This is a genomic window from Rhodococcus sp. NPDC127593 (genome assembly GCF_042671975.1).
In the GTDB taxonomy this organism is placed as follows: Bacteria; Actinomycetota; Actinomycetes; order Mycobacteriales; family Mycobacteriaceae; genus Rhodococcus_F.
Genome location: NZ_JBHXWI010000069.1, coordinates 1 through 44,713, shown reverse-complemented (window position 1 = coordinate 44,713; position 44,713 = coordinate 1). Strand labels below are relative to the sequence as shown.

The 44,713-nt window shown below is 66.1% G+C and carries 27 protein-coding genes and 6 pseudogenes; 20 read left to right on the top strand and 13 right to left on the bottom strand.

The genetic code is table 11. From position 1 onward, the window contains the following. The coding region (locus ACFVJ3_RS41465) for an amino acid adenylation domain-containing protein (RefSeq protein WP_378457594.1) at window positions 1-7,756 on the top strand (7,756 nt) is incomplete at its 5' end. Between the two features lie 570 nt (window positions 7,757-8,326). Here ACFVJ3_RS41465 and ACFVJ3_RS41460 read toward each other — a convergent pair. Further along, window positions 8,327-8,611, bottom strand: coding sequence for an alpha/beta fold hydrolase (locus tag ACFVJ3_RS41460; protein WP_378457593.1), 285 nt, complete (start codon window positions 8,609-8,611; stop codon window positions 8,327-8,329). A 177-nt stretch (window positions 8,612-8,788) separates the two neighbouring features. Between ACFVJ3_RS41460 and ACFVJ3_RS41455 the strand changes: the two genes are divergently transcribed. The 3 genes from ACFVJ3_RS41455 (at window position 8,789) to ACFVJ3_RS41445 (ending at window position 11,862) form a co-directional block, all read left to right on the top strand. Next, window positions 8,789-9,199 (top strand): PAS domain-containing protein, encoded by a 411-nt coding sequence (locus ACFVJ3_RS41455; RefSeq protein ID WP_378457592.1) that lies wholly within the window; start codon window positions 8,789-8,791, stop codon window positions 9,197-9,199. 336 nt (window positions 9,200-9,535) lie between these two features. Next, window positions 9,536-11,044 carry a wax ester/triacylglycerol synthase family O-acyltransferase gene (locus ACFVJ3_RS41450; RefSeq protein WP_378457591.1) on the top strand — a complete coding sequence of 503 codons (1,509 nt, stop codon included), beginning with the start codon at window positions 9,536-9,538 and terminating at the stop codon, window positions 11,042-11,044. A 530-nt stretch (window positions 11,045-11,574) separates the two neighbouring features. Then, window positions 11,575-11,862, top strand: coding sequence for a hypothetical protein (locus ACFVJ3_RS41445; protein ID WP_378457590.1), 288 nt, complete (start codon window positions 11,575-11,577; stop codon window positions 11,860-11,862). A 405-nt stretch (window positions 11,863-12,267) separates the two neighbouring features. On the opposite strand, the pseudogene ACFVJ3_RS41440 reads toward ACFVJ3_RS41445, so the two are convergent. Further along, window positions 12,268-12,443 (bottom strand): annotated as a pseudogene (locus ACFVJ3_RS41440) (transposase); the annotation flags it as partial. A 48-nt stretch (window positions 12,444-12,491) separates the two neighbouring features. After that, window positions 12,492-13,472 carry a class 1b ribonucleoside-diphosphate reductase subunit beta gene (gene nrdF, locus ACFVJ3_RS41435; protein ID WP_378457589.1) on the bottom strand — a complete coding sequence of 327 codons (981 nt, stop codon included), beginning with the start codon at window positions 13,470-13,472 and terminating at the stop codon, window positions 12,492-12,494. Window positions 13,473-13,546: 74 nt separating this feature from the next. Here nrdF and ACFVJ3_RS41430 point away from each other — a divergent pair. Next, window positions 13,547-13,854, top strand: a pseudogene (locus ACFVJ3_RS41430) (ParA family protein); the annotation flags it as partial. A gap of 96 nt (window positions 13,855-13,950) precedes the next feature. Then, on the top strand, window positions 13,951-14,079 hold the full coding sequence (locus ACFVJ3_RS41425; RefSeq protein ID WP_378457588.1) for a hypothetical protein: 129 nt from the start codon (window positions 13,951-13,953) through the stop codon (window positions 14,077-14,079). Window positions 14,080-14,240: 161 nt separating this feature from the next. Here ACFVJ3_RS41425 and ACFVJ3_RS41420 read toward each other — a convergent pair whose 3' ends face one another. Further along, entirely contained in the window at window positions 14,241-16,601 is a 2,361-nt protein-coding gene (locus tag ACFVJ3_RS41420) for a helicase-associated domain-containing protein (RefSeq protein ID WP_378457587.1), read from the bottom strand. Between the two features lie 1,529 nt (window positions 16,602-18,130). On the opposite strand from ACFVJ3_RS41420, the gene ACFVJ3_RS41415 reads away from it, so the two are divergent. From ACFVJ3_RS41415 to ACFVJ3_RS41405, 3 genes and pseudogenes are all read left to right on the top strand, one after another. Further along, the gene (locus tag ACFVJ3_RS41415; protein WP_378457586.1) at window positions 18,131-18,478 is read left to right on the top strand and encodes a WhiB family transcriptional regulator; all 348 of its coding nucleotides are present in this window, start codon (window positions 18,131-18,133) and stop codon (window positions 18,476-18,478) included. A gap of 20 nt (window positions 18,479-18,498) precedes the next feature. Next, window positions 18,499-18,687 (top strand): annotated as a pseudogene (locus tag ACFVJ3_RS41410) (DUF4193 family protein); the annotation flags it as partial. Window positions 18,688-19,029: 342 nt separating this feature from the next. Beyond that, window positions 19,030-19,678 (top strand): annotated as a pseudogene (locus ACFVJ3_RS41405) (IS3 family transposase); the annotation flags it as partial. A 492-nt stretch (window positions 19,679-20,170) separates the two neighbouring features. Here the strand turns inward: ACFVJ3_RS41405 and ACFVJ3_RS41400 are convergent. Then, window positions 20,171-23,140 carry a UPF0182 family protein gene (locus tag ACFVJ3_RS41400; protein ID WP_378457585.1) on the bottom strand — a complete coding sequence of 990 codons (2,970 nt, stop codon included), beginning with the start codon at window positions 23,138-23,140 and terminating at the stop codon, window positions 20,171-20,173. A gap of 484 nt (window positions 23,141-23,624) precedes the next feature. Continuing rightward, window positions 23,625-24,509, bottom strand: coding sequence for a class I SAM-dependent methyltransferase (locus tag ACFVJ3_RS41395; RefSeq protein ID WP_378457584.1), 885 nt, complete (start codon window positions 24,507-24,509; stop codon window positions 23,625-23,627). Between the two features lie 340 nt (window positions 24,510-24,849). Between ACFVJ3_RS41395 and ACFVJ3_RS41390 the strand changes: the two genes are divergently transcribed. The 6 genes from ACFVJ3_RS41390 (at window position 24,850) to ACFVJ3_RS41365 (ending at window position 31,727) form a co-directional block, all read left to right on the top strand. Further along, a complete protein-coding gene (locus ACFVJ3_RS41390; RefSeq protein WP_009473232.1) occupies window positions 24,850-24,999 on the top strand; it encodes a hypothetical protein in 150 nt (49 codons plus the stop codon). A 187-nt stretch (window positions 25,000-25,186) separates the two neighbouring features. Further along, window positions 25,187-26,368, top strand: a complete 1,182-nt coding sequence (locus ACFVJ3_RS41385) for a PucR family transcriptional regulator (protein WP_378457583.1) — start codon at window positions 25,187-25,189, stop codon at window positions 26,366-26,368. 302 nt (window positions 26,369-26,670) lie between these two features. Beyond that, window positions 26,671-28,056, top strand: coding sequence for an MFS transporter (locus tag ACFVJ3_RS41380; protein ID WP_378457582.1), 1,386 nt, complete (start codon window positions 26,671-26,673; stop codon window positions 28,054-28,056). Window positions 28,057-28,128: 72 nt separating this feature from the next. Next, window positions 28,129-29,559, top strand: coding sequence for an aromatic amino acid lyase (locus ACFVJ3_RS41375; RefSeq protein ID WP_378457581.1), 1,431 nt, complete (start codon window positions 28,129-28,131; stop codon window positions 29,557-29,559). A 34-nt stretch (window positions 29,560-29,593) separates the two neighbouring features. Continuing rightward, a complete protein-coding gene (locus ACFVJ3_RS41370) occupies window positions 29,594-30,841 on the top strand; it encodes an NAD(P)/FAD-dependent oxidoreductase (protein ID WP_378457580.1) in 1,248 nt (415 codons plus the stop codon). A gap of 181 nt (window positions 30,842-31,022) precedes the next feature. Beyond that, window positions 31,023-31,727, top strand: coding sequence for a hypothetical protein (locus ACFVJ3_RS41365; RefSeq protein WP_378457579.1), 705 nt, complete (start codon window positions 31,023-31,025; stop codon window positions 31,725-31,727). A gap of 111 nt (window positions 31,728-31,838) precedes the next feature. Here the strand turns inward: ACFVJ3_RS41365 and ACFVJ3_RS41360 are convergent. After that, window positions 31,839-32,860: pseudogene (locus ACFVJ3_RS41360) on the bottom strand (aldo/keto reductase). Window positions 32,861-33,068: 208 nt separating this feature from the next. Here ACFVJ3_RS41360 and ACFVJ3_RS41355 point away from each other — a divergent pair. From ACFVJ3_RS41355 to ACFVJ3_RS41345, 3 genes and pseudogenes are all read left to right on the top strand, one after another. After that, a complete protein-coding gene (locus ACFVJ3_RS41355) occupies window positions 33,069-33,911 on the top strand; it encodes a helix-turn-helix transcriptional regulator (protein WP_378457578.1) in 843 nt (280 codons plus the stop codon). 238 nt (window positions 33,912-34,149) lie between these two features. Further along, a complete protein-coding gene (locus ACFVJ3_RS41350; RefSeq protein WP_378457577.1) occupies window positions 34,150-34,557 on the top strand; it encodes a YciI family protein in 408 nt (135 codons plus the stop codon). A 140-nt stretch (window positions 34,558-34,697) separates the two neighbouring features. Continuing rightward, a pseudogene (locus ACFVJ3_RS41345) lies at window positions 34,698-35,081 on the top strand (GyrI-like domain-containing protein); the annotation flags it as partial. Between the two features lie 86 nt (window positions 35,082-35,167). Here ACFVJ3_RS41345 and dapA read toward each other — a convergent pair. Beyond that, entirely contained in the window at window positions 35,168-36,073 is a 906-nt protein-coding gene (gene dapA / locus ACFVJ3_RS41340; RefSeq protein WP_378457576.1) for a 4-hydroxy-tetrahydrodipicolinate synthase, read from the bottom strand. A 302-nt stretch (window positions 36,074-36,375) separates the two neighbouring features. On the opposite strand from dapA, the gene ACFVJ3_RS41335 reads away from it, so the two are divergent. Continuing rightward, window positions 36,376-36,633, top strand: a complete 258-nt coding sequence (locus ACFVJ3_RS41335; protein WP_378457575.1) for a hypothetical protein — start codon at window positions 36,376-36,378, stop codon at window positions 36,631-36,633. Between the two features lie 764 nt (window positions 36,634-37,397). Here ACFVJ3_RS41335 and ACFVJ3_RS41330 read toward each other — a convergent pair. From ACFVJ3_RS41330 to ACFVJ3_RS41310, 5 genes are read right to left on the bottom strand one after another with little or no spacing between them, the layout of a single operon-like run. Then, complete coding sequence (locus ACFVJ3_RS41330; RefSeq protein WP_378457574.1) at window positions 37,398-38,582, bottom strand: acyl-CoA dehydrogenase family protein; 1,185 nt, start codon at window positions 38,580-38,582, stop codon at window positions 37,398-37,400. Then, window positions 38,579-39,412, bottom strand: a complete 834-nt coding sequence (gene phaZ / locus ACFVJ3_RS41325) for a poly(3-hydroxyalkanoate) depolymerase (protein ID WP_378457573.1) — start codon at window positions 39,410-39,412, stop codon at window positions 38,579-38,581. The genes ACFVJ3_RS41330 and phaZ overlap by 4 nt, the downstream gene beginning before the upstream one ends. Beyond that, window positions 39,409-39,861: a MaoC family dehydratase gene (locus ACFVJ3_RS41320; protein ID WP_378457572.1), complete on the bottom strand. Its 453-nt coding sequence runs from the start codon at window positions 39,859-39,861 to the stop codon at window positions 39,409-39,411. The genes phaZ and ACFVJ3_RS41320 overlap by 4 nt, the downstream gene beginning before the upstream one ends. A gap of 19 nt (window positions 39,862-39,880) precedes the next feature. Then, entirely contained in the window at window positions 39,881-41,572 is a 1,692-nt protein-coding gene (locus tag ACFVJ3_RS41315) for a PHA/PHB synthase family protein (RefSeq protein ID WP_378457571.1), read from the bottom strand. Window positions 41,573-41,574: 2 nt separating this feature from the next. Next, window positions 41,575-43,086 carry a long-chain fatty acid--CoA ligase gene (locus ACFVJ3_RS41310; protein ID WP_378457570.1) on the bottom strand — a complete coding sequence of 504 codons (1,512 nt, stop codon included), beginning with the start codon at window positions 43,084-43,086 and terminating at the stop codon, window positions 41,575-41,577. Window positions 43,087-43,231: 145 nt separating this feature from the next. Between ACFVJ3_RS41310 and ACFVJ3_RS41305 the strand changes: the two genes are divergently transcribed. Further along, the gene (locus ACFVJ3_RS41305; protein WP_378457569.1) at window positions 43,232-44,413 is read left to right on the top strand and encodes a PucR family transcriptional regulator; all 1,182 of its coding nucleotides are present in this window, start codon (window positions 43,232-43,234) and stop codon (window positions 44,411-44,413) included. The last annotated feature ends 300 nt before the right edge of the window (window positions 44,414-44,713 follow it).

Here is a 44,713-nt window from a genome sequence, read left to right as displayed (position 1 = left end):
CCGCCGCGACCTCCAAGTCAAAATCCGCGGCCACCGCATCGAACTCGGCGAAATCGAAGCCACCCTCACCACCCACCCCGACATCACCCACGCCGTCGCCGCAATACACCACGATCCCCACACCGGCGACCGACTCGTCGGCTACATCGTCCCCCGCGACCACACCCCCCTCGACCCCACCGCGATCCGCGCCTACGCCGCCGACCACCTCCCCGACTACATGCTGCCCAACCCCATCACCATCCTCGACGCACTACCGCTGACCACCAACGGCAAGATCGACCGACGAGCACTCCCCACCCCGGTGCTGCCGACACCGCAGTACCGGCCGCCGGTCACGGTGGTCGAGGGCCTCGTTGCCGGGGTGTTCGCCGACGTCCTCGGCCACGACCGCATCGGACTCGACGACGACTTCTTCACCCTGGGCGGCAACTCGCTGCTCGCGACGCAGGCGGTGTCGCGGCTGGGTGTCGCGATGGATTCGCGGGTGCCGATGCGAGTGTTGTTCGAGGCGTCGTCGGTGCAGGCACTGTCGAAGTGGCTCGAATCCCGGGCGACGGCCGGCGCACGCACACCCCTGCTCGCGCGGCCCCGACCCGAACGAATCCCGCTATCGTATGCGCAGCAACGAATCTGGTACCTCAACCGGTTCGACCCCCACTCACCGGTCTACAACATCCCGTTCGCCGTGCGCCTGTCGGGGACCATGGACACGGCCGCACTGCTGGCAGCGATCGCAGACGTCGTGGACCGGCACGAGACCCTGCGGACGATCTACCCCGAATCCGACACCGGCCCGCACCAAGTGGTTGTCCCGGCGGCGGAGGTCAGCAGCGGATTCGCCACCGCCGCCGTGACCGAGAACGAGCTCGCCGCGCGACTGACCTCGATGGCCTCGGCCGGGTTCGACGTCACAGCATCGGTGCCGCTGCGCGCCGCCTTGTTCGAGACAGCCGACGATGAGCATGTGCTCGCCGTGGTGCTGCACCACATCGGCGCCGACGGCTCCTCGATCGCCCCGCTGGCCCGAGATCTCGTGGCCGCCTACACGGCTCGCACAGGCGGACACGCGCCATCGTGGCCACCGCTAGCGGTCCAGTACGCCGACTACACGCTATGGCAACGCGAACTACTCGGGTCCGAGGACGACCCCGATTCGTCGCTCGCACAGCAACTGACCTACTGGCGTTCGACATTGGATGGTCTACCCGAACAGCTCGAGCTGCCCGTGAACCGAACTCCGCCCGCCGTCACCCACCGTGGACGAACACACACGTTCACCATCGCCGCACGCACCCACCGCGCGGCAGCCGCACTAGCACGACAGCACACCGCGACCGTGTTCATGGTGGCGCACACCGCGTTCGCGGTGTTCCTGGCCCGGATGTCGGGCACCGGCGATATCGCGATCGGCACCCCCGTCGCCGGCCGCGGCGACCCAGCCCTCGACGATCTGGTCGGCATGTTCGTCAACACACTGGTGCTGCGAACCCCGGTCGACGCCGCCAGCAGCTTCACCAACCTGCTCTCGACGGTGCGAGAAACCGACCTGGCCGCGTTCGAGCACGCCGACGTGCCGTTCGAACGGGTGGTACAGGCCCTCAACCCGGCACGGTCGACCACCCGGCACCCACTGTTCCAGGTGATGCTCGCCTTCCAGAACCAGGAACACGCGGAGCTCGAATTGGAGGGGCTGACCGCCCGTATCGAAGACATCGACCACGCCGCCACCCAGTTCGACCTGACCCTCACCATCAGCGAACGTTTTGGCGACAAGGGCGCCCCCACGGGGCTGAACGCAGCATTGACCTACACAGCCGACCTGTTCGACGAGGACACGGTGCGAGGGTTCGCTGATCGGTTCACCCGGCTCCTCGAGGCCGGGGTGGCCGATCCCGACAGCCCGGTCGGCGACATCGACCTCCTCGACCCCACCGAGAAACAGCTGATCCTCGGGAACTGGAACCACACCGATCATGCGCCAACCACCGACACGCTGGTGTCGATGTTCGGTGCGCAGGCCGCCCGCACACCCGACGCCATCGCGGTCATCGACGGAAACCGAACACTGTCCTATGCCGAGTTCAACGCACGCGTCAACCGTCTCGCCCGACACCTGATCGCACAAGGAGTAGGCCCGGAAACCATCGTGACACTGCGGATGCGCCGCTCCATCGACTTCGTCATCGGCGTCTACGCGACCCTCACCGCCGGCGCAGCATACCTACCCATCGACCCCGACCACCCAGCCGAGCGCGCACACTTCATACTCTCAGTGGCACAACCAACCTGCATGCTGACCACCACCCACGACGACCAAATCGATCTGTCCGACCCGGTACCGGTCCTCCACATCGACACCATCGATCTGTCACGGGTATCCGCGGCGCCGGTGACCGACGCGGACCGTCGTGCACCGCTGCGCCCGCAGAACATGGCGTACGTGATGTTCACCTCGGGATCGACCGGCCGGCCGAAGGGGGTAACCGTGGCCCACAGCGCGATCGCCAACGAGGTGCAGTGGGTTGCGTTAGATTACGGCTTCGGTGACCGTCTTTTGCAGAGCAACGCGGTGACCTTCGACGCGTCGACCCCCGATCTCTTCGCTCCGCTGCAGGTCGGTGCCTGCGTGGTGTTGGCAGGGCCCGACGGCCAACGCGACCCCGACTACCTCGCCGAACTCATTCGCAGCCATGCGATTACCCACATGTCCTCGGTACCGACGGTACTGACCGCCCTGATGGCCAGCCGATCACCCGACGTTCTCCGCGGCGTGCGGGTGATCTACCTCGGCGGTGAAACACTGTCCGGGCGCACGGTGACGCGACTGACCCAGTCCGGTCCTGCAACGGTATGGAACCAGTACGGGCCCACCGAAACCACCGTCAGCGTCATCTGTCACCGTTGCACCCAGCCCGAAGAGTCGGTGGTACCCATCGGCACACCCCAGACCAACTGCCACGCCTACGTGTTGGACCACCGCTTGCATCCGGTACCGGTGGGGGTGGTGGGCGAGTTGTATGTGGCGGGGGTGCAACTGGCACGGGGTTATCACGGCCCGCCCGGACTGACCGCCGAGCGGTTCGTCGCCAACTCCTTCGGCCCACCCGGCGAACGCATGTACCGCACCGGCGACCTCGTGCGCTGGCACCCCGACGGCAACCTCGAATTCCTCGGCCGCCGCGATCTCCAAGTCAAAATCCGCGGCCACCGCATCGAACTCGGCGAAATCGAAGCAACTCTGACGGCGGATCCCGACGTAACCCAGGCTGTCGCCGCGGTGCACAATGATCAGCACACCGGGGACCGGCTCGTCGGCTACGTCGTCTCCCGTGACGGCGCCCACCTCGACCCGGCTCGTGTCCGCGCGATGGTCGCGGACCGCCTCCCCGACTACATGGTGCCCTCGCCGATTACCGTGGTGGATCGGTTGCCGTTGACGGCGAGTGGGAAGGTGGATCGGCGGGCGTTGCCGGTACCGGTGTTGCCGGTGCCGCGGTACCGGGCGCCGATGACGGTGGTGGAGGGGGTCGTTGCCGGGGTGTTCGCCGACGTCCTCGGCCACGACCGGGTCGGGCTCGACGACGACTTCTTCACCCTGGGCGGCAACTCGCTGCTTGCGACGCAAGCGGTGTCGCGGCTGGGTGTCGCGATGGATGCGCGGGTGCCGATGCGGGTGTTGTTCGAGGCGTCGTCGGTGCAGGCACTGTCGAAGTGGCTCGAATCCCAGGCGACGGCCGGCGCACGCACACCCCTGCTGCCGCGGCCCCGACCCGAACGAATCCCGCTATCGTATGCGCAGCAACGAATCTGGTTCCTCAACCGATTCGACCCGCACTCACCGGTCTACAACATCCCGTTCGCCGTGCGCCTGTCGGGGACCATGGACACGGCCGCACTGCTGGCAGCGATCGCAGACGTCGTGGACCGACATGAGACCCTGCGGACGATCTACCCCGAATCGGAGGCCGGCCCGTACCAAGTGGTTGTCCCGGCGGCGGAGGTCAGCGGCGGATTCGCCACCGCCGCCGTGACCGAGAACGAGCTCGCCGCACGGCTGACCTCGATGGCCTCGGCCGGGTTCGATGTCACAGAATCGGTGCCGCTGCGGGCCGCCGTGTTCGAGACGGCCAAAAACGAGCATGTGCTCGCCGTGGTGCTGCACCACATCTGCGCCGACGGCTCCTCGATCGCCCCGCTGGCCCGAGATCTCGTGGCCGCCTACACGGCTCGCACAGGCGGACACGCGCCATCGTGGCCACCGCTAGCGGTCCAGTACGCCGACTACACCCTGTGGCAACGGGAGATACTCGGCTCCGACGACGACCTGGGCTCGTTGCTCACCCAGCAGCTGACGTACTGGCGTTCGATACTCGCCGGGCTACCGGAACAGCTCGAATTGCCGGGTTACCGGACCCGGCCCGTGGTGTCGCACCGTGGACGGACACACGCGTTCACGGTCGGCGTGGAGACCCACCGCGCGGTCATTGAGATCGCACGGCGACACGCCGCTACGGTGTTCATGGTGCTGCACACCGCGTTCGCGGTGTCCTTGGCCCGGATATCGGGCTCCACTGCCGTCATCATCGGCACCCCCGTCGCCGGCCGCGGCGACCCAGCCCTCGACGATCTGGTCGGCATGTTCGTCAACACCGTCGCACTGCGAACCCCGGTCGACGGTGCCAGCAGCTTCACCAACCTGCTCTCGACGGTGCGAGAAATCGACCTGGCCGCGTTCGAGCACGCCGACGTGCCGTTCGAACGGGTGGTACAGGCCCTCAACCCGGCACGGTCGACCACCCGGCACCCACTGTTCCAGGTGATGCTCGTCTTCCAGAACCAGGAGCACCCGAAACTGGAATTGGCGGGGCTGACCGCCCGTATCGAGGACATCGACCACGCCGCCACGCAGTTCGACCTCACGCTGACGGTAAGTGAACGCGTCGATCGGGATGGTGCCGCTCGCGGTCTGACCGCCACGCTGACTTACGCGCAGGACCTGTTCGACGAGGACACCGTCCGCGGCTTCGCCGACAGATTCACCCGGCTCCTCGAGGCAGTGGTGGCCGATCCCGACAGCCCGGTCGGCGACATCGACCTCCTCGACCCCACCGAGAAACAGCTGATCCTCGGGAACTGGAACCACACCGATCATGCGCCAACCACCGACACGCTGGTGTCGATGTTCGGTGCGCAGGTGGCGCGCACACCCGACGCCATCGCGGTCATCGACGGAAACCGAACACTGTCCTATGCCGAGTTCAACGCACGCGTCAACCGTCTCGCCCGACACCTGATCGCACAAGGAGTAGGCCCGGAAACCATCGTGACACTGCGGATGCGCCGCTCCATCGACTTCGTCATCGGCGTCTACGCGACCCTCACCGCCGGCGCAGCATACCTACCCATCGACCCCGACCACCCAGCCGAGCGCGCACACTTCATACTCTCAGTGGCACAACCAACCTGCATGCTGACCACCACCCACGACGACGGAAACGACCCTCCGCACGACATACCAGTCCTCCACATCGACACCATCGATCTGTCACGGGTGTCCGCGATGCCGGTGACCGACGCGGACCGTCGTGCACCACTGCGCCCGCAGAACACGGCCTACGTGATGTTCACCTCGGGATCGACCGGCCGCCCGAAGGGGGTAACCGTGGCCCACAGCGCAATCGTCAATCAGGTGCGGTGGGTGGTCGAGGCGTTCGATCACCGTGCCGGTGACCGTCTCCTGCAGAGCAACGCGGTGACCTTCGACGCGTCGACCCCCGACCTCTTTGCACCGCTACAGATCGGCGGATGCATGGTCTTGGCGAGCCCGGACGGCCAACGCGACCCCGACTACCTGGCGGAGCTCATCCGGGCGCAGAAGGTCACCCACCTGGCGTCGGTGCCGACGGTGCTAACCAGTCTGATGGCGAGCCGGTGGTCGGACGCGCTCGGTGGGCTGAAGGTGGTCTACCTCGGCGGTGAATCACTGTCCGGGCAGACGGTGGCGCGGTTGGCGGAGTTCAGTCCGGCGACGGTGTGGAACCAGTACGGGCCCACCGAAACGACCGTCAGCGTCATCTGTCACCGTTGCACCCAGCCCGAAGAGTCGGTGGTACCCATCGGCACACCCCAGACCAACTGCCACGCCTACGTGTTGGACCACCGCTTGCATCCGGTTCCGGTCGGCGTGACCGGAGAACTGCACCTGGCCGGGATCCAGCTGGCGCGGGGGTATCTGGGCCGGCCGGGGTTGACGGCAGAACGGTTCGTGGCAAATCGGTTCGGCCCACCCGGCGAACGCATGTACCGCACCGGCGACCTCGTGCGCTGGCACCCCGACGGCAACCTCGAATTCCTCGGCCGCCGCGATCTCCAAGTCAAAATCCGCGGCCACCGCATCGAACTCGGCGAAATCGAAGCCACCCTCACCACCCACCCCGACATCACCCACGCCGTCGCCGCAATACACCACGATCCCCACACCGGCGACCGACTCGTCGGCTACATCGTCCCCCGCGACCACACCCCCCTCGACCCCACCGCGATCCGCGCCTACGCCGCCGACCACCTCCCCGACTACATGCTGCCCAACCCCATCACCATCCTCGACGCACTACCGCTGACCACCAACGGCAAGATCGACCGACGAGCACTCCCCACCCCGGTGCTGCCGACACCGCAGTACCGGCCGCCGGTCACGGTGGTCGAGGGCCTCGTTGCCGGGGTGTTCGCCGACGTCCTCGGCCACGACCGCATCGGACTCGACGACGACTTCTTCACCCTGGGCGGCAACTCGCTGCTCGCCACCCAGGTCAGTGCGCGGCTGCAAGAGGCTCTCGGCGTCGAGATCCAAGTTGCGTGGCTCTTCACAGACTCCACGGTGGAAGCGATCGCCCGTAGAGTCGGGGCAGCCTCCGACGGGTCGACACCTATTGCGCCGACCGGACCTTCGGCGTTCGACGTCCTGTTGCCGATCAGATCAGCCGGGGATTCCGACCCGATCTTTTGCATACACCCGGCTAGCGGATTGGCCTGGTGTTACGCAGGTTTGGCTCCATACACCGAACCGGGACGGCGAATCTACGGGCTCCAATCCCCCGAACTCGTCGAAGACGACCCGCATCCCCGTTCGATCGAACAGTTGGCGGAGCAATACGTCCGAGAAATCCAGGCCGTGCAACCACACGGCCCATATCACCTACTCGGCTGGTCATTGGGCGGAGTCATCGCCCACGCCGTAGCCACACGGTTTCGCCTTCTGGGGCAGAAGGTCTCACTGCTAGCGATGCTGGACAGCCGGCTGCGCGAAGCGGAATCGGCTGCAGCCCGGGAATTCACTGTGGGAGACATTCTGGTCGAGCTGGCCGATCTGATTGGATTCGGCGCCGAAGACTTCGATGCCTCCGGGGCACCCTTGTCGGCTGAACAGGCGACCGAACTGATCCACACGCGGACTGGAGCATTCGAGTTTCTCCAGCCATCACACGTGAAGCGGATCGTCGCATCTTTCAATGACGCGCCACGACTGGTCGCCAATTACCAACCCCCCGCGTACGACGGAGACATGGTATTTTTCGCCGCCACTGCAACCGACGACATGACCCGAGAGTTTACCGAACGCTGCTGGCAGCCATACATATCCGGTTCCATCGAGTACTACCCCATCGATGTCACGCACATTCGTATGACCACGCCAGGCGCTTTGGCAGACATTGCACGAGTTCTCAACACCTACCTCGTCGACGCTGCCGGTTAGTTGCGGTTCGACATCGGCGAGCGCCCGCTCTGGCCGGGTTGGATAGCGGACCCATTGAGGCCGAGTAAGCAGCCGGGCCTCCCTGGCCCTCTTCGCCGGACCGAAGGCCCTGGCGTCTCGGGCGCCCTCGCTGAGTTGCTGGACACTTTTTGCGGCTTGGACGGCTTTCTTTGCTTGTGCGGCCCTCTGCATCGAGAGAACCTCTTCTGCCAGTTTCGCGGTTCTGGGGCTCTGCTCTGCGAGGGACTTCGCTGCCCCCTCGAGTGCCCCGTCGAAACTGAAGACGGTGGTGTTCGCTGCTGCGGCCGCGTCAGCCATGGCCATTTGGCCCTGCGCCAAGCCCCGCACAAGCGAAACGACCTTCAATGAGCCCGCCGCAACAAACGTGCACCCGCAAGCGGGAGCACCACCGCCGGCGCCCGATCACGCACAACGATCGTCTGCAACAAGCCCAGAGTGATGCACCGTGCATCACGTGCACCCCGAGTCGTGGGTGCGTCCAGTCCCGATTGCGATTCCTCTGCTGTCTCGCTCGGTCAGCGCCCGTAGCGACCGAATCAGAGATACACCTCAGATGTCCTGTAGGAACGCTCCAAGTCGTTCAAGCACCAACTCGGGTGGTTGATCGACAATCCAGTGACCGACGCCGTCGACCGCCTCGAGCTTAGAATCACGCGCCCGCTGGGCGTACCCGCGCAGAAGCGTGGGAGTGATCGCCGGGTCACCCACTCCGCGCAGAAACCGCAAGAGAATATCGCCAGAGGTACTCGCGAATTCGCTGGCACGGATCAGTTCGCTCGTCAGGAATGTGCGATACCAACGCGAGCCGGCGACCGCATGACCCGGCTCGCGCATGCGACGTACATAGAGAGTGAAATCGATCGTTGAGGTAGAATCCGGCGCCGACCCAACGGCCCGTCATCCTGATAGAGCGCCCATTCGGGTCGCTGAGAAGGCGCGACCCGATCACCGGAAGAGAAATCGAGATCTGAAAACCAGTAACGGGAAAGTTCTGCCCTCGATAGTTCGAGTATGGAGAGACGACGCCCGAACCCGGAGACCGCGCTGGGTTACCTCGAGCAGCTCCCCGTCCTCGTGCTACTGGACAGGCTGCCGGTGCCGGTGCTGGCTGTGGCTCAGGACGGTCTCGTCATCTACATGAATCGGGCTTTCGAACACATGCTGGGGTATCCGCAGGACGCGCTCCGTGAGTGTTCGATCGGAGACCTGGTCCAAACAGTGTCTCCGCTTCGATCGACCGTGACGGAACTGTCCGAGTCGGCCGGGAAGATCGTCGCACTGACACACCGAGACGGCTCCACCGTGCGCGCCGCAATCAGTCGGTCCACGCTCGAGCGACACGACGACCCGGTCATTCTCGTCTGCTTCCAGGATGTGACCGAACAACTGTGGGGCGGCGGCCGCGCCCCACACTTCGAGTGAGGTGATGCCCTGCGCGTCAGCGGGCTAGCTGGAGGCGTTGTAGTGACGCCGGTGGGCCGGACCAACGTCCTTTCCATACACGGCGCGATCGCCGAGTTCTCCGGTATCTGGACACGCCGGGATGTCCGCACGAACCTTCGCTGCTGCTCGCGTGCGGCCGCACCGTCGGCCGCAATGCGAAACTCGTTGTGCGCCAATTCGAATGGCCCGATCAAGGCTCACTGAGGATTCAGGCAACGGCTCGGGACACCACGGGGACGCGCCACGGCGTAGCGTTGTGGTGACGCCTTGTGGGCTCGCCCAGCACGTTGGCTCACCCAATCCAGGTAAAACCTTATGCACCAGCTCAGTTCACTCGATACGCAGTTCCTCGATGCCGAGACATCCACCACCTTCACCCATGTCGGGGTCCTGAGTGTCCTCGGCCCCACCACGCCGGGCGGCGGGCTCACGGTGCAGGACCTCCGGACGCTCGTCGGTGGCCGATTACACCTGGTAGGGCCACTGCGGTGGCGGCTACAGGAGGTACCCCTCGGGCTCGACCGGCCCTACTGGGTGGACTCCGAGTTCCTCGACCTCGGCTATCACATCCGGGAGGTCGCCCTGACCGGACCCGGCACCGACGAACAGCTCGCCGAGCAGATTTCCGGTCTCGCGGCACGTCCACTGAGCCGCGACCGGCCCCTGTGGGAGTGCTATCTGGTGAACGGGCTCACCGGTGGCCGGCAGGCGATCTACACCAAGGTGCACCCCGCGGTGATCGACGGCCTGACCGCGGCGCAGGCCCTCGCGGTGCTGATGGACACCACCCCGCGACCCCGCACGGTGCCGCACCGGCTCAGCGACGAGCAGTACCAGGCGGCCGGCGCCCTGGGGATGCTCGGCAACAGTGCCTGGCATCTCTCACTGTTGCCCGCGCAACTGATGTGGTCCTCGCTCCGGCTGGCGCCGCACCTGCCCGAGCTCGCCCGCGCCCTCCCCGGCGCGGACCTGCTGGGCACACTCGCCCGAAGGCTGACCCCGGGCGTATGGCGGTGGTCGGCTGACGAGCCGACGGCCGGGGCACCGACACCGCCCGACACCCCATTCAACGGCCCCGTCACCGCGCGCCGACGCTTCGCGTTCACCTCGTTGCCGCTCGAGGAGGTCGAGGCGGTCAGGACCGCGTTGGGGTTCACCGTCGACGACGTGGTGACGGCGCTGTGCACCACCGTGCTGCGTCGCTGGCTCATCGACCACGATGCCCTGCCCGACACGGCGCTGGCCGCGGCCATGCCGATCGCGCGGCGCACCGACGCACAGTTCGCGGCCGCCGACCATCGACTCTCCCTCCTGCCCATCGCCCTTCCGATCAACGAAGCCGACCCGGCCCGCCGCCTGCAAAAGGTGCACACCTCGCTCACGGCGGCACCCCAACGTTTCCGCGCCGCACCTGCCACCCTCGTCCGCGACTTCGGCGCCGCGCTGCCGCGGGCGCTGCGCGGTCTGATCTCACGCACACCGCTGCGGGCGCTGACCATGCCCACGCCACCGGTCAACCTGATCATCTCCCACGCCGCCGGCCCTGCTCGGCCGCTGTACACCGCGGGCATCGAGGTGACGGGGAACTTTCCCGTCTCCGCCGTCAGCGACGTGGCCGGCGGCATCACCATCGCCGCCATGTCCTACGGACGGCACCTCGACGTCGGCATCATCGCCTGCCGAAACCTCGTCCCCGATGTGTGGGACGTCACCGGCCAGGTACACGAGGCCCTCTCCGAACTCACCGCGTGCACCCGCAACGTCCGATGCCTGCGTGGAGGCCGTCCCGTAGAGCGGATCCTCGACCTGGACACGCCGCCATAAGTTACGCGGATTTCTCGGCGGCCGGGGAATCCGGCTGCCCGCAAACCCCGAAAGTCCTCGTCATGACAGAAGAAGTCCTCGCGATAGTCATTCCGCCGCGAGGATCGGCGTGCATCTCAGCCATCCAGACACCAACCCCATGCGGGTAGAACTCAGCGACCAGCCGTTTCCCGCTTCGGTCACGGCGACATCCGGCATCCGGCATCCGGCATCCGGCATCCGGGCCCAGCATGGATTCTGTGCCTCCCCTCACGCTGTGGAGCACCTCCATCTGGTGTGCACACGCCCCGGTGGCCTGATCACCCCACGATGGCATTCCCCCGGCCGGAGACGCTCCGTGCGGCGTGCGCGGTACCCAGGTCGGGCCTTGATTGAACCCGCCCGCAGTGGGTATGCAGGCACTGCCCCCGCGCCGGTCCCACGCCTGGGGCCGCCGCGCACCCGGTGTCGATCGCCCCGACGATCACCTCACCCGCACCCGGCGACCGAGCCGCGACGAGACCACGTCGCGACACAGCAGGATCGAACTCATGACCACACACACGCATCTCACCACCGACCACGAGGAAATCCGTCAATGGACCCAGGCTCATCACGGCATCCCCGCCCGGGTCCCCCGCACCACGCCCGACGACGTACTCCGAATCGACCTGCACGGAGTCGACTCCGGTCTCGAACACATCTCCTGGACGGAATGGTTCGCCGCCTTCGACCAGCAGGGCCTGGCCCTCAGCTATCCGGATCCGCACCTACAGGGTGGGATCAGCGCCTGGTTCGAACTCGTACCCCGACCCCGCACCGCGGACGGCCCGTCGTGATCGCGGCGCGCCACAAGCTCGAGCGGCTCGCCGCCGCGGTACGGCCCGGCTCATTGCCGAAAATCGAACCACCGGCCGGGATCTACTCGGGCCCTTTCCCCCCCAGTGGCAACATCATTCGGTGTATGTAGGACGCCCCGTGCCCGCATACTTCAGGCTCACAGCTCAGGAACCGGCACAGCCCCCACATCACCCGCGGACGGCGTCGACAGGAGCCTGGGCGAACTCCGGATCGGCATACACCTCCGTGTGCCGCCACGTCTCGATCGTGCGGGCCGGTGGATCCGGATTATCCAGCGACAAACCCGCCCGCAGCGACGCGATCAGCGCGTCGATAAAGTCCGCGACCTCCTCGACCGACAGGTAGCTCACCCACGGGAACGCCGCCGCGACGACCTTGTGGAAGGCGTGCCCGGCCGCACTGCCGGTAGCGAGGAACACCCCGACCAGACAAATTTGTACCCCGCCCCCGCGGTGCCGGAGTACTGGCGTTGAACCCCGGCCGAGCGGGTGCCCTTCTCCTCCGAACCGGTGTCGCCGACGATCAACACCCCAGCGCGGTCACCGAGCCGGTCGACCATTGCCCCGTCCCTGGCCATCTCCGACCGTGACGTGGCAACCACGCGGGGTCAGAAGTCCCAGTCCGCGTCCTCGGTGTGCTGGTGCTTGCCGATCACGTACGAGCTGCCGGCACCGGAGAAGAATTCGTGCGTCTCCCCGCCGCCGGGGTCCAGGGCAGCGAGGATCGCCGGATTCACCTGGCACTCGTCGTCCCGGAACGCGGGGTGGTAGCCGAGGTTCGCCAGCGCCCTGTTCGCGTTGAACCGCATGAACGGCAGCACGTCCTCGGTCCAGCCGACCTCGTCGTACATATCTTGCGCATACCCGACCTCGTTTTCATACAGGGCGTGCAGCAGCTCGTGGGTGTAGTTGTGGTGGGCGGCCCGCAGGCCGACGGGCATCCGCTCGAGCCCGCGCCGGACCTTATAGCCAATGTAGAACCCGTGCACCGCCTCGTCGCGGATGATCAGTCGGATCAGGTCGGCGGTGTTGGTGAGCTTGCCCCGTGAGGACCAGTACAGCGGCAGGTAGAACCCCGAGTAGAACAGGAACGATTCGAGCATCACCGAGGCCGCCTTGCGTGCGAGCGCGTCGTCGCCGCGGTAGTAGTCGAGGACGATCTGGGCCTTGCGTTGCAGGTGAGCGTTCTCCTCCGACCAGGTGAACGCCTCGTCGATCTGCCGTGTCGAGCACAGGGTGGAGAAGATCGAGCTGTAGCTCTTGGCGTGCACCGACTCCATGAACGCCATGTTGGTCAGCACCGACTGCTCGTGCGGGGTGACGGCGTCGGCGATCATGGCGACGGCCCCCACCGTGGCCTGGGCGGTGTCGAGCAGTGTCAGCCCTGTGAACACCCGGACGGTCATCTGCTGCTCGGCCGGGGTCAACGTCTGCCAGGAGCGAAGATCGTTGGACAGCGGCACCTTCTCCGGGAGCCAGAAGTTGCGGGTCAACCGATCCCACACGGCGGCGTCCGTCGCATCGGGCACCCGGTTCCAGTCGATCGCGCGGACGCGGTCGAGGCGCCGACCTTCGTTTCGTGATTTCACCGCGTATGCGCCTCCTCGACGGGCGCGTGGTCGTGACGACACTTCATTGTCCCACCGCAGAATTGTCCACCGCACACGTCACGGTGCCGATGGAAACCGAACCGCTCTCGCTCGACCCGACCGCCCGCACGATCCGAAAGGTGCCCGAGCCCGCGGGATTCCGTAACATCGTGGTGATCAACAACTGGGATCCGCGGGACGGCAAGCTCGACCTCGGGGAGTCCAGGACTTCGTCCGCGCCAACAAGTGGCCGCTGGCGAAAACCGTCATCCGGCAGTACAAGCTGCACGCCCGGGCCAGCGCCGACGGTCTGGTGGTCACCTGGTACACGGCCAACCGGGTGGCGCTGCAGGCGTGCGAGGACCTTGGGGGTTCCCCATGAGTGAGGACATATCCTTGTCGTCCCAGTCCCGCACCAGGTAGACCCAGATCGATTCCTCGATGTCGTGGGTGGCGTGGACCTTCCTCCGGCTGAACGGTGTCTCTGAACGACACCTTCGATGTTGACGGCGCCGAGCTGTTCATGAATGAGATTGCCGAAGGTCGGTACGACGGGAAGCTCGAGGCGGTGTCGGCCAAGCTGGGCTCTTACGCTCTCGTCCGCTGACGCGTTTCGAGCGTCCGCGGCCGAGAGGGTCGGCACCGCTCTCCCTGGGGTGTCGCCTGCACACTCCGCGAACGGGTGGCACGTGCGGCATTCACCTCACCGTGCCGCACGCCGCCGAGCAGTCAGATGGGGACGCCTCGCTGTTGCCCGGACGCGTGATCTCAGAGCCCGGCCCCGGGTGGTCCGGAAATCGAGATCTGCGCCACCGGAAAGTCCTCGTACCGTTCGGTTGTGGTACTCCACGCGGTAAGAGTGTTTCCGTACAGCGCCGCACTGTGGACCAGTTGCGTGCGGCCGTCGTGCGTGATCTGGGCGGGCTGGCCCGCCACCAGCTCCCAGATTGGCTCGGCCTCGCCACAGCCGCGCAGAGCGGCGAAGAACTGGAACTGTCCGGCAGGTTCGAGGGGCGCGCGGGTGGCCGTGGCGGCGAGGTGGCGGGCATGCCGGTCGGGATCGGCGGCAGCAATTCCGACAGCTTCGAGCTCGCGGCCGTCGACGTCGGCGACGGACTCCGTGTTCGGCGGCGCCGAGATCAGCACGCTGCCGTCGACCTCGCGCACAACCGGCGCATAGCCGGCCATCCGCAGCACGGATAGCGTCGTTCCGGCGTCGCTGCGGGAAGCCACCACCGTCGGGGCGAGCGTAGCCAGTCCCAGCTTGCCGAGTTTCCGGTTGCCCACCAGCTCCACCAGCAGCGTCGGGTCGTCGGCGATGACGGCGCAGCCGAGCTCCACGACGCCCACCTGCCCGTGGGTGCGGGCCACATCGCCGATCAGGTACTCCAACGCCTGCGGAAGGCCCGCGGGTGCGATGGACGTCAGCTCACCGATCAGGTCCCGGGCGGTGCTCCCCCGATCGAACGCCGCCCGAATGCTGCCCGGCGTGAACCGCCAGGTCGTGGCCGCCCCGTGGGACTCCCGGTCGGCGACGCTGTCCAGGAATCGCGACAGGGCGGTCGCCGGCGGGCCGAGGACTACCGCGGTGAGATCGGCACCGATCACCGCGGACGTGTGGGCGCCGGACATCAGCTCCGAAGTCGCGGACGCGAGGGTGCCGGTGTGCAGGCCACGGCACAACGCGGTGGCGGCGCCCAGCGCCAGCAGACCGAGCAGCTCGGCCTCGTGGACGGCCGCGGCGAGAACGTCCCCGACGATGTCCTCGCCGATCAGCGGTGCGCGCCAGCCCAGCAGACCGGCCAGTTCCGCGATGTCCGACACTCCCTGCCCGTGCGCCAACGTGGCGTACACGTCGACCAGTTCGTGACGCAGGTGCCGGTACACGGCGGTGTCGCCCAGCTCGGCAGTCACCGTCGAATCCATCAGCACCGAGCTGTCCGACTGCCACCAGGTTTCGAGAAGTGCGCGTCCCCGGGTCGCGGCGTCTGCGGATTGCCACGCCGACACCGCAGGACCGGGGATCAGACCGGGTGAGGGTTGCGGCGGCGGCCGCTTGCGCCCACGGCTCTTCGGGGGTGCGGGTGCCGGTGCCGGCGCGAGCACCGCGGTGGCCAGGGCCAGCTCCACGGCGAGCCGCAGCTCGTCCGCCTCGACATCCCAGTTCCTCGCGAACGTGCGCAGCGTCCGCATTCCCACCGCGCCGGACTTGATAAGTGGAATCGGTTCGGTCGTCGCCGCATCCACCAGCGCCGAGACCCGCTCGATCATCCGCAGCAGGCGCGACGCGGCCTCGGCGTCCGCGTGCTCGGTCGGCACCGAATGGTGCGCGAGAGGCGGCGGTTCAGGATGGAACGGAAGCCGCCACCGCACTCCACGCAACGCCAGCGACACCTCCAGCGGCATGAAGGCCGCGCCGTCGTAGCTCGGCCACAGGACCCCACGCGCGACAGCCCAGTGACCGGGCTGCTCCCGTGCGGTCGCGGGGTAGGACCCGAAGTACATCGGGAAGTATTCCAGCGCGGCTCCCTGCTCGGCGCACTCGAGAAGCAGATCACGCTCAGCGGGCGGCGCGGCGTCGACGAGAGTTCGGACCGCTTCGGGGTCGCAGAGATAGGTGGCGAGGCGATCGACCACGACTTTCTTGGAACCGTCACCCCTGACCTTCAGTTTCGCGGCCAGCGCACGCAGCTTCTCCAGCGTGATGTCCTCGAGCAGCACTCGCACGGGTTGGCCCAGCCCCGCTCCTACCGCCGGGAACTGGGCGGGTGTCGTGATCTCGCCGTCGGGCGTGACCAGCGTGAGGGCGCGCTCATGCAGGTCGTCGAGGAATGGCTGGACCACCTCCGGGTCACTGCCCAGCCACGTCGACGCACCGGCGGCCGTGACGGGGAGCCCCAGTTGCTCGACCAAGGTGAGGGCGCCGAGCACCTCGGTGTGCGGCTGCGGCAGGCGAGTGTAGGCGAGCACGATCGATTCCTGACCGTGCAAGCGCTCGGCCAGATCGGCGATGTCTGCGGGCCACGGCAAAGACAACGCCTCCGGCCGCCGGCGCAGGACCGCGGCGAGCCGACTCTCGTCGAGTGACCTCAAATGGGTGAGCAACGCGTCGACGTCATGAACGGGCACGGACCCGACCCTAGTGGGTGCGCCCTTTGGTGTGGAGTTCTGCGCTGAGCCGGGGTACCACCACGATCAATTCGTCCTCGCTGACGTTGCGGGCGCTGGGTCTTGACCCCAGCGCCTCACCCGGCGCAATGACACGGCCACTTCTATGGGGATGACAAATCCCCGTCCATGTCAGTTCGGCGGGGGTGCCAGCCGGGCAAGCATCCGCCGTGGGCAGACCGTTTCGTCGTCCAGTTCCTCCGGACGGGTTCGCCGGGATGCGTCGTAGTCGGTGGCCATGACTTCTCCCTGAGTTCGGCTCGGCACCGGATTCCCACCCGCATTCGGGTGCTGTATAGACAACGTCCGGGCGGGCCGTGTCGTGCCCACCCGGGCGAAGTTCGGTGACCGACCAAGTTCGACCCATCGTCGTCATCGCCACATCGAGTGCACTCGACAGCGGGTCCCGCATCGTGGTCGCGGCTGCCCAGCCCCAGACGGCGGCGGGTCTCGTTGCTTCCGCCGGCTGGCACAACGTCACCCCCCACCGTGCGGATGTCCAACGAAGTCTTCGTCTGAGCCGGGATCCTCGGGCGAATCCGATTTCGGACCGCGAAGTGGTCATCTCGCGGTCCCAAACTCCTGGTCGCTGGGAACTGATCACCGGCCGTCGCCCTCGGGTCCTGCTCTTGGGGCTCGGCATCGCGGCGTCCGGTTCTCGCGGGTAGGCCGAGAACAGGCCGGGCTATCACTTGGCCGTGCCCGCCACCATGAGGATTCGGTGCGCTTCCTGAGCCGCCTTTGCCGCCCGGCTACGGGGCGGTTCCTCCGTCGGGAGTTCTTGCCCGCATCATCGCCGACCACAGCGCGATCGCTCTCCTCCACCTGACCGACGTAAGCCGCTTCGACCGAGGGCGGTCCCCGGTGGATCAATCAGTACGGGCAGCTTCGGGGAAGCATCGACAGGCCGACCTGGCCGATCAGCCAACATATGAATTCTCGGGGGCGGAACACAGGGCCAGTCGCTCGCTGACGGCGGTCGCGTAGATACAGCGGATGTGATGCCAGTTACTTTCGAGCGATTCTCGCAATCGTCCGCCTGCGTGCCGATAGCCTTGACATCACACCCTTTCACCAACTCTTTACAGGCGGCACGGGTGTGAAGCATCCGGGTGTCTCCCGGTCCACCGATGTCGAGCCCAGGCATCAACCCACCGACACGCCCACTCCCGTGAACGCGGTACGCACCGATTACAAGTCCCGAACCCAGTCGGTCGCTGCCGTTACCCGACTGCCTCTCCCGAGGTCTCAGGGAGTGAAACCGCGATGTGTCGAGAGACCATGTCGCACAACGCTTTACGGCCTGCAAAGGACGGTGCGCGCCCGGACCCATTCCGTCCCTCGAAGGAAGTCACGCCAACCCACGCCCCACATCGATTTGCCGTGCACACTCCGTCGGCGACCGGTTTCGGCCCGCCAGCCGCACCCTTGCGTGCCCCGCCCTTTCCGGCGGATCGTAAACGATCGACTCTGAAAGCGACCTATCCGCTGTGCCTGATCATTCGCACCACCCCATCATCGACCGGGACTGGCAGCACCGCGCCTCCTGTCGCGGCGCCGACACCGAGATGTTCTTCTCCCCCGACGGTGAACGCGGCCGCGGCCGTGCCCAGCGTGAGCACGCCGCTAAACAGATCTGTCAGGACTGCCCCGTGCTCGCCGCCTGCCGCGCCCACGCCCTTACCGCCACCGAATCTCACGGCATCTGGGGTGGCATGTCCGAAACCGAGCGCTCCCGCCACACACGCCGTACCCGCCGCGCGGCCCGACCCCCGGGAGCGTGTCGCGGCACGGGACCCTCTAGCCTGGCGGGCCCGAACGCCCAGAGCATGAGGTAAACAGCCATAGCCACCGACTACGACGCACCGAATCCGACGAGTCGACGGACACGTCCCTCGAACAGCTGACCGCCAGCAGGAAAGACACCCAGTCCCCCGTCGTGGACGCCGACACCGCCGAGTCCTTCGAGCTACCCGGCGCCGACCTGTCCGGTGAAGAATTCAGCGTCCGCGTCATTCCGAATCAGTTGGACGAATTCACCAGCGCCCATTCCCCATAAAACGCCATAAACACCGATAGACGGCGAACCATGCATCCAGCGCTCAATCCCTTCAAGCCGACCTCCGGGCTTCGCCCTCTCGCCCTGGAAAGCCGGGAGATCGACGAGTTCAAGCTGCCGTCGCGCGCAGCAAGGCACAAACTACGACCGCGGGATGGTCCTGTCCGGACTACGTGGCGACGGGAAGACCGCACTCCTCAAACACCTTGTCAGAGCACGCCGAGAACGGGGCTGGCTCACCATCAGCATCGAAGCTCGATCCAACGATTCCGGCATTGAACCGCCCTGGATGAGGTGGAGGCTCCTGATCTAACAAAGAGAATGTTGATCATGCCTGCACAGAAGAAGTACGACGCCAAGACCCGGGAGCGCGCCGTCCGGATGTATCGGGACCGAATCAGCGATCACGGAGGCTCGAAGCCCGGTGCCCGCCGCTACGTCGGAGAGTTGCTCGACATCAAGCCGGCGGCGCTGCGCAACTGGATCGAGGCCGCCGATCGGGCAGGTGCTCCTGCTGCGTCTCCGACGGGCGAGCAGGCCGACGCCGACCAGGTTCGACGTCTGCACAAGGAGAACACCGAATTACGCAGGGCCAAAGAGATATTGAAGACCGCGAGCGCGTTTCGCGGCGGCGGAGGTCGTCCCCCGCAAGCGGGAGGTGCCCCCACGCCGACTGCGGTGATCGTCGACTACATCGACGCCCACCGTTCTCAATTCGGGGTCGACCCGATCTGTGCCGCGCTCACCGAGCACGCCATCAGCATCGCCCCGTCCACCTACTACCGCAGCGTCCGGACCAGTGGTAGGTCGCGACTTCACCTACGTGTGCACGTTGGCCGGGTTCGTCTACACAGCGTTCTGCGTCGACGTCTTCTCCCGCCGGATTCTGGGCTGGCGGGTGATGACCACCAAGGCCACGCCGTTGGTCAGCGGCGTTCTCGAACAAGCACTGTTCACCCGCCGCAGAACTGATTTACGTAATCGACACCGTGAACAGCGTCCCACCGTCGCCTCGGTCCCCGAGGCGGCCTGAACGAAGTCTCCACTCGATCCAGGGCGGTTCATTCGTGCCCCTTCGGCGTGCACGCCGGACTTGGACTTCCGCAGTTCCCCTGGCACGACGGATGTCGGACATGGAGCGGATAGTGAAAGGCATGCCTGACAACCTTCGCCGCGTAATGGACTGGACAAGTCGACTACGGAACGGCTCGAGGAATTTCTGAAGGACCTCGAGCGCGAGGCCGTGCCACATGCGGACCCGGGGAAACGTTCCTCACGTACGACGCACGCGGTTCGAGTTCGATCTTCACGCCACGGCACGCCGCCATCAGGTCGAGGGCGGCGGAGGGACGAGCTGGGGTGCACGCGTGCGCGGCGGGCGGGTGGTCCTGGCCGGCCTCTCCGGCGTCGCCGGATCCATGATTTTCCGTACGGGACAACGCCATTCCGCGGATCGCGCCGAGGGGACGGATCAGTGCGGGGTTCCGCCCGCGGCCAGGTAGGTGTCGATGGCCTGTTGCAGGCGGTCCAGGGCCGCGCCGTAGGCGGTGAAGTCGCCGGTGCGTTGTGCCTCGCGCAGGTTGGCCAGGGCTACGTTGAGTTCGAGAACCGCCGCGGTCAGCTGGTCCGATGCCGCCGGTGGCGGGGCGGGCGGGGCGCCCGGTGGGGGCGGCGCCGGCGGTTGCCCATCGGTAGGTGGTGGTGTGGTGGCGTCGCCGCCAGGTGCGGTGGCGACGGCGCCGGTGCCGGTGCCGAAGACCTGGTCGAGGGCCTCGGCGAGGGTGGGGGCGTATCCGATCCGCACCCCGCCGGTGCCGGGTTCGCGGTAGCTGACCAAAACCCGGGCCAGCTGCGGGAACGTGGAACCGTTGGGCGTGCTGGTCAAACGTTCGGTGAACACCGGTTCGACGTAGAGGATGCCGCCGTCGGCGATCGGCAGGGTCAGCAGGTTGGCGTAGTAGATCCGGTTGGACCGCTCGAGCAGGGTGCGCTCGGAGGCGACGCGGGTGTCGGAGATCATCGAGTTCTGAGTCTGCCGCGGGCCCTGGGTCTGGGTGTCGGTCGGCAACCGCAAAATGTCGATCCTGCCGTAGTTTTCGGGGTCGGAGTGCACCGAGAGGTAGGCGGAGAGGAATTCCCGGTTGAAGCCGACCATGGCGCTGGAGAGCCGGAAGGATGGGGCCGCGGTGCCGGCGTCGCCGACGAGGACGTAGTACGGCGGCTGCTCCCCGCCGGTGTCGGCGGTCGGATCGCTGGGCACCGACCAGAACGCGTTGGTGGTGAAGAACTCCCGCGGATCATCGACGTGATACTTCGCCAGCAGGTCCCGCTGCAGGCGGAACAAATCCTCGGGGTAGCGGAAGTGCGCGCGAAGCTCGGGCGGGATCGCCTTCGGCGGCTGCACGGTGCCGGGAAACACGCTCATCCACGCCCGCAGGACCGGGTCGTTCTCGTCGACCTGGTAGAGCGTGACGGTGCCGTCGTAGGCGTCGACGGTGGCCTTCACCGAATTCCGCACATAAGACACCTCTTCGAGGGCCAGGGTGCGGCCGGTGTCGGTGACGACCGGCTCGGCGAGTGAGCCGACCTGCGAGTACGGGTAGTGCGCGGCGGTGGTGTAGCCGTCGACGATCCACACGATCCGGCCGCCGACCACCGCCGGATACGGGTTGGTGTCGGTGGTCAGCCACGGGGCGACGTGTTCGACCCGGGTCGCCGGATCCCGGTTGAAGATGATCTTCGACCCCGGGCCGATGGCGCCGGAGAACAGGATGTTGCGTTCGGCATACCGGGCGGCGAACGCCAACCGGTTGACCCAGCTACCCACCGGCACCCCACCGGTGCCGATGTAGGTGTACTGGGCGGTGTCGGTGTCGTACTCGCGCGGCGGCGCACCCTCCGGGCCGCCGACGATGGCGTAGTCCGGGTCCGCCTGCGCGATCACCTCGCCGAAGTAGATGCGCGGTTGCTCGACCGGAATCACCTGGTCGCCGCCCGCCTGGGACGCGATGTCGCTGACCGCATAGATCGGATACCCACTGTCGCTGCTCGCGCTCTGCCCGGCGGCGTCGCGGACGGCGGCGTTGACCCGGTTGGCGGGGGCCGCGATGAACCCGTTGCCGTGGGTGTAGACGGTGTGCCGGTTGATCCACTGGGTCTGGTTGCCGCTGAGGCTGTTCGGGGACAGCTCGCGGGCGGCGACGATGTAGTCGGCGAGTTGTCCGTCGATGGTGTAGCGGTCGATGTCGAGGTGCTCGGGGAAGCCGTAGAAGTTCTTCAGCTGTTGCTGCTGGGTGAAGGTGCGCGAGAGCACGGCCGGGTCCAGCAGGCGGGCGTTGGCGATGGTGGCGACGTCGGCGGGAATGTCCCGGGGCGGTCGGGTCCCCACCCCGGGGTAGTCGAGGTAATCGACCCGGTCCGGCCCGATTCCGTAGGCCTGCCGGGTCGCGGCGATGTTGCGTTCGATGTAGGGACTCTCCCGGTCGGCGGCATTCGGGCGGACCGAGAACTGCTCGATCAGCGCCGGATAGATTCCGCCGACCAGGATCGCCGAGAGCACCAGCAGTGCCGTGGCCATCGCCGGGATCCGCAGGTCCCGCACAGCGATTGCGGCGAAGAACGCCACCGCGCACAGCACCGCGATCGCGACCATGATCAGCCGGGCCGGCAGCACCGCGTTGATGTCGGTGTACCCGGCCCCGGTGAAGGTGGGCTCCTTCCGGCCGCTCCACAACAAGGAGTACCGGTCGAGCCAGTAGGAGGCGGCCTTCAGCGCGATGAACGTGCCCGCGAGCACCGCGAGCTGAATGCGCGCCGGCCGGGACACCTCGATGACGTGGTCCTTGCTCGGTGCCAGCCCGATGCCGCCGAACAGGTAGTGAGTTCCCAGGCCGATCAACAACGCCAGGAACACCGCGATGAACAGCCACGTCAGGATCAGCCGGTAGAACGGCAGGTCGAAGACGTAGAAGCCGATGTCGTACCCGAATTCCGCGTCCACGGTTCCGAAGCCGCCCCCGTGCACGAACAGTTGCACCGTCTCCCAACTCGCCTGCGCGTGCAGACCGAACGGCAGCGCCAGCAGCAATGCGATCCCCACCGCGAACGACCGCGGGCGGCGCTGGACCGCCGTCCGGTACCGCTCGAGCGGATCCGTCGCCGAGGCCGAGGCCGCGAACAAGGGGCGGGACCGGTACGCCCACACCATGGCCGCGAAGATCACCGCACCTACCAGCAACGTCACCGCCGTGAACAGGATCAGCCGGGTGACCAGGACCGTCCCCCACACGCGGCGGAAGCCGACCTCACCGAACCACAGCCAATCGGTATACCCCACGACCAGACGCGGCCCTATCAGCAGCAACGCAACGAGCGCCACCGTCACCATGATCGTGACCCGGGCCCGCCGCGGCAGCGCCCGCATCCGGTCGGACGGTTGCATGGCCACCTCCCACGGGTCGGCTCACGAGCGGCCCCGCCGCCGCGGACCCTGCCTCGCCCGATGCAGCGAAGGCGTTCGTATCGCCCATTCTATGCGGCGCCGGGCTCGTCCTGGCCGGCGCGCACTCGGCATCGGATTGGGCGAAGTGGACCCGCGAGTGGAGTGCACCGTGGCGCACTCGCCGAGAGTCCCGACCGGCCGGTGCGGATCGTCTATGACGCTGCTGCAGAGCAGGGTGGAGAGGAGGTCGAACCACCGCCTCGCGGACCGCCCTCGGGTACGTTGACAGCCGGGAGGACAGGGGACAGGCCCCAGACAGGGGTTCGGCCGGGAATGCTTTCACATTCTCGGCCGGATCTCTGCTTCTCGAGTCTTTCACCGTTGCCGGCTACCATCTCGATCCGCAACTACCAATGTACGCGCGGACAGCGGTCCACCGCAATGGCTCTCCCCTGCAGTTCATCGCCGCGAACTGGGCCGTGGGTTACTTGACCGCCGTCAGGTACGTGGACCGCTTCGACAGATCGACAAGTTCTTCGGGGAGATCCGGAACCGGCCGGCCGTAGGCAGCCGCCAGCTCGAGCGAATTTGCGCGCCGCACCGACCAGCCGTGCCCGGTCAACCACTGCACCGGATCGGCCCGCTCGTCGCCGTAGAACAGCTCGGAGATGTCGATGTCGCCGAATGGATTCTTGGCGAAATACTTCGCCCTGATGGCCTCGAAGCGTTGCAAATCGGTTCCCGCCGCAAAGTTGTCGACGGCAAGGTGGCTACCGGGGCTGGAAAGCTCGTCGATCCGCTCGAACAGCGCGTCGTGCGCCGCGCCCGGGAGATAAGCCAGTAGTCCCTCCACCGACCACGCGGTCGGCTTACCAGGGTCGAAGCCTGCAGCTTGGAGGGCGGCAGGCCAGTCGTCTCGCAGATCGACGGCCACCGGGCGACGATCAGCCTTCGCCCTGGCCCCGTGATCGGCGAGGACCTCCTCTTTGAAATCCAGCACCTGCGGTTGGTCGACCTCGAAGACCGTCGTGCCGGTCGGCCAGTCCAAGCGGTATGCCCGTGCATCCAACCCGGCCGCGAGGATCACCGCCTGCGAAACCCCCGCGCTCGTCGCTGACGAGAAGAACTCATCGAAGAATCTGGTCCGAAAACCCATGAAACCCGAGAACGGCATGTCTCCCAGCGACGACGGGTCGGCCAACAGCCCGGTGAAATGCGGTTCACCCGCCGCTTCGACGAACCATTGCGCGAAGTCGTCCTGGATCAACGCGTCCGGGCGAACTGTCTCCAACGCCCGAAATGTCGCCACTCCCAACGCGGTCAGGCCCACACTACTGACGATGTCCCAACTATCTCCATCAGTTCGCATCGCTGAAGCGCCCTCCCGAACTCGTCGCGGATTTGGAGTCGACGACCGAGCAGGGCAGACCGGCGACGAGGCCAGCGAAGTTCGGCAAGGCCTCACCGAAATCCGGGCCCAGCGTGATCGACCGAACCCGCGCAATTCTACGCTCGAGCCATCGCAATCAGCCGGAGCCGATTCGCCGACCTCGCACCCGCTCGGTCACATTCCCGGCCACCGCCGAGGTGACCAGGCCGAGTGGCACGGGACCGAACATGTGGTGTACAACATAGTCGGCCACGATGTGAACCAGATCACAACCGTGACCGTGAGGCACACATATCGGTAACCGACGAAAGCAGGACACATGGCGACAACCTCGATTGCCCCGACGACTCCCACCGGACGGCAGACGCCCCGGCGCAGCGGCACCATGAGCACCGCGGAGATCAAGTCGAGGATCGAGGCCATGTTCGCCGACGACCGCAGGCCCACACGCCCCGCGGTCACGAACTGACGAAGCTCGCCCCCGCCGACGACGGGATCGGATGAACACAGCATGACCTGTCCGTCCGATCCCCCGCCGCGCGTCGCGCTCGAAAACGTGCAGCACTGGTAGCCATAGAACAACCGGCCGACCAGTTGTCGCGCACTACGGAGACGTCGGGGCCCCGCATCTCGGGAAGACGACCGGCAGGCTACGGATGAACGATGTCCAGCAGTACGCGGACAGTCTCGCGGATCAGTTGAATCGCTCGATCGAAATCGACGACTGCGGTCTCAAGCCGCTCGCCTTGACCGAGCAGCATGGTGATCTCGACGATGTCCGTGTCCGGTCAATCCTCCAGCGACACTCATCCCCGGAGGTATTCGAGTACGCATTCTCGCTCGATATCGCGCACGCAACCGGACCCGTTCGGTTTCCCGCGAATCCGGCGTTGCAGACGTTGCCTCGGGTGTGCGTTCCGATGCGGGCACACGGGGAACTCCAGGGATATCTGTGGCTGATCGACAGCCCGCCTCTGACAGATTCCGACATCGCAGCAGCGGCCGGCACCGCCTCGGCGATCGCCGAACTGCTCCATCAGCAATCCCAGTCGACGGCCACGGTGCTGGATCGCGAGTCTCAACTCGTGAGCGCACTGCTCGCTCCACCGCACGAGAGCACACCGCCGGCCGAGCTTCTCGGCGATGAACCTCTCCTCCGATTCACCGAGCCCGCGAGTGTGCTCACCATGAGGTTGGCACCGATCGATGCGGGCGGCGGCGAGGCGATCGACGCCCGAGCGATGCGGGGCGCTGCCCAGGAAGTGGCGTACGCCCGGCCGCTGGGCCGTTCCCTCCTTGGGCACGGCGACGACACCATCCACCTGATTGTCAGTGCCGAGGTACACGCTGACCGCCTTCGCCCGTTCCGCCACGCTCTGGCACAGGCAGCCAGGCGACGCGGATGGATGCTGCAGGGAACCGGCACTGGAGGGGCCGCAGCCACTGTCGATGAGCTGCGACGATCCGGAATGCAATCCAGCTATGCGGCAACCGTTGCACACGCGCGGAACATCGAGCAGTTGAGCTGGAACGAACTCGGAGCCGACCTCGTGTTCTACGGACTGCCGTGGACGATGGAAACTCTGGAGATTCTGTTCCCCGGCGCATCTCGTCTGTTCGACGCGGACAACACACTGATTCGCGAGAGTTTGGACGCCTACTTCGATTGCGGCGGTGATACACGCCGCGCTGCCGCCCAACTGGCCGTGCACCGCACCACCCTCTACTACAGGCTCGACCGTGCGCAACAGCTCCTCGGAGAAGACTGGGCACAGGGCGAACGCAGAGCCGGACTCCAGCTCGCCCTCAGATTGGCGATGCTGATCCGTAACACCTGATGCGTGTCGAACAGTCGGATTCGACCGTTCACCTGGAGCTTTCGACAATTTCAGGAACAGACCCCGCCTTCACTCGAACACAGACGGAAGACGCTCCCGCACGTCGTCCGTAGTGTTCGGAATCACAGTCGAGAACGTCGCACCGGTGCCCATGGACGCACCGACAGACCCTCGCCGGCTACGTCAACATGTCGGTTCTCTCGAACACTCGAACGGAGATTCCGGCGGGTGCACGGGCCGTAATCGGCGAGCTCGAGTGTCGCGACTGATGAATTCACAGCCTCTTTCCTGAAGGAGCCCCCGTGGCCACACACGCCCTCGATGACGCGAAACTCTCGCGGTTTCATCTGAAAACGACGCTCTACGGCAATGGCGGACATCTCTGCGATGGGTACATTCTCGGCGCCATTGTTCCCGCACTCCCCCTCTTCGCACAGTCTCATCCAATCGGTTCATTGATGAGCGGATTGATCGGTGCCTCCGCACTGATCGGCGTGTTCCTGGGGAGCTTGGTGTTCGGCTGGGTCACCGACAAGATCGGCCGCCGGCGCATGTTCGTCATCGACCTCGCATTGTTCGTCGTCCTCTCCCTGGCTCAAATTGCGGTCACTGACGCCGTCATGTTGCTCGTTCTCCGGGTTCTGCTGGGGATTGCGGTCGGAGCCGACTACACGATCGCCACGACCCTCGTGGCCGAGTTTTCGCCACGGAGATACCGGGCCACCCTCCTCGCGGTGGGGCCGGCGATGTGGACAGTCGGGTATGTCCTCGCGATTGTCGTCGGAACAGCGCTGGCCGAAGTCGGGGGTGACGACGCCTGGCGCTGGATTCTGGCAACCAGCGCAGTCCCCGCACTCATCCTGCTCGTTCTGCGCCGGAATACGCCCGAGTCACCGCGCTGGCTGGCTCAGAACGGACGGGCAGAGGAGGGCCTCGCGATTCTGCGGAAGCACGTCTCCCCGACCGCAACCCTCGCCGACCTCGCCGAGGAGGAGGAAGCGGAATCGTCTGGTTCACTGCGCGACGTGTTCGCCGCACAGCACCGCAAGCGTCTGGCATTCGCGTGCCTGTTCTGGTTCTGCCAGGTCGTTCCCTATTTCGCCGTCTTCACCTTCCTCCCCACAATCCTCGAATCACTCGACATCGAATCAGGCTTCTGGCAAACCACGAGTGTCAACTTCTTCCTTCTGATCGGCGGCGTCGTCGGCATCGTCACGATCGGCAAGATCGGTCGACGCCCCTACACCCTGATCTCCTTCGCACTCCTGACCGCATCGACACTGGCAATCGGCCTCTGGCAGAGCGCCCCCGCGGGCTATGTCATCGCTCTCTTCGCACTGTTCGCACTCATCTCGTCGGCGATGGCCGCACTCGACACCGCCTATCCCAGCGAACTGTTCCCGACCAGCATCCGCGCATCGGCGACCGGAATCTGCGTGTCCTTCAGCCGAATCGGGGCAGCGATCGGGACGCTTCTGCTGCCGGTAGGAATCGAGAAGTTCGGAGCACACGGGGCCACGCTGATCACCGGTGGTGTGGCTGGTGTCGGTTTTCTGATCAGCATCGCCTGGGCACCGGAAACCGCGGGCCTGACCCTCGCACAGGCCGCAGCCGACACCGCGGAAACGCCGCAAGAATCCGCCAGCGGCAGTCCTGACAGCAACTCGCCGTTCGTCTCTCAGGCGTAACCCGAACCGACGCCGTCGGTCAGCCGACCGACCGGCGCCATCACAGCCCAACTCTCACTCGGAGGAACCTTCATGACTGTGCTCATCGACAGTAGCGACGACCTCACCCTCGACAACATCGCTCGGGTGGCCTGGATGGGAGAGCCGTGCAGCATCAGCGATCGCGCACTGAGTGTCATCCGGTCCCGTCGGCAAGAGTTCGTCGACTTCGTCGAACAGAACGCGGATCGTCATCTCTACGGAATCACCACCAGACATCATGTCGGCGCGAAATCCGTTCTCGGCGAGGATGGCCGCGCGGAGTTCGCCACCCGGCTTCCGTCGACACCCGCCACCGTCGGCCCGCGGCTGCCTGAACGCCTCCTCCGCGCCGTCGTTCTTGCACGGCTCGCAGACGTGCTGAACGGGACGGCGTGCCTGCGGGTGGAAACTGTGCACCGGCTACTCGACCTGCTCGAAACCGATCTCCCACCGGTTCCAGCCCGCGGAAACGGCGAGCCAGGCGACATCATCCCCCTGGGTCACCTGCTCCGGACCCATTTCGACGGAACGCTCGAGATCGGCGAGGGGATGGCACTCATCAATGGTTCCCCAGTGGCTGCGGCGGCCCTGGGAGACGCAGCACTGGCCGGACGGCATCGAATCACCGTCATGGAACAGATGATGGCGCTGGGCGCGGTGGCGATCCATGCCCCGGCGGCTCACTACGCCCCCGAGCTCGAGGCCGCCTGGCGCGACGAACACCAGGCCGAAGCCATACACAACATCCGCCGACTCATCGAGACCGACGACCACTCATCCGAACTCCCCTATCAAGCGCCGGTGTCCTTCCGCAGTGGGCCCCGCGTCATCGGGTGGGCACGGCGGGCGCAGGCAGCCGCCGAAGAATGCGCCGAGATCGCGCTCTCGGCGTCATCGAACAACCCCATCTTCGTCGGCCCGGCTATCCATCCGCCCCTCGGTGCGATCCTGTCGAACGGCGGCTACCACAACCCGCTCGTCGCTCCGAGTCTCGATTCCCTCGCTCGCACGTGGGCCGATGTGTGCCAATTGGTTACGGCCCAAGTCAATCGAATCGTCGAAGATCCCCGCGGGCTTGTGGTTACCGAACCCGAATCCCAGGTCAGCTTGCTGTATATGACGTCAGCGGGATGGGCCGAAGAGGCGCGCGCCGCTGCCACGACGTCGCTGATCGGCCTGGGCGGAGCAGGTCAGACCGACACGGGGACACCCGACCTGCTTGCGTGGCGGAAGGCGCACGATGCCGGTGCAGCGCTCGACAACAATCTCGCCGTCCTCGGAGTCGTGTCCAGCCACGCACTCGCCCGCACGGGACAGCCAGTGCCACAACGGCTCGCCGCGCTCAGCCGGCAGATCCTTCAGCGATTCCCCGTCGGAAGCGCGCCCGTCGACTTCGGGGCACAACTCGAGTCGGTCGTCGACCTGCTCAGCCGACCCCGAGACGACGCGGCGACGGCCATTTCCGAGTTAGCCAATACCTGACTCTCTTTCACCGATAAACACGATGGGAGATGATATGACAGTCGCAGTGATCGGCGGCGGGGTCGTGGGAATGACTACAGCGTGGAGCCTTCGTCGGCGCGGTGAGGACGTCACTGTCATCGAACGCGGTTCGCTCGGCCAGTCGGCGTCGGGCGTCAATGCCGGTTGGATCACCCCCTCCCTGTCGACCCCCCTCGCCTCACCCGGTGTCGTCGGACTCGGACTCAAACACGCCTTCGACCCGAATGGCGCCTTGTCCATCCGGCCGCGTCTGGACACCGACTGGATCCGTTGGCTGTCGAAGTTCGCCCGAGCCTCCCGGCCCTCGGCGTACGAGCGCGGAGTCCGGGCATTGTTACAGCTCAATAGCCACACTCTCGAGTTGTTCGACGAGTTGCGCGATGACGGTGTCGATTTCGAGATGCACTCGGCCGGGTTGCTCGCGCTGGCACGGTCCTCCGACGGCCTGAAATGGTTCACCCAGCTGTTCGACCAACTGCTCCCGATGGGCTTCCCCGGCGGCGTCGAATACCTGTCCGGCGACGAAGCGCGTCGACGCGACGCTGCCGTGGGGCCCGGGGTGCAGGTTGCCGCCCACACCTCGATCGACCGACACGTCAACCCGGAATCCCTGCTCCGCGGTCTGCTCGAGAGGGTCACCGAAATGGGCGTTACCGTCCTCCAGCACACAGCCGTGGAGGCCGTCATTCCCGGAGGCGCGAGGTGGTCGATCAGAACGCCGGACCACTCCTTGGACGTCGACCGCGTGGTCATAGCGCTCGGTGCCGCGACAAACGCGCTTCTCACTCCCCTGGGTATCCAGTTGCCGATCATCGGGGCCAAGGGGTACTCGATCGACGTCCGGGGAGCCGGTACCTCCCCGCGCCATGCGCTGTACCTGATGGAACCGAAGCTGGGACTGAGCCCGTACCACGACGCGATACGCATCGCCGGCGCATTCGAACTACCTGCCCGCGACGAACGGGTCCCCGAGCGGCGGATCCGACGCCTCGTGGACCAGGTACACCCCTACTTGGCAGGATGGTGCACGGACGCAGATGTCGACATTCGTTCCGGTAGGGCCGGATTGCGCCCCGCCACACCGGACAGCCTGCCGTTCATCGGCCCGGTTCCCGGTCACCGCGGCCTCTACATTGCGGCCGGCCACGGCATGCTGGGTGTCACCCTGGCACCTGCCACAGCTGAGGGTATCGCCGAGATGGTCACCAACCGTCGCATCCCGGAATCAATGCTTCCTTTCCAGTTGGCAGGACGCATCTGATGACAGAAGCAGACTCAGTCGAGCGTCCGCCGGTGGACGAATGCCCCACTGTGAGCGAGATAATCTGGCCACAGGTACACGGAACGGACGGTGCGCGAATGTAAGCTCGTCGATCTCGGCGGACCTGGTCACTGACGGGACGCACGGATGACCACAGGATCGCAAGGGAGGACGTTTTCGAATGCGACGCGTCGTACGGGCGTTCTGGGGGCCGCGGCCGGAGCCGGTCGAAACGCTGGCGGAACGGTGGCGGCAGACGCTGGGGCAAGTCACGGAGCTGCTGCCAAGGGCCGCGTCGCCGGTGCGAGGCGAGTGGCGGCAGGTTCACGCGTCGGGACCGGATACCGCTTGTACGCCGGACGCGCTGACGGCGGTTCTCCTGGACGCGCAGGGCGCGGAGGCGTGGTCAGATCTGATCGGGACCGGATTGAGACTGATACACACCGGGGCGGACGGGTGGGCAGTGGAACTGTCCGGCGTGGCCGGTGGGACCCCGCAGTTTCTCCTGCAGTCGCTGGTGATGACGGTCGACGCGCCCGACGGCGCCGTCGTCCCCGAATCCGAACTGCTCGCGTTGCTTGCGTCGGTGTGGGAGCCGGACTTCGGCGACGTCAGCGACGACGCCATTCTCGATGCCCTCGAAGACGAAGCCGGATTCACCGTCGGCGATCCTATCGTCGGCCGGTTCGGCTATCTGTGTGCAGCCCGCGCAGCCCTGGTACCCGACGGCCTGGAGACGGTCCGTCAAGATATGTCAGACTGCGGCATGCTTCTGCACATCGCAGCGCTGGGCGACATCGACGCGGTAGTTCGCGTGTACGGCCGGCTACGGGACGCCGGCGCACTCGCGCCGCTGCCACGGCCGCTGGATCGGCCAACTCTGTGAAGGTCGTGCGACCACGATATCGTCGACGTGTCACCCGCACCGACCGCTGCCGTCTACGTGAATGACACTGCAGGCCAACAGAAGTGAGCGCAGGGTGGAAGGTCGACGCAGTCAGCCGGCGCTCCGTTCAGCGACGGGTCGACGACGCAGGGTCGGGCTCTCGATGGCGGGGGGCACATACGCCTGGTCGAGCGTGCCGACGTCGGTGCCGGGCGGGACGATCTCGTCGATCCGGTCGAGGATGTCGTCGGTGAGTGCGACATCGATGCCGGCGAGAAGGTCGTCGAGGTGGCTCATCGTGCGCGGCCCGATGATCGCGCTGGTGACGCCCGGGTGGGCGATCGTGAATGCCATCGCGAGATGTGTCATCGGCATTCCCCCCTCTTGCGCGAGTGGGATGAGCTGCTCGACGACGTCGAGGCGATGGGCGTCGGTGAGGTGTGTGAAGAAGGCCGCACGGCGCAGGTCGTTGTTCTGCCCCTTGCGGACGCATCCGGTGAGCAGCCCCTGCGCGAAGGGACCCCAGACCAGCGTGCCTATCCGTAGCGTTGCGCGACTGGCAGCACCTCGCGTTCGATTGCCCGGTTCAGCAGCGAGTACGGCGGCTGCTCGGTACGGAACCGTGCCAGACCGCGCCGCTCGGCAACCCACTGGGCCTCGACGATGTCGGACGCGGGCATCGTGGACGTTCCGATCGCGCGGACCTTGCCGCTGCGGATCAGGTCGGTGAGCGCCGAGAGGGTGTCCTCGATGTCAGTGCTGGGATCCGGTCGCTGGATTTGGTAGAGGTCGATGCGATCGGTCTGCAGGCGGCGCAGCGAGTTTTCGACCGCGGTCACGATCCAGCGCCGCGAGGCGCCCTGCTGGTTGGGGTCGTCCCCCATGGGGCGGCTCACCTTGGTCGTGAGGACGACGTTGTCACGACGCCCCCTGAGTGCCTGGCCCACGACCTCCTCCGAGTCGCCGTAGGCATCGGCGGCATCGATGAAGTTGATCCCCGCGTCCAGTGCCTTGTGGATGATGCGGGCCGAGTCGTCGGGGTCGGGGTTGCCGATGGCCGTGGCGAACATCAATGTGCCGAGCGCGTAGGGGCTGACCTTGATCCCGGTCCGGCCGAGCGTGCGGTACTGCATGGTCCACACCTTTCATAGTGGGGTATTCGGTTCCTGGTCGGCGCTCCGGGCGGGGGTGATCACCCCTGCCGAGTCTGCGCCGGTGCTCGCAGGTTTCGAGGCTCTGACTTCCAGGATGCGGCCATGTCGATGACGGCGGGAGAGACGTCGATATCCGGGGACCCGCCGTCCCTGGCTGCGCCCGATGTCCTTCGGTCATGATGGTGGCGTGGACAGAATCGAGCTGGCCGACTTCCTTCGCCACTGCCGGGCCCGACTCACCCCCGCCGCCGTGGGATTGCCTCAGGGCACACGGCGGCGCACCCCGGGTTTGCGCCGCGAAGAGGTGGCGCAGCTGGCAGGCATGTCCGCCGACCACTACACGCGACTGGAGCAGGCCAGGGGCTCACACCCGTCTCGCCAGATGCTCGCTGCCGTCGCCCGTGCGCTCAGGCTGACCAGCGACGAACGCGACCACCTGTTCCATCTGGCCGGTGAAGAGCCCTCACGAGACCGGCCGGCCACAGAACACGTTCGCCCCGGCCTCCTCCTCGTCCTCGACCGGCTGGTCGACATCCCCGCTCAAGTGGTCAGCGACCGCGGCGACATCCTTGCGCAGAACGCCATGGCCAAAGCGCTCACCGGTGACGCATCGGCCCGTCCCCCAGCGCAGCGCAACGTCGTGTGGCGCTATTTCACGGATCCGTCTGCGCGCCAGCTCTTTCCCGCCGAAGACCGCGACAACGCCGCCCGCACGGCAGTAGCGGACTTGCGCGCCACGCTCGCCCGGCGTCCGGATGACGCACGGCTGGCGAAACTCGTCCGCGAGCTCCGCGTCAGGAGCGAAGAGTTCTCCGCGCTGTGGGACACCCACCACGTCGCCGTACGCCGCGCCGACACCAAGCGCTTCGTGCACCCAGCCGTCGGCCCACTGGAGCTCGACTGCGAGGTACTCCTCAGCCCAGAGCACGACCAGCGTTTGGTCGTCTACACCGCCCGCCCGGGCAGCGACTCCCACGAGCGGCTCGAACTGCTCCGCGTGGTCGGCTTGCAGGACCTGACCCGTAACTGAGACGCCACCCGAGACAACGACTCATCTGCCGAACATGCCGTCGTACTTGTCGGCAACGATCAGACGATGGATCTTCAACCACACTCCGCCGGCGAGGAGTGCCCCGAAACGGTCACCAGGGTTCATCGACGAGACCTCGAAAATATCTCTGGCGGCGATGTCGAGAATTCCCCACTGGATCCGTCTCCACAATGAACCCGACCACAATGGGCCGCACCACCACCAAGGAGAAACACAAATGGCCAAGTATCTTCTGCTCAAGCACTACCGCGGCGCCCCGGCTGCGGTCAACGACGTGCCGATGGACCAGTGGACGCCGGAGGAGATCTCGGCCCATATCCAGTACATGCAAGACTTCGCAGCCCGACTCGAAGGCACCGGCGAGTTCGTCGACGGTCAAGCGCTCGCCCCCGACGGAATGTTCGTCCGCTACGACGGCGAGGGTCGCCCACCGGTCACCGACGGCCCTTTCGCCGAGACCAAAGACCTCATAGCCGGCTGGATGATGATCGACGTCGACAGCTACGAACGCGCCATCGAGTTGGCCGGGGAGCTGTCGGCCGCCCCAGGGGCGGGCGGGAAGCCGATCCATGAGTGGCTCGAACTCCGCCCGTTCCTCACTGCGCCGCCCACCATCACGGACTGACCGCGAGATCCTCCTCCCGCCCGTCACCCTGAACGTGATCACCGATCCTCGGCCGCCGCGGACTCCACCTCGCGGCGGCCGAGGCCGTGCGCGCCCGAACGGCACCCCCGCAACCTGCGCGTGAGGTGTTCTCATACTCATCCATGGATTCCTTCACCACGGTGCGGGACAAGTCGCGATGGAACTGGACGATGATAATCATGACCCCGAACTGGGTCGACCAGACCATGTTCACCACCGCTGTCGACAGGCCGGTGCCAAGAACCGCCCGGCACGTCTCGACGACGTCCGACTCGAAGCGCTGAGCGAAGGACGGTGTGTGCAGACACTGCACGCCGGCTCCTTCGACGACGAAGCAACCGTGCTCGCACAATTGCATGACGAGTTCATCCCCAAGCAACGGACTACATTTTTCCCGCAAGCACCACGAGATCTACCTCAGCGATTTCCGCAAGGTCGCGCCCGAGAAGCAACGCACCATCCTCAGACAACCAATCACCGCCGGTCCCGTCTCCGACACCTGACGCCCATTCAGCGCGTGACGCTCTTCCCGCATGCCGCTCATTTCCCGGACAGCGTGGCGACAGCTCTGAGTGCATGCTCAGTTTTGTCAGTGCAGCAACCCCGAAGCGAACAGCCCCGTCCGCAGCGCCTCGTACTCGCCGTCGTCGAGGGCAAGTAGCGGGGACCTCACGGTTCTGTTCTCCAGAACACCGAGCAACTGCAGCGCCCCCTTGACCGTCGTCGCGCCGTAGTTGGGGACACCCATGACCGCGCGCAACGCCGGTTGCAGGCGGGCATTGATCTCCCGTGCGGCTACGACGTCCCCCAAGAAGAAGGCGTCGATCATCGTGCGGATCTCGTCGCCTGCCACGTGTCCGAGAACAGAGACAACCCCGCACGCCCCATACGCCAGGAAGCCCAGAGTGAGGCTGTCGTCTCCCGAGTAGACCGCATAGCCCAATTCGCGCAACATGATCGCCTGAGTGGGGTCTCCAGCGGCATCCTTCACCGCGACCACGGACGGCCAGTCCGCCATCACCTCGAATGTCGACGGTGCCAGCTTGGTACCGGCCCGGCTGGGAATGTCATAGAGCATGACGGGCGCATCGACTGCATCCACGACGTACCGAAAGTGCTGCAGTACACCGCCCTGGCTCGGCTTGTTGTAGTACGGCGTCACCAGCAGCAGCCCGTCAGCACCGTGCGTGACAGCCTGCCTCGCCAACTCCAGCGTGTGCCGTGTGTCGTTCGTTCCCACCCCGGCAATGATCTTCGCGCGGTCCCCCACCGCATCCTTGACCACTCGCAGAATCCGACCATCCTCGGCGGTGGTAGTCGTGGCCGACTCACCGGTTGTCCCCGAGACGACAAGTCCGTCGTGTCCATGATCGACCAGATGAACGGCGATCCGAGCCGTCGCATCCTCATCGATCTCGCCGTCCACGGTGAACGCCGTAGCCATCGCGGTAAGTACGCGCCCGAACGGAGCCACCGGCGCTGACGGAACGGTCATCGGCCCAGTGTAAGGCGACGAACCGGCGACAACCCGCCAAAAACCAGTTTCCAATGTCGGGTGGGTCGCCGACCGTAACCGCAGCGACCGCGGAAGCACCGACCGCAACGATGCCGAGCACAGCGGCGGTCCCTGCCGAAAGTCCCTCACCGAAACGCGGTTCGGGTGAAACCGCTGGTCATGATGGCGACGCGAACCACCCCATCTGGTCAGTGCCGGCCGGCCACCGCGGGCCGCGGTCCGGGGAGGCCACATCGGGCAGCGAGTGACCCAGTCGTAGCAGCCAGGAGGCGGCCGGTTCATTGATCAGCTACGCTTTCAGCCGTCAACCTGCGGGCGCCGGCCGGGATGGTGTTGCCGCCGGTGGGGTCCATTACGCGCGATTCAACGGAAAGTTCGTGGTCACGATGGTGATGCTGGTTCTGCACGCGGTGGCGGCACTGCTCGTGCTGTTCTTCAGGGCGCTCTCCCGCCCCGCATCCGGTCACCGAACGATCGTGACCGACGGATTCGACGACCACTACGAACAGCTCACCGACACCGCACCACGCCACGGCTGAGAAACGCGCACTCAACGGGTGTCCTGAACCTACCCGGGGCAGACACCGCTGCCGGGCCGAGAGCAACAGGTCGCCGAGCAGAGCTGAGACCCGATCGCTGATGCCGTCGCCGCGGCGTCGATGGTGGTACCCGATCGAAACAGTGCGGCGACTGATGCGGAACCCCGCAGGGCCGATGATCTGGGGCGCCCCGACAAACAAACGAACCGGTCCCGGAGACCGCGCCTGCCGGCGGGTCATGACCCGATCAGCGCGGCCAGCTGCGCCGCAGCATCGCGCTCGGCGAACGACGGCACGAAATCTCCCTCATCCACCGAGTTCACAACGCCAAGCCTGCGCCCCAACGACCACCCCGGTCAAAGCCACACCGTCGCCTGGTAACGCGCACGAGCACATGGGATCGACCGCAAATTCACTTTGCAGACAATCGATTCGACGGTCAGTGCGTGCCCGCCAGGTCTCGATTGGGCCCGCCGCTGCCGTTTTCACAGAGGACCTCGGTGGGTCCGTACGGTGCGCAATCGCCTTCACGTGCGCGATATCGAACCGGACAGTTGAGATATTCTGGGCGGGCGTCCGTTCACATCCGGCGTGCAACCGATGAGCTTGTTTCATCCCCGTGGTCGTGGTTCGTGGCCCGATCATCGGCGGGGCTACAGGTTCGCACTCGGTGACGGCGACCGTCACCGAGGACGCGACTGTCCGGGTCGGGTTCTTGCTGGGCACAGGCGCGAGGACGGCGCTGAGTCGGCGCAAGCGAGTCGTCACACGAAAGCGCTTCGTCCGGTTAACGACCGTCCGACGATCAGGGTATTCATTTCCCTGGTTCCCTCGTACGAATAGATCGCTTCCGCGTCGGCGACGAATCGGCCCACGTTGTGTTCCAGAAGTATTCCATTGCCGCCCATCAGCTCCCGCGCCCAGCCGACAGTTTCACGCATGCGGACCGTACAGAACGCCTTGGCGAGCGATGAGTGCCGGTCTTCGGCGTCCCCTTGGTCCTGCAACTGGGACAGCCGTGCACACATAGCCAAGGACGAGGTGATGTTCCCGAGCATTCGCACCAGCAAGTCCTGCACGAGCTGGAAGCCGCCGATCGGCCGGCCGAACTGTTCACGGGCGCAGGCGTATTTCAGCGCGTTCTCGTACGCGCCGCGCGCGCATCCGACCGCCATCCAGGCCACGCCCGCGCGTGTCACTCGTAGCACCTCGGCGGTGTCCTTGAACGTGTTCGCGCCTTGCAGGCGGTTGCACTCCGGAACCCGCACGTTGTCGAGTGTGATGAGCGCGTTCTGCACGATCCGCAGGGCGATCTTGTGCTCCTGCTTGTCCGCCGTGAATCCGGGCGAGGAATTCTCGACGACAAATCCCTTCACCTGGCCGTCGGCGACGTCCTTGGCCCAGATCACCGTGAGATCGCCGAAGGTCGCGTTGCCGATCCATTTCTTCTGCCCGTTCAGGGTCCAGGTGTCACCATCGCGTTCGGCAGTCGTGGTGAGCCCGCCCGACGCACCGGAACCGACGTCGGGTTCGGTCAGCCCGAAGGATCCGATCGTCTCGTACTGTGCCATCGAGGGGAGGAAGCGTTCGCGTTGTTCGTCCGAACCGCACAGGTAGATCGATCCCATGGCCAGGCCGCCGTGCACGCCGTTGAAGGTGGCGATCGAGGAATCCGTGCGGGCCAGCTCCATCGCAATCATCCCGTCGAGCAAGTAGCTCCGCCCGGCACAGCCGTAGCCCTGGTAAGGCACACCGGCGATGCCGAGTTTCCGGAGTCCGGGCACGATCTCGAACGGGAAGGTTCCCGCATTCCAATGTGTGTTGATGATCGGGTCGACCTCGGTGGTCATGAAATTATGCACGGAGTGCAGCATTGCGCGCTCGGAGTCGGAGAGCATCTGTTCGAATGCATAGAAATCCGATGTGTCGGTGTTCGGATTCGGGCTCATGGGCTTACTCCTGGGTCGTGAAGGAAGGTGGTGATCACCGGCGCGAGTTCGGTGGCATTGGTGACCAGGTCGATGTGTCCGCCGGAGTGCAGATGCATGGTTGCGTGCGGCAACAGCTGATTCATGATTCGGGCGTTGACAACTGGCACGATCGGGTCGTCGGTACCCGCGACAAGGAGGGTCTGCTGCCTGATCGCGGGCAGCAGGGGCAGGCTCGTCCACACCGCTCCGGCAAGCAGTTGATGGACGTACCCGATCTTCGATCCGGCGTGCAGCTGCTGCAGGAAGAGCGCGGCGACGTCGTCGCCCTGCCGGCGCACCGTACCGCCGTACAGGTCACCGGCGATCGAGGCCGCGTAGGCCGGGTCGCGGAACCGGCGCGGTGTCAGCATCTTGGCCAGCACCCGCGGCATGCCCGGAACCATCAGTGCGCCGGTGCCGGTCGCGGCCAAGACCAGTCGCCGGCACCGGCGCGGATTCTGGACGGCGAACTGCTGTGCCAGCGCGCCGCCCCAGGACAACCCGAGCACGTCGACGACGCCGAGGCCGAGTTTGGTCAGCACCCGCCCCAGCACCCACGCCAGGTATGCAAACCCGTAGGGAGCAAGCGACGCGGGCGATCCGCCGGTGCCAGGAACGTCGAACCGAACCACGGTGATCTCCGGATCCAGCTGAGCCACCAACGGATCGAGCACCTCGTAGCTAGCCCCGATGCCGTTGCACAAGACCAGCGGCACACGTCGGGCGTCGGCGGATCCGGGCCGGATGCTGACCCGGATCCGCTGACCGGCGGCCGCGACGTATCTCTCGGCCTCGATGGCCGCGTTCATCGGTACAGCACCACGACGTCGGCGATGCAGGCCGGGCGTTCGGTGCCGTCGACCTCGTAGGTCAGTCCGTACACGACCTCGACGCCGGCGGGCTTGTGCTGGGCCGACGTGACGGTCACCGTTGCCCGGAGTTTGGCACCGACCGGCACCGGCGCGGGGAACCGCACCTTGTTCAGCCCGTAGTTCAGCGCGGCCTGCACGTTGTCGATGGTCAGGACGTCGGCGAGCACTCGCGGCGCCAACGAGAGCGTCAGGTAGCCGTGCGCGACAGTCCCCTTGAACGGTCCCAGGGCCGCGCGCTCGGGGTCGGTGTGGATCCATTGGTGGTCGCCGGTCGCGTCGGCGAAACGGTTCACCTGGTCCTGGCGGACGTCGTACCACGCCGTGGTTCCGAGAGTTTGTCCGGTCAGGTCGAGCAGGTCCGTCGGGTTGCCGATATGTGTGGTCATCGTCTTCTCTCAGGTGGTGTCAGTTCTGGTGCACGTAGGTGCCGGGCGCCGGGGCGACGGGTGCATAGCCCGGGCCGCCCAGGGTTTGCGGTGCGTCGACTTCGGGGCCGCTGCGGTCGGCCAGCCAGCTGTTGTAGTCCGGCCACCACGAGTCGGTGGTCTGCTCGGCCGTCTGCACCCAGTCTTCGGCCGTGTCCTGATCGACGTGGCCGATCCGAAACGAGGCCCTGGGGTTGCCCGGCGGGTTGACCAGTGCCGCGATGTGGCCGCTCGACGAGAGGACGAACCGGTTGTCCTTGCTGCCGAGCAGCCGGGCACTGCGGTAGCAGGCCTGCCAGGGTGAGATGTGATCGGCGACGCCGCCGATGACGTACGAGTCCGCGGTGACCTTCGACAGGTCGACCGGGGTTCCCAGCATGCTCACCGCCCCGGGGGTGGTCAGCGCGTTGCGTAGCCCTATCAGCACCAGGTCCCGGTGCAGCGCGGCCGCCATCCGGGTGGTGTCGGCATTCCAGAACAGCACGTCGAAGGCTGCGGGCGGGCGGCCCTGCACGTAGTTGTTCACCCAGTACCGCCACACCAGGTCAGTCGGTCGCAGCCACGCGAACACCTCGGCCATCGCCCGTCCGTCGAGGTATCCCTTGGACCTCGACGCTCGGATGGCGGCCTGCGCTGCTCGCTCGCTCATTGCGGCCGAGGCGAAGCCGGCTCTGCTCTGGTCGAGCACCGTGACGGCGAGCGTGAGTCCGGCGATCCGATCTCCCTCGCCGATCTCGGCGAGATGGGCCGCGGTCATGGCGGCGAGGATGCCGCCGGAGCAGGTCGCCAGCAGGTGCGCGCTGTCGGTCCCGGCGATCGTCTGCACCGCATCGAGCGCCTCGATGATCGCCGCGCCGTACGTGTTGACATCCCAATCACGATGCCGGGCTTGGGGATTGCGCCACGAGATCGCGTAGAGTTGCTGGCCCTGCTGCAGGAAGTACTCGATCATGCTGCGACCGGGAGCGATGTCCATGATGTAGTACTTGTTGATTACCGGCGGGATCATCAGCAGCGGAGTCGAGCGCACCTTCGGTGTCTGCGGCGCGTAGTGAATCAGCTCGAACGCCCGGGTCTGCAACACCACCGCCCCCTTGGTGGTGGCGACGGTCTCGCCGACGGCGAACGCGTCGGGATCGACCATCGCCGGAATCCTGGGCTGGGACAGCATGTCGCGGGCGAAGGCTTTCAGTCCGCGCACGGCGCTCAGTCCGCCGGTGTCGATCAGTGCTTTCCAGCCGACCGGGCTGATCAACGGGTTGTTGGTCGGCGCCAGCCCCTCGACGATGTTGTCGAGAACGAACCGCATCTTCTCCGCGTCTCGCCAATCCAACTGGGCATCGTCGAACAGCTTGTCGGCCGTGTCCGCCCCCGCCAGGTACGCCTGCATCGTTCGCTTGAGCAGGGGATTGCCCTGCCATGCCGGATCGACGAAGCGTTTGTCACCCTTCGCTGGGACACGTTCGCAGGTCCCGACGGCGATCGTGCCCAGTTCGCGGGCCAGGGCGGTGCCACGGTGCGCGAGGGTGCGCTGCCGTGTGGTGAGATTGACCCCGAAGCGGGCCCATGCCCCATTCGGGAGCATTCGGCCGACGAATCCTCGAGTGGAGCTGGTCAGCAGCAGGTCCAACGGCGCGGCGAGCGCGTCCGGACTGTTGGTCGGGTTCGTCATGACTACTTGGCGCTTTCGGTTGTCGGAACGGCCACCTCGCGGCGGAGAATCTTGCCTGTCGCTCCCTTCGGGAGACTGTCGACGATCCACACGCGGCGCGGGTACTTGTAGGCGGCAACTCGCTGTTTGACGAAGTCGCGCAGTTCGCTGGGATCGACCCGTGCACCGTCCTCGAGGACGACCGCAGCGCCGATCTCCTCGCCGAGTGAGTCGTGCGGAAGACCGATGACCGCAGCCTCGACCACCACCGGATGCTCGTAGAGCACCTCCTCGATCTCCCGGGGGTAGACATTGAAACCACCGCGGATGATCAGGTCCTTCTTGCGGTCGACGATGTAGAAATAGCCGTCTTCGTCGACCTTGCCGACGTCACCGGTCGAGAACCAGCCATCGGCCGAGAGGGCTGACGCCGTGGCGTCCGGCAGGTTCCAGTACCCCTTCATCACGTTGTGTCCCCGAATCTGGATCTCGCCGAGCTCGCCCTGCGGGACCTCTTGGCCCACCAGGTCGACGATTCGCATCTCGACACCCTCGACCGGGGTACCGATCGACCCGGGTTTGCACTCGCGGTGCGGGTGGTTGAAGGAGGCTACCGGGGAGGTCTCGGACAGCCCGTAGCCCTCGAGAATCGTGGCACCGAACATCTTCTCGAAATCGGTGAGAACCTGAACCGGCAGGGAGGCGCCGCCGGATACGCAGACTCGGAGGGTCTCGGTCGCCGACGAAGGAAATCTCGTCGCCTCACCGAGCAGCGCCGAGTACATCGTCGGCACGCCCTCGAACACGGTGACTGCGTCGCGTTCGATCACCTCGATGGCTTTGTGCGGATCGAATCTGGGGATCAGTGTGAGCGTCGCGCCCGCCGACACCGACGTGTTCAGCCCGCAGGTCAGCCCGAAGACGTGAAAGAGCGGCAGGCACCCCATCACGACGTCGTCGGACCCCAGTTCGATAAGGGTGCGCGCGGCGACTTGCTGGTTGCGGTTGAGGCCGCCGTGGGTGAGCTCGGCCCCCTTCGGCTTGCCGGTCGTCCCCGACGTGTGCAGGACGACGGCGGTATCTGCGTCGTCGCGGTCGACCGGACTCGCTTGTTCGGGCAGATCCGCCGTCAGTCTCACCAGATCGGCATCGTCTACCAGCCAGCATTTCGCTCCGGCGCCCGCGGCGCCGGCGGTGGCCTCCGCGGCGAACGCCGGTGTCGCGAAGAGCGCCGTCGCACCCGTGTTGGAGAGATAGAACTCGATCTCGCGGGATTTGAGCAGCGGGTTCATGGGGACCGCGACGGCACCACTGCGCAGGATGCCGTAGAAGGCCAGCGCGAACGCCGGCGTATTGGGCAGCATCAGCCCGACCCGCTCGCCGGGCCCGATGCCTTCGCGGTCGAGAAAGGTGGCGACTCGCGCGGCCGCCGCATCGAACTCGGTGAAGGTAAATTCCAGATCATCGCAGCGAAGCGCCACCGAATCGGGGTAGTTTCGCGCTGAGACAACAAGATTCAGACTCAGATTGGACAAGAGAACCTCCGGTGACTGTTGGCGTTTTGCCGGTAATTCAAGGGTGACTCCCGGCGCAGCCTGAGTCGATGGTGGCGGGAACAACGTCGATGGGCCGCCGGTGTGTGCGCTCACAACCGGCGTTCATCGGGCCTATCGTGTCCGTATGGAGGGACAGACCGATCCGCTCATCGTCGAACTCGCCGTCGCGATGCTGGCCCGTGCCGACCAGCTCGGTGCTGCGCTCGCCTCGGTCATCCGTCGCGACATCGACCACTACCGGTCGAACACCCTCGTGACCAACGACGAGATCCAGCGCAGCTGCACCGCGAACCTGACCTTCGTCTTTCATTTGCTGGCCGGAGACACCGAGATGGACGTCTCCGCAGCGGAAGCAACCGGGACAGCCCGGGCACTGGCTGGGGTCCCGCTGCCGGCAGTGATGGCGGCATTCCGGATCGGCTTCCGATTCATGTGGGAGAATACGGTCACCGAGGCGAGGAATCGCGACGTACCGCTCGACGCGATCCTGAACGCCACCTCGCAGATCCTCATCGCCCAGGACATGTTCACTCAGGCAATGACCGACGCCTACCGGCACCAACAAACGACTCAGGTCCTCCGCCGCGAGGAGGAGCGTTCGGCGCTGGTGGAAGCGTTGTTGTTCCGCCGCATCACCAACATACAGAGCCTGTGGGAGACAGCCGACCTCCTGCGATTGCCGACGGCTGGCCCGTATGTCGTCGTAGCAGCCCAGGTTCCCGCCATCGGCAAACTCGGCCTACCCGAAATCGCAAGCAAGCTCGACGTCCGCGACATCCGCTCAGCGTGGCGACTGCTGCCCGACCAACAGGTCGGAATCGTCTTCCTCCGTCGCCCCGACATCCTCCGCGAGCTGATCGATGTCCTCGACACCGCTGCCTCCTCGCGCGTCGGCATCAGCCCGCAGTTCGACGACCTCAGCGAGACCAGCGAAGCACTCCGACTCGCCCGGATAGCCATCGGCGAGAGACCGTCCGGCGACTCCTTGATCACGGTCTTCGACGGATCTCCGCTAGCTTTCGCCGCCGTCAGTGCACCCGAGGCCATGAAACGGATCGGGAAGTCCGTGCTCGGACCGATCGATCACCTGCCACCCGAGGAGCGCCAGATTCTGGTGGACACCTTCGCAGCATGGCTCGATGCCGGCGGTTCAGCGAACGAGACCGCTGCGAAGATCTACTGCCATCCGAACACTGTCCGGCATCGACTCCACCGCATCGAAGAGTGGACCGGCAAGTCGCTGTCACGGCCAAAAGATGTCGCCGAGCTCTGCCTGGCATTCGAGATCGACCGCCTGCTGCCCTGAGCGACCCAGCGCCACGCTGCCGCCACATGCAGCAGCACCTCGTCTCACCCTTATGCGATCAATTGGACGTCGATGCAGGGAACAGGCGCGCTCCGCGGGAACGAGCGGCGGCCTACGGGAAATCGGACTTTCGGGCACACTGCGGGGACGGTCACACGTCGACCCGAAGATCCGCTGCGCCAGGCAGCTCACTGTCGCCGACTCCGCCTAGAAGCCTAGAAGCGGCGTAGCCGGTTTTTGGGGTCAAGTTTGTGGTGTATGGGTCACGTTCGACTGCTTGATGTTTCATGCTGCGAGTTG

Bases quoted from the DNA above. Each gene is read 5' to 3' on its own strand.
- ACFVJ3_RS41460 (WP_378457593.1), bottom strand. From the start codon at position 8,611: ATGCGCGAGCCGGGTCATGCGGTCGCCGGCTCGCGTTGGTATCGCACA.
- ACFVJ3_RS41455 (WP_378457592.1), top strand. From the start codon at position 8,789: ATGGAGAGACGACGCCCGAACCCGGAGACCGCGCTGGGTTACCTCGAG.
- ACFVJ3_RS41450 (WP_378457591.1), top strand. From the start codon at position 9,536: ATGCACCAGCTCAGTTCACTCGATACGCAGTTCCTCGATGCCGAGACA.
- ACFVJ3_RS41445 (WP_378457590.1), top strand. From the start codon at position 11,575: ATGACCACACACACGCATCTCACCACCGACCACGAGGAAATCCGTCAA.
- ACFVJ3_RS41400 (WP_378457585.1), bottom strand. From the start codon at position 23,140: ATGCAACCGTCCGACCGGATGCGGGCGCTGCCGCGGCGGGCCCGGGTC.
- ACFVJ3_RS41395 (WP_378457584.1), bottom strand. From the start codon at position 24,509: ATGCGAACTGATGGAGATAGTTGGGACATCGTCAGTAGTGTGGGCCTG.
- ACFVJ3_RS41390 (WP_009473232.1), top strand. From the start codon at position 24,850: ATGGCGACAACCTCGATTGCCCCGACGACTCCCACCGGACGGCAGACG.
- ACFVJ3_RS41385 (WP_378457583.1), top strand. From the start codon at position 25,187: ATGAACGATGTCCAGCAGTACGCGGACAGTCTCGCGGATCAGTTGAAT.
- ACFVJ3_RS41375 (WP_378457581.1), top strand. From the start codon at position 28,129: ATGACTGTGCTCATCGACAGTAGCGACGACCTCACCCTCGACAACATC.
- ACFVJ3_RS41370 (WP_378457580.1), top strand. From the start codon at position 29,594: ATGACAGTCGCAGTGATCGGCGGCGGGGTCGTGGGAATGACTACAGCG.
- ACFVJ3_RS41365 (WP_378457579.1), top strand. From the start codon at position 31,023: ATGCGACGCGTCGTACGGGCGTTCTGGGGGCCGCGGCCGGAGCCGGTC.
- ACFVJ3_RS41350 (WP_378457577.1), top strand. From the start codon at position 34,150: ATGGCCAAGTATCTTCTGCTCAAGCACTACCGCGGCGCCCCGGCTGCG.
- dapA (WP_378457576.1), bottom strand. From the start codon at position 36,073: ATGACCGTTCCGTCAGCGCCGGTGGCTCCGTTCGGGCGCGTACTTACC.
- ACFVJ3_RS41330 (WP_378457574.1), bottom strand. From the start codon at position 38,582: ATGAGCCCGAATCCGAACACCGACACATCGGATTTCTATGCATTCGAA.
- phaZ (WP_378457573.1), bottom strand. From the start codon at position 39,412: ATGAACGCGGCCATCGAGGCCGAGAGATACGTCGCGGCCGCCGGTCAG.
- ACFVJ3_RS41320 (WP_378457572.1), bottom strand. From the start codon at position 39,861: ATGACCACACATATCGGCAACCCGACGGACCTGCTCGACCTGACCGGA.
- ACFVJ3_RS41315 (WP_378457571.1), bottom strand. From the start codon at position 41,572: ATGACGAACCCGACCAACAGTCCGGACGCGCTCGCCGCGCCGTTGGAC.
- ACFVJ3_RS41305 (WP_378457569.1), top strand. From the start codon at position 43,232: ATGGAGGGACAGACCGATCCGCTCATCGTCGAACTCGCCGTCGCGATG.